This window comes from Marinomonas sp. UCMA 3892, from assembly GCF_012726345.1.
Lineage (GTDB): Bacteria > Pseudomonadota > Gammaproteobacteria > Pseudomonadales > Marinomonadaceae > Marinomonas.
Map to the genome: position 1 here is coordinate 228,608 of NZ_PTXN01000008.1, position 57,671 is coordinate 286,278.

Consider the following 57,671-nt stretch of genomic DNA (forward strand, 5'->3'; position numbering starts at 1 on the left):
CTACTATTAAAGTAGCCCCAATGATTAAAAGGCTTTTGGGTTTTGTTAGTGTTTTTAACGAAAGCATTACACCGAACCGTTTGAGCTAATAATAAATAAATAAACGCCATAAGAAGCAATAAGCGGTAAGCCTACCCATCTAGGGATGCTGTTGTTTTTCGTTTTCTTGAAAATGAAAATGGCAAGAGCGAGAGCAACTGTTAGGCCTAAGACCCAAGGGAAATCTCTGCTTATTACGCTTTGATCTACCAGCCCTGGAGCAAGAAGAGCCGGTAGTGGTAATACGGTGGCCAAGTTGAAGATGTTTGATCCTAATATATTGCCAATTGCTATATCGTGATGGCCTTTTCTTACGCTGCTCACGGAAGCGGCTAGTTCGGGTAAACTGGTGCCTACCGCAACAATAGTGAGGCCTATTACTAATTCGCTAACGCCTAGGGCCGTCGCAATACCGATTGCTCCCCATACCAGCAATTTAGAGCTTCCTATCAATACAGCTAATCCGATTAGTGCAATGATGAGGGATTTGCTGACAGAGGAACCATCGTCTTCTGGTAAGCCTTCTTTTAAATCTTTTTCTAAATCTTTACTGCCTCTTAGCAATATTGTCAGGATAATAATAAAAGCAGCGATAAGAATTACGCCATCCCATACACCAAGGGTCTGATCGTACAGTAAAAAGCCTGCTAGCAGAGTGATAGCTAATACAAGTGGAACTTCTTTGGTGGACAGTCCGGAGGCAATTGGAATTGCCGAGAATAGTAATGTGATGCCGAAGACAAGTGCGATGTTAGCGATGTTAGAGCCAAGTACGTTTCCTACTGCAATCTCAGGGGCGTTATCAAGTGCAGCAATGGCTGAAACGACCATTTCTGGTGCAGATGTGCCAAAGGCAACTAATGTAATCCCTATTATCATCGGATTTACATTTAGTTTCTCTGCTACAAGTGCAGAGTGTTCTATGAATTTGTCGGAACTCATTACGAGCAAAATTAACCCTACAATTAGGGCGATGGAAAACAACAGCATGGTATTGATATTACTCAAAGATACAGGGAGTACCATTTAATGAGGTTTGGCGTTGAAATTCAAGGCTTGATCTTATAAACAAAGTGGATTTGGCTGCGTCATGATTTTATTTGTTGGGGGGCGATGTTAGTATCTGGCGATATTTGATAGGGATTAAAAAGGTGTGTCAGTGGTAGATGCTTATATAAAAGTCCAAAATGTTAGTTTTTCAAGGGGAGATCGTTCTATTTATGAGAGCGTATCACTTACTATTCCAAGAGGTAAGATTACTGCGGTGATGGGACCTAGTGGAACGGGGAAGACGACATTGCTGCGTTTAATTGCGGCGCAACTCGCACCAAACTCAGGCACTATTTTAGTAGATGGTCAAAATGTACACGCTTTGTCCCGCTCTGAGCTTTATAAGGTGCGCAAAAAAATGGGTATGCTTTTTCAGAGTGGTGCTTTGTTTAGTGATATGACTGTCGCTGAGAATATTGCTTTTCCAATGGAGGAACATACTAAGCTGGATGCGAAAACAATAGCGGGTATTGTTGCGGATAAGCTTTACAGCGTTGGTTTGCGTGGTGCGGCTAGTCTAATGCCGTCGGAATTGTCTGGAGGGATGGCTAGACGTGTGGCGTTAGCACGTGCCATCGCTTTGGATCCAGAGTTGGTAATGTACGATGAGCCATTCACTGGGCAAGATCCAATTTCTAAAGGGGTTTTGGTGAAGTTGATACGTCAGCTTAATGATTCAGCAAATATGACGTCTGTTCTCGTGTCTCATGATGTAGAGGAGTCTCTTTCTATTGCCGATCATGTGTGTATCTTAGCTGGTGGGCGAGTGATTGCTGAGGGTTCAGCCGACGAAATTCGCGCGTCTAATGACCCTGAGGTAAAACAGTTTTTGAATGGTGAGCCTGATGGTCCTGTTCCTTTCCATTATCCAGAAGAAAGTATCTCTAGTAGGGCGACATTATGAAAAGCATTGAATTGTTGGGAGCGTCGCTACTGGATTGGCTTGAAGCGGTCGGTCGAGCTGGGATATTTTTGGTACAAAGTATTTTTAGGTTGCCTGTCCGGTTTAAAGAGTCTGTCAATTTATTAGTGAAACAGCTTTATTCTGTTGGGGTATTGTCTCTCGTTATTATTATTGTCTCGGGTGCTTTTATTGGCATGGTGCTGTCGCTTCAGGGTTACAGTATTTTGGCCAAGTTTGGCTCAGAAGAGGCGGTTGGGCAGCTGCTGGCGCTTTCTTTGTTGAGAGAGTTATCGCCAGTGGTGACGGCGCTTTTGTTTGCTGGTCGTGCTGGCTCATCTTTGACTGCCGAAATTGGTTTGATGAAAGCAACGGAGCAATTATCTAGCTTTGAGATGATGGGGGTTGATCCTCTAAGGCGAGTGATTGCGCCACGCTTTATTGCTGGTGTTATCTGTTTGCCTATCTTGAGTTTGATTTTTTCTGCATCGGGTATTCTTGGCGGGCATCTTGTCTCTGTTCAATGGTTAGGTGTGTATGATGGCGCTTTTTGGTCATCAATGCAGCAGTCTGTGTATTTTGATACTGATATTATGAATGGCCTTATTAAGGCGTTATGTTTTTCAGTTGTTGTTACATGGATCGCTGTTTATCAAGGTTATGAGTGTGTCCCCACTTCTGAAGGGATTGGTAAAGCAACCACTCGTACAGTGGTTTTAGGTTCATTGGCTATTTTGGCTTTAGATTTTATATTAACCGCCGCTATGTTTGGGGATTTTTAGCATGAGAAGTAAGCGTTCAGAATTGTTGGTAGGGTGTTTTATTATATTGGGCGTTGTTGCTCTTGTTTATTTGGCTGTTCAAGTGAGTGGGCTTGCCTTCTCTAGCAAGAAAGACACGTATCAGGTTGTTGCTAGGTTTGATGATATTGCAGGGCTCACAAATCGGGCCAAAGTCTCTATTGCTGGTGTGGCTGTTGGTAATGTTGAGTCAATTACGTTTGATAAAAAGTTGTATATGGCTTTGGTGACAATGAATATTGATTCTGATGTTAATAATATTCCTACAGACAGTTCTATTGCAGTGTTAACGAGCGGTTTGTTGGGTGAGAAGTACTTAGGTATTTCTATTGGGGCTGATGATGAAATGCTTAAAGATGGCAGTGAAATTTTTGATACCCAATCCGCCCTGGTTTTAGAAACTTTGATCAGTCAGTTCTTGTTCAAAGGCGGCGATTCGGAGAAGTAATATATGTCTAAGATTTTATCTGGTGTTATTTTTATTTTTTCCTTGCTTGGGTCAAGTTTAACGTGGTCTGACGTTGAAGGTGCAAGGGATAAGGTTATTAAGGTGGTTGACGCTTTTCGCACAGATATCGTTGCTGATAAAGCGGTATTGTCTAAAGATCCGGTTTTATTAGAGAAACGGGTTGATAATATTTTGGCTAATGTGGTCGATTTTGATGATTTTTCCAAAAAAGTGATGGGGAAGTATTATCGAAGAGCATCACCTGAACAACGTATTCGTTTTGCTAGTGTTACTAAAGACACCTTATTGAAAACATATGGCACCTCCTTGCTTGAGCTGGATGCTGATCGAATTAATGTTTTACCTCTAGGGCCTCAAGGCAGGGGGAAAGAAACTAAAGTTGACGTTGATTTTCAGATGGAATCTGGTGGCATGTTAAATATTAGCTTCTTCATGGAGGAGTCTAAAAAAGGTGTGTGGATGTTGAGTAATGTTGTGATTAACAACATTAACTTTGGCTTAACATTTCGGAAGCAGTTTGGTGTCATGATGGAGCAGAATAAAAATGACATTGAGTTGGCTATTTCTGCTTGGAAAGAGTCTTTAGCGAAAAAGTCTTAATTCGATAAATCTAGCTTTTATTGTGAATAATAAAATCCGAACTCATTAAATGGGTTCGGATTTTTTTGTTTTTGGCTGGAGGCATTGTCAGTCTTGAATAAAATCTTAGAAAACAAGTGGTTTTTTATTCAGAGTTAGGCTTAGAGGTGTTAAGTAGTTGGCTGTACTCATGTAGAATAGAGGAATCGAGCATATTTTATATATTGGAGCGACTGTGAACGCAGGTGAAGTTAAAGCACTTTTGGAATCCTCTATCCGCAACTGTGAAGTGGTTGCAGAGGGAGAAGGTTGTAATTTTCAAGTAGTTGTAGTGACAAGTGAGTTTGAGGGGCTGTCAACAGTTAAGAGGCAGCAGCTTGTGTATTCGCATCTTCAGGAAGCTATCTCCAGTGGCGCTATTCATGCCGTTACAATGAAAACCTATACGCCAGAACAAATAAGCAAGCTATAAAAGCTATTATAAGAGATTAAAAATATGGATAAGCTTCTGATTACCGGTGGTACTCGGCTTAATGGTGTTGTTCGTGCTTCTGGTGCGAAAAATGCTGCGTTGCCAATTTTAGCGGCAACCTTGTTAACAAAAGAATTGATTACAATTAAAAACCTTCCTCATTTACACGATATTACCACCATGCTTGAGCTGCTTGGCTCTATGGGATGTGGTGTTGTTGTTGACGAAAAAATGAGTGTTCAGCTGGATGTTTCGACTCTTAACAATTGTGAAGCGCCGTACGACCTTGTTAAAACAATGCGCGCTTCTATTTTGGTTCTTGGACCATTAGTCAGTCATTTTGGTAAGGCGGTAGTATCGCTTCCAGGTGGTTGTGCTATTGGTAGTCGACCAGTGGATTTGCATTTGCGTGGTTTAGAGGCTATGGGTGCAACAATCGCTGTAGAAGGCGGCGATATCGTAGCAAGCGTTGATGGTCGTCTTAAAGGTGCTCGTATCTTTTTTGATAAAGTGACAGTAACGGGAACTGAAAACCTGTTGATGGCGGCTACGTTAGCAGATGGGCAAACTATTTTAGAAAACGCTGCTCGTGAACCTGAAGTGGTTGATTTGGCTGAATGTCTAATTGCAATGGGCGCTAGAATTAAGGGGCATGGTACAGATACCATTACCATTGATGGTGTAGAGGCTTTGCATGGCACTAGTTATCCGGTGATGCCAGATCGTATTGAAACAGGTACCTTCTTGGTTGCTGCTGCTATTACGGGTGGCAAAGTGCGTGTTATTGATACCAATGTTAAGTCGCTTGAGGCTGTTCTTTCTAAATTGGAAGAGGCTGGCGCAAAAGTGACTTGTGGTGATGATTGGATTGAAGTGGATATGGAAGGACGTCGTCCAAATGCTGTAAACATCAGTACTGCGCCGTACCCTGCGTTTCCAACAGATATGCAAGCACAGTTTGTTGCCTTGAATTCAATTGCAAACGGCGTAGGTCGAGTTATTGAAAATATCTTTGAAAATCGCTTCATGCATGTGGACGAAATGCTTCGCATGGGAGCTGATATTGAAGTAAACGGTAACACTGCAATCGTTCGTGGTTGTGATCGTTTGAAAGGTGCGCCAGTTATGGCGACGGATTTGCGAGCTTCTGCAAGTTTGGTGCTTTCTGCTTTAGTGGCAGAGGGTGATACAAAGATTGATCGTATCTATCATATTGACCGTGGCTATGAGTGTATTGAAGAGAAATTCGGTTCATTGGGTGCGAAAATTTCACGGGTTTTAAATTAATATGAGCAAAACGTTGACGATTGCGCTGTCGAAAGGGCGCATTCTTGGTGAAACTTTACCGCTTTTAGAAAAAGCGAATATTGTTCCAGTTGAAGATATTAGTAAAAGCCGAAAGTTAATATTCGATACCAATCATGAGCATATCAAGCTAGTTATTTTGCGTGCGACTGACGTACCAACTTATGTTGATCATGGTGTAGCTGACTTCGGTGTGGCTGGTAAAGATGTGTTGATGGAAGCATCAACAAAAAATCTTTATGAATTGCTGGATCTTAAAATAGCGAAATGTCGTTTGATGACGGCAGGTGTTGTTGGTCAGCCGTTGCCAAATAGGCGTTTGAAGGTTGCTTCGAAGTTCATCAAAACGGCGAAGGCGTATTTTGCTGAGCAAGGTATTCAGGCTGATGTCATTAAGCTATATGGTGCGATGGAATTGGCGCCTATTATGGGCTTAGCTGATCTTATTGTGGATATCGTTGATACAGGCAATACACTAAAAGCAAATGGTCTTGAGGCTCGTGAATTGATCGCGCCAATCAGTACGCGTTTGGTGGTCAATAAAGCGGCTTATAAAACGAAGTATTCTGAAATCGAGCCTATCTTAGAAATGATAAGGCGTGCGGTTGAAGATAACGAGGGCAAATAATTGAACCTGAATATTCGAGAATTCTCTTCTAGCTCTGCTGGTTTTCACTCTGAACTAGAGTCTTTGCTTGCGTGGGACTCAGTGTCTGATGCGGGCGTACAAAAGGCAGTGGCCGATATTGTTGAACAAGTTCGCCTTAATGGCGATGATGCGGTCATTGAATACACCAATCGTTTTGATCGTCGCGAAGTTGTTTCTTCTACCGAGCTTGAAATCTCACGTGAAGAGTTGGCTCTCGCAAAAGATCGAGTCAGTGCCGAGTTGGTGGCTAGCTTGGAAGCGGCTGCAAAGCGCGTCCATGATTATCATGAGCGTCAAAAACAGCCATCTTGGCAGTACCAAGAAGATAGCGGTACCGTGCTTGGTCAAAAAGTAACGCCTTTAGATCGTGTTGGTGTTTATGTGCCAGGTGGTAAAGCGGCTTATCCTTCTTCTGTGTTGATGAATGTTATGCCTGCTAAAGTAGCGGGTGTTGGCGAAATTATCATGGTTGTTCCAACGCCAGATGGGTTGGTGAACGATATCGTTTTGGCGGCGGCGTATATTGCTGGTGTGGATCGTGTATTCACTATTGGTGGTGCGCAGGCTGTTGCGGCTTTGGCGTATGGTACTGAAACTATTCCCAAGGTTGATAAGATTGTTGGCCCAGGTAATATTTATGTGGCTACAGCTAAGAAGATGGTGTTTGGTGTTGTCGGTATCGACATGATTGCCGGACCTTCTGAAATTCTTGTTGTGTGCGATGGTAAGACAGACCCTGATTGGATTGCTATGGATCTATTTTCTCAAGCAGAACATGATGAAGATGCTCAATCTATTTTAATTTCTCCTGACTTAGCTTTCATCAAAGATGTAAAGGCTTCTATGGAACGTTTGATTGAAACGCAAAGTCGCAAAGATATTATTAAGGCTTCTCTGGAAGGTCGTGGTGCCTTCATTCATGTTGAAAATATGGATGAAGCTATGGATATTGCGAACATAGTAGCTGCTGAGCACCTTGAGTTATCTATTGATGAACCTGAGAAATGGGTGGAAAAAATCCGTCATGCTGGTGCTATCTTTATGGGTCGTCATACGCCAGAAGCATTGGGTGATTATTGTGCGGGACCGAATCACGTATTACCAACGTCTGGTACGGCAAGATTCTCATCCCCTTTGGGAGTTTATGATTTCCAAAAACGTAGCTCGCTAATTTACTGTTCGCCTGAAGGGGCAAGTGAGTTGGCTAAAATAGCTTCTCCTTTGGCTCGTGGAGAGTCTCTAGAGGCGCATGCTATGTCGGCGGAATATCGTATTCTGAAGGGTTCTTAATGGCAAGTAACTCATCGCATCCGGCTGCTCTTTATAAACTAAGAAAGGTAACGCGCATTTCTGCGATTGTTATCTTGTTTTTAGTGGTTGTTGGCTTTTTTATGCCTGCTGATTATCGGGTGGAGCGTAGTGTGATTATTAATGCTCCTCGTGATGTGGTTTACCAAGATATGCTTCAAGGAAGTGGTTTGCCAGATTGGATGTTTGTTCAGGATGGTAAAGTGGCTTCATTTGAAGGTGTTTTGGGGGAAGGTGATTCTGTTGCTTTGTTTTACAATAAAGCAGCCGAGCAGGGTGTTTTATCTGTGGTTGAGTCATCTGAAGATGTTGTGCGTTTTGACGTGCGTCCTAAACCAAAGGTGAATTTAGTTCATAATCAAATCGACTTGCAAGAAACCAAAGGCGGTACTTTGGTTAAATGGACGATCGAAGGTAGCCTTAATGCAGGTCTGTTGAGTCCATATCTTGCTATGTTTGCTAACAATATTGCGGGTAGTAATTTTGAGCGCAGCTTGCAAAAGTTGAAAGAACAGGTTGAGCTTCAGCATTAGCGCTTATGTTATGTTAATAGGTGATACGTTGCATCGTGGGTTGTTTTTCTAGCATGATATTAGTCTGATAGGATTGCTGCCCGCGAAGGCCAACCAGCGAGATGCGTGTTCCAGGTTTTAGTGATGCTATTAAGTGTCTTATCTGGAATGGGTCTTCGCTCGGCGTGTTGTTAATTTCAAGTATTATATCTCCAACTTCTATTCCAGCTTTTTCAGCAGGGCTTTCTTTAGTTATGTCGCTTACTAATAGTCCGTGATTTGTTGGTAAGAGTAAGTTATCTGCCAGAGACTGAGTTATTTTTTGAGCGTCCATTCCTAAGTATCCTCTTATTACTTCCCCTTGTTTTATGATATCTGTCATAACATTGAGAGCGTCGTCAATGGGGGTGGCAAAGCCAATTCCTTGTGAGCCGCCAGTACTTGAATAAATGGCGGAGCTAATGCCAATGAGTTCACCTCGTAGATTGACTAACGCGCCGCCTGAATTACCTGGGTTTATGGCTGCATCGGTCTGTAGAAAATTTTCATAGGTATTAAGGCCTATGCTGTTTCGGCCTTTGGCGCTAATAATGCCGGCTGTTACTGTCTGCCCGATTCCAAACGGGTTGCCTATTGCGAGGATCTTGTCTCCAACAGACACTTTGTCACTGTTGCCCATTTTAATGTTGGGAAGATTGGGTAGGTCTATTTTTAAGATTGCTAGGTCGGTGGATGGATCTGAACCAATGAGCTTTGCTTCAACACGTCTATCGTCATGAAGGGCGATAACAATGCTTTGAGCATTTTGAATAACGTGATGATTGGTTAGGATAAAACCATCTTTTGTTGCTATGACGCCAGAGCCTAGGTTTATGCTGTGCTTTGCTGTGCTTGAATCATTTAGGCCTTTTTGTTGTATGACTTGAGTGTAGATGTTAACAACGGATGGCGTGGCTATTTTTACTGATGTTGAATAGCTGGAGTCGGCAATCTTTTGTTTCTCCTGTATGAGTAATACAGCTAGGCCTATACAAGTGCCAGCCAGAATGGAGATAATGATGGGGGGCCAGTAGTTTTTTTGATTCATAAATATAAGGAGTTGTTTTGCTACGCAGTGAATTTGAGTTATTGCTTAATAAGACATTAAGTCCAAGTCGCTTCAAAGATTATGCGCCCAATGGGTTGCAGGTGGAAGGAAAAAAAGAGATTAACCGCGTGGTTACGGGCGTAACGGCTAGTCAGGCATTAATCGACGCTGCTATTGAGTATAAAGCGGATGCTATTTTCGTTCATCATGGTTATTTTTGGAAGAGCGAAGATCCCAGAATTATTGGTATGAAATATCGTAGAATTGCGTCTTTGATTAAAAATGATATCAATTTATATGGCTATCATTTGCCATTGGATGCGCATCCTACGCTAGGCAATAATGCTGGCTTGGCTGATGCTATTGGGCTTTTAAATCGGTCTGGCTTGCAGTCAGGTGTGCCCATCGAAGAGTTTATCGGCGTTGTTGGTGAATTAAATGAGCCTGTCTCGTCCGATGTATTCCGACGAATCGTCGAATCTGCGGTTGGTCGAAGCGTATTGTTTGAGTGCGTTAATGATCGCCCAATTCGTCGGGTAGCGTTGTGTACCGGTGGTGCGCAAGGTTATATAGAACAGGCTGTCGCTGTTGGCGCGGATGTGTTTATCACTGGTGAGGTTTCTGAGCAGACAATTCATATTGCGCGTGAAATGGATATTCATTTTATTGCGGCAGGACATCATGCAACAGAACGTTTTGGAGCGCAGTCTATGGCTGCCTATCTATCTAGTGAGTGTGGTTTGGAAGCAGTCTTTATTGATGTAGATAATCCAGCTTAGTGGGATGTTGAACAGATGAAAAAAACGGGCTTTTTGAAGCCCGTTTTTTGTTGGTATATTTTTTGTTAAATAGTGCGCTTTGGTTCAAGGTCTATATTTCTATCATCAAGACCGAATGATTCACTCAATGTGCCTGGTTCTTTATCATTTTTTAGTGCGTAGTCTCTTGGTGGTTCGAAAGAAGCAGGCTCAATAGTATCGGTATTGTTTGAAGTGGCTGTGCTTCTTTCAATTTTTATGTTGCTTAATTGAGTTGCGTTATCTGCAAGAGTGTTTCTTAGGTCTGCTAAGCGTTTTTCTGCGGACATTAAGTGTTCATTACTGTCAGTGAAGAAGTTGTCGATAATAACTTGCTTGCTGTCTAATTCTTGCTGTAGTGACTTCATCGTAATGATGTTTGAGCTTGAATCAGCTTTTTTGCTGTTATTTTTTGCACTGTAGCTTTTAAGAGCAAGTGTAGCGACACAGCCAATAATGATGCCGGTAATAAAGATAATGATGTTGAATTCTTCTAAGTTCATGACTTTCTCCAAAAAACAGATAATCCATTATAGCGAAACACCCCCTACGATAACAGCTTGATAGGTGTTGTTTAAGATGCAATTTGTTAGAATAGGCATAATTTACTAATCGAACGAAAGAGCGGCGATGACACCCATTACACGTTACAAGCAAGATTTGACTAGAACAGACTTTAATTATGATCCAGCTCAAGAAGAAGCAGTGGAAGCGCTTCAGGATTTATTTGACCGTTTGATTGCGAACCAAGCAGATAAATCCACCAATGGTTTCTTGGGGCGCTTCTTGAAAAAGAAAGCTCCGACTGTTGAGCAGGGATTGTATTTTTGGGGTGGAGTAGGTCGAGGTAAGACCTATTTAATGGATACTTTTTTTGATTGTTTACCAACAGAAAAGAAAATGCGCCTCCATTTTCATCGCTTTATGCAAATGGTTCACCAAGAACTTCGTAAGCTGCATGACGTTAAAAATCCACTGGAAATTGTTGGTAAGGAGATTTCGTCTAAAGCAAAGGTGCTGTGTTTTGATGAGTTTTTTGTGACGGACATCACTGATGCTATGATTTTGGCCGGCTTACTTGAGGTGTTGTTTGAAAACGGCACGACTTTAGTGGCGACCTCCAACATTGAGCCAGACGGCTTGTATAAAAACGGTTTGCAGCGTGCGCGTTTCTTGCCAGCGATTGATTTGGTGAAAAAATACACCAAAGTAATGAATGTTGATGGTGGCGTGGATTATCGCTTAAGAACGCTTAAACAGGCCAAGCTTTACCATTACCCACTTAGCAAAGAAGCGGATGACGAGTTAAATAATCGTTTTATGAGTTTGATCTCTGATGCTTCGCATGTTGTAGAGGGCGGGGCGGTAGAAATAGAAGGTCGAAACATTCCGCTATTAAGAAGTTGCGAGGGGATGGCTTGGTTTGATATTAAAGCTTTGTGTGATGGTCCAAGAAGTCAAATTGATTATATTGAAATTGCCCGTCTTTACAGCACAGTCATCATTTCAAATTTGCCACAAATGGATGCTTCGCGAGACGATTTAGCGCGCCGCTTTATTAACCTTGTGGATGAATTTTACGATCGCCACGTCAAGGTGATTTTTTCGGCAGAAGTGGCTATTCCGGAAATTTATAAAGGTACACGTTTAGCCTTTGAATACGATCGTACAGTAAGTCGATTGTTAGAAATGCAATCAGAAGAGTATTTGTCTTTAGAGCACCGCCCTTAATTCGAATACGGCTTTCAAAATTGATTTTCTTGATATATAATTCGCTCGCCTTTTTAAAGGTAAGTGTACGTTGATCAAGTGGTTTACTACTTGGCCAACCAATAATAATAGGTATAGCGTGTCATTGAGCACGCGTATTGAAAGGGTTTTTTGATGAAAACTTTTACAGCTAAACCTGCTGAAGTTCGCCGCGACTGGTTCGTGGTTGATGCTGAAGGCAAAACTCTAGGCCGCTTGGCTACTGAAATTGCTCGCCGTCTACGTGGCAAGCATAAAGCGGAATACACTCCACACGTTGATACAGGCGATTACATCGTTGTTATTAACGCTGAGAAAATTCACGTTACTGGTAACAAAGCAGCTGCTAAACAATACTACCGCCATACTGGTTACCCAGGCGGCTTGCGTTCTATGAATTTCGAGAAGTTGATTGATCACGCTCCTGAGCGCGTTCTTGAAATCGCCGTAAAAGGTATGTTGCCAAAAGGTCCATTGGGCCGTGCAATGCACAAGAAAATGAAAGTGTACGCTGGTACTGAGCATCCACATGCTGCTCAACAGCCTCAAGCCCTTAACATTTAATACGGAAGATCATTATGTCAGCTACTCAATACTACGGTACAGGTCGTCGCAAAACGTCTACCGCTCGTGTTTTCCTAAAAGCCGGTTCTGGTAACCTAGTTATCAATAACCGTTCAATTGATCAGTACTTCGGTCGTGAAACTGCTCGCATGGTTGTTCGTCAGCCTCTTGAGTTGGTTGATGCAACTGAGAAGTTTGATGTTTACATCACTGTTAAAGGTGGTGGTATTTCTGGTCAAGCTGGTGCGATCCGTCATGGTATCACTCGTGCATTGATGCAATACGATGAGACTCTACGTCGTACTCTACGTTCTGCTGGATTCGTTACACGCGACTCTCGTGAAGTTGAACGTAAGAAAGTTGGTCTACGCAAAGCTCGTCGTCGTCCTCAGTTCTCTAAGCGTTAATATTCGCTTTGGAATTATTATTAAAACGCTTGGTGTTTTCGCCAAGCGTTTTTTTTGCTTGAAATAAAGTTAACTTTAGAATTCTTGCAACAAAATGATTTTTCTAAGAAAAATTGTTTGAAAATAATGCTAGAATAGCCGAGCTTTGAAATTCATGGTTTCATAAGTGTGTTTTAATTTGCCGCGTGTTGCTTGATAGCTAGGTTGAGGATGGTTCTCTACATAGAGCTCAGTGCTCAATTAAAGCCTTGTTTTATAAAAAAGGTGCGTGAGTAAAAATTCCATGAAAGATTTTCTGTGATGGCGAGATAGTGTAATATTTTTGTTACTTCGTCACCATATTATAGTTTGTTCCCTCCTTTGAAGGGGACGTAGATGTTTTCAATATAGGGGTTAGACATGGGTGTTATTGCAAAGCGCTCCTCAATGACGTTCTTTTCTGATGGAGAGGATCATTATAGCCATCGAGTTCGTATTGTATTGGCTGAGAAAGCCGTCACAGTGGACATCATAGATGTAGACCCGTTTAACAAGCCAGACGAGTTGGCGGATGTTAATCCATACAATGAGCTACCAGCTTTAGTCGATCGTGATTTGGTTCTTTATGAGCCAAATGTCATGATGGAATACTTGGATGAACGTTTTCCACATCCTCCGTTGCTGCCTGTATATCCTGTTGCTCGTGCTGAAAGTCGCTTGTTTATGTATCGTATTCAGCGCGATTGGGCAAAGCTAGTTGATTTGATTCTTACTAGTAAGGACAAAGAAGCTGTTGCTAAAGCACAAAAAGAATTGCGTGAAGGTTTGTTGAACGTTACTCCAATTTTTGAAGAAAAACCTTATTTCATGAGTGATGAGTTCACTATCGTGGATTGCTGTTTGGCTCCAATCTTGTGGCGTTTGCCTGTATTAGGGGTGGAAATTCCTAAAGACCAAGCAAGAGCGCTATACAAGTATATGGATTTGGTTTTTTCTCGTGAGTCTTTCCAAGAAAGTCTTTCTGAAGCTGAACAAGAAATGCGTTTAGACTGATCTGAGTTATGTCTCGGTTTGGTTGAGTTGTAAAAAGAGGAGCTTATGGCTCCTTTTTTTTAACAAATATTTATTGGGTGGGAGACAATATGTTACCGAAAAGATCTTATTTATTAAATGCCGCTTATTCATGGGTTGCGGATAATGATATGACACCTTACCTATTGGTAGATGCGAATCAAAAAGATGTCGTAGTGCCTACTGAATTCGTTAAAGATGGTCAGATCGTGCTAAATGTCAGTATGACTGCGGTACGACATTTGATTATGGATAAAGACGCAGTTTCGTTTGAGGCGCGTTTTAGCGGTAAGCCGATGCAGGTTTATGTACCTATGTGCGCTGCTCTTGCCTTATATGCGAAGGAAAATGGTGATGGTTTTGTTTTTCCAGACGAGGAGTTTTTTGATGAACCAACTCCAACCCCGCCAGAGCCTAAGAAAGGTTTCCAACTTAAAGTTGTGAAATAAAGAATGGATGATTACTTTTAGGTCATTAAAAAATAGCCGCTTTTAGAGCGGCTATTTTTTTGATCTATACCTGATAAGAGCGTGTTTAATCTTCGTAGCCGAATAATTGGCGTTCGAGTAGGTCTACTAATATATGAATGACGCTAAGTTGGCATTCGTGCACTCTGGCTGTACCTAGAAGGTTGATTTTTATCTCCGTATCATCCTGAGAGGTCAGTGACGAGACGTTTTTGGCTTCTGGGCTGGTTAACGCGACTATACTCATTTTGCGTTCATGGGCCGCTTGAATGGCTTGAATGATAGGGGAGGTGTTGCCTCTGTTTGCAATAACAAACAAAATGTCACCCTGATTACCAAGTGCTGTAATTTGCTTGGAGAAGACGTCATGGTAGCTATCGTTGTGAGTGATGGCCAAAAGGGCTGAGCCTTCACCGCTTAGGTTGATCGCTGGTAGGCCAGGGCGCTCTCTGTCCATTCGATCTAGCATTAGGGTGCTGAAGTATTGAGCTAGATGGGAACCTGTACTGTTGCCAATGCAAATAACTTTCCCGCCAGAAGCAATGCTTGAAAAAATCACTTTTGCAGCATGTTCAATATAAGGAGGTAAACTTTCCAGAGCTTGTTGTTGTGCTTCAAAACTCTGGGCAAATTGTGTGTAGATTGCTTCTTGAAAATCCATAGTGATTAAAATACTGCTTTAAGCCAAGTTAAATGTTGAGAGTCTATTTTTTCGTCAAATAGTATCGCATCGAAGCGACTTGAGTTGTTTACTTTATTATTCTTTTGCAGCCATAAAGCCGCGCTGTTACGTACTTTTTTAAGCTTTGATTGTCCAAGGCTTTCAGCGGCATTGCCATGAGTGTTGTTAGCTCGAAAGCGAACCTCTACAAAAACATAGGTGTTTTGATCTAAAAAAATTAAATCAATTTCTCCGATACGGCAGAAGAAGTTTCGCTCTACAAATCGAAGCCCTTGCTTCCGCAAAAAGGCTTCGGCAGCTTGCTCTGCTTTGTCGCCGTTATTTTTCGGTGCCTTCTTTCTGTTTAAAAAACTGGTAACTGGTCGCATATACCAAATTTCCTTTTCGGTAAGTCATGATCTCAGGTCTTTTATGAAATATGCCATTCTCATCCATGGTGATAATGCCGGTATTTGCAGAAATTTTAGTGCTCGGAAGTAGGGTGAATAGTTGGTATTTGCTTGCTAGTAAATACGAGTCAGCACCTAAGGCTTGTAGTCTGCGCAAAATGTTTGAGTTTTGATTTTTAGGCAAAGCATCTAACGATGTATTGTTTGGTGTAAGAGCAGGAGCTTCTGTGAACAGTATGCGCTCAATATCTTCAGGTTTGGTTGACCTTTCAGGGGCGCTGTCATTTAGAGTACTGCTAGCAAGCATTGGTATCTTGTCAGCGAAGTAAAAATCTAAAAGAGGCCTGATTTGTTTAGCGTCATTGAGTTTGCCAATGTAATAGACGTAATCTAGGTCTTCGCGAGATCTTGCGATGCTATCTACACTTGTGCCGATCCATTTTTCAACTGATCTTTTGCGGGCATAACTCTCATTAATCAAAAGCAATTTCTGAATCGCATCTTGTCTGCCTTTTGGTGTGTTGGCATAAGACTGATTCGAAGTGATAGTGATATTATCTTTCGCTGCTGCGGCACGGAACTCATCACTTTGTTTGAGTGCCCATGTGTCCTGAGTGCTCAGGATCGCCGCTCTCGTTGCGCCCTCTTGCTTAGCGAACGTGATCAGCTCATGTATTTCATCTTCTGCGTTTAAGGAGAAGTGATAAAGATTTTTTGGGTGTTGATTGATGTCCAGCTGATTTAGCGCGATCACTGGGTAAGGTAGGTCTAAGCGACTGACCTGAGCAACATTGTTTTTTTGTAATGGGCCAATAATGACATCGGGTTGTTGTGCATTTGCGGCGGCAAGTGCTTCACTAATGTTTGAGTAGTCATCAATATTAACAATACTAACTTGTGGTCTAGCTTCTTTTTGGTTGTAAAAAGAGGCAAAAAAGCCATCTACAATAGCTTGAGATGCACGTTCTAATTTGCCGCTCATTGGTAACATCAAGACGATTTTCTTCGGTGCCATCTGTTCAACCGATGACATAATCTCGAAATCTTGCGGTGGCGAGAGTGCTGCGGGGTGACTTGGGTTTTCAATCTGCCAATTTTTGAACATCTTAAGTTGCTGTTCGATAGACAGCGATTGATCTCTTAAAATGCTGCTGATAGTCAGCCAGCCATTCAGTAAGGGATTTTGCAGTTGGTATAATTCATCAATTTCATTTTGCGTTAAATTTTGAATAGCCAACCACAATTTTGCTTGGTTTTCTTCTCCTTCATAAAGAGGAAGGTTGTAGGCCAAATCCATTCGTAGATTTACGACTTCAAGCCAATTGCCAAAGTATTCAAGAATCGACGCTTTTGTTTCTTTCAATCGATTCTGATTGTCAGGATGGCTTGCTGCAGGCAGTTTGTCGGCTTTTTCGAGGTAAGCTAAAGCGTCGGTGGAATTATCCAAATTTGAAGAGGCTAAAGCGGCAAGTAAATAGGCTTCAAATTGAATTGACGATGTTGTAGCTAACACCTTACTTTCTAATGCATCAATGGTTTGTTGATACTCGCCTTGTGCATAGAAGTTTTTTGCTGCGTTGTAGGCATCCGCTAACTCCTTTGAAACATCCGATGTTTTAATTGGATGGTAGATGCTAGGTGGCAAGGTTCTTTCTTGCGAGCTGCTACTGGCGTTTTGTACCCGGTTTTGAGACTGATCCATATTTAAATTCATGGAATTACAGGCGCTTAGCAGAAAAGAGCAAAGAGTTAATGATATGATGCGGTAATTAATTAGGCTCATAAGCTTACAAAATGACAAATAAAAGAGGTCACATGGTACCACATAGTTCTGATGATGCGAGAGGGTCGCTATACATAGTTGCCACCCCAATTGGTAATCTAGATGATTTCAGTAAAAGAGCCGAACAAACTTTACGTGATGTAGACTATATTGCAGCGGAAGACACGCGACACACTCGACGTTTACTTAATCATTTTGCCATTGAAGCCAAACTTTTTTCCATTCACGACCATAATGAAAAAGACAAAGCAGACTATGTCGCGAGCTTATTGGACGAAGGGAAGAATGTTGCTTTAGTGTCTGATGCTGGAACGCCGCTAATTTCTGACCCTGGCTATCATGTTGTGCATGCATTGCGAGAAAAAGGCCATAAAGTTTTGCCGATTCCAGGGGCTTGTGCATTGATTGCTGCTTTGTGTGCCTCTGGTTTACCAACGGATCAATTCTTTTTTGCTGGGTTTGTACCTGCAAAATCCAAAGGGCGTTGCGATTTGTTTGAGTCATGGAAAAAGCAAACGGGCACAGTGGTATTTTACGAATCCACACACCGTGTTTATGATTCGATTACAGACGTGCAAAAAGTCTATGGTGAAGATGCGCAATTGGTATTGGCTCGTGAAGTAACGAAAACATTCGAGACTTTCTTATCTGGTACGGCATCTGAAATTCTTGCCAAGTTCGATGCGGATGCCAATCAATTGCGTGGTGAATTCGTCGTTATGCTGAGTTTTACCCAAGAAAGTGGTAACGAAGCAGAATTAGAAGCCAAGCGTATTTTGACTATATTGCTAGAAGACTTACCAGTTAAGCAAGCGGCAGCTATGGCAGCTAAATTAACCGGTGAGAAGAAAAACTACCTTTATAAAATGGCGCTTGAAATGCAAGGGGAATAGGTTTTGCCTCTTGTCTCTGATAAACACCCATATAAAAGGTGGGTGTTTACATTCCGATAAGACTGAGTATACTCAGCCCTACTTGTCGGAGTGCCATTTGGCTGAGATCGCATAATTAAATGCGGGATCCGCAGAACCTGATCGGGCTAATACCCGCGTAGGAAACAAGAAAGTATCTATTTTTCTTTTCTGCATCGAATGAACTCCTGATTTTTATAGAATCGATGCAGCCATATCCTCTAAAGCATCTTTGCTACTAAAATTCAGGGTTCACGTTTTGCAATTAACGCCAGTAGTGCGTTTGCTTGTAAAACAGCACCCCAGACAAGCAATTCTCCATTTTAAAAATAAGGGAAGTGCTCATGTCGACTATTAATGAATTGAACAGCCAATCTAATCAACAAGAAATAAACCACCCCCAAAAAAAGCCTAATAAAAAGTCCCGTGAAGAATCACGACAAGCCGCGAAATCTTTTATCGAGTCGTTGCAAGCCAAACCTTTCCCTGCGTCCGAGCGAATCTATTTAACCGGTTCAGACGATTCGATTCGTGTACCTATGCGCAAAATTAATCTGACTGATACGCCGATTGGTTCAGATCCAGACAATCTTACTTTCGAACCCAACGAAGCTATTTACGTATACGATTGCTCAGGCCCTTATGCCGACCCGCAAGAAAACATTGATGTTTACCGTGGTTTGGCTCCAATGCGCGCGACATGGATTGAAAAACGTGATGACACCGAAATATTACCAAGTGTGTCTTCATCGTTTGCTAAGTCACGTCTAGAAAATGCGGCACTGGATGAGTTGCGTTTTAAAGAACTGCCTAAAGTACGTAAAGCTCGCCAAGGTAAACGTGTTACGCAAATGCATTACGCTCGCCAAGGGATTATCACGCCAGAGATGGAATACATTGCTTTGCGTGAAAATCAGAATATTGACGCCATTAAGAGCGAGCTGTTATTGAAGCAGCATCCGGGGCAAAGCTTTGGTGCGAACTTGCAGGCGCGTATCACTCCAGAGTTTGTTCGAGATGAAGTGGCAAGAGGGCGCGCTATTATTCCTAACAACATCAATCATCCAGAATCCGAGCCAATGATTATTGGTCGAAACTTCTTGGTGAAAGTAAACGCTAATATTGGTAACTCTGCGGTGACCTCTTCTATTGAAGAAGAAGTAGAAAAACTGGTTTGGTCTACACGTTGGGGTGCCGACACCGTAATGGATTTGTCGACGGGTAAAAACATTCATGAAACTCGTGAATGGATTTTACGAAACTCTCCTGTGCCAATCGGTACTGTACCAATTTATCAAGCCTTGGAAAAAGTCGATGGTGTCGCTGAGGATCTAAACTGGGAAGTATTTCGCGATACCTTGATTGAACAGGCGGAGCAGGGTGTAGATTACTTCACCATTCACGCGGGTGTTTTGTTGCGCTATGTTCCTATGACGGCTAAGCGTCTTACAGGCATCGTGTCTCGTGGTGGTTCCATCATGGCGAAATGGTGTTTAGCACATCACAAGGAAAGCTTCTTGTATGAGCGGTTCCGTGAAATTTGTGAGCTTTGTGCGGAATACGATGTGGCTTTGTCGCTTGGAGATGGCTTGCGTCCTGGTTCTATCATGGATGCTAATGACGAAGCACAAATGTCTGAACTTCGCACCTTGGGCGAGCTGACGAAAATTGCTTGGGAATACGATGTGCAAGTAATGATCGAAGGTCCTGGGCACGTGCCGATGCAACTGATCGAAGAGAACATGACTGAACAGCTTAAGCATTGCCACGAAGCGCCGTTTTATACATTGGGACCATTAACTCAAGACATCGCACCAGGTTACGATCACATTACCTCTGGCATTGGGGCTGCACAAATTGGTTGGTATGGTTGTGCCATGTTGTGTTACGTGACGCCAAAAGAGCATCTCGGTTTGCCTAACAAGGAAGACGTTAAACAAGGTTTGATCACTTATAAAATCGCTGCCCACGCGGCGGATTTGGCAAAAGGTCATCCGGGAGCGCAAATTCGCGATAATGCGTTATCAAAAGCCCGTTTTGAATTCCGTTGGGAAGATCAATTCAACTTGTCATTAGACCCTGAAACGGCTCGTTCTTACCATGATGAAACCTTGCCCCAAGCCTCAGGAAAAGTGGCACATTTCTGTTCTATGTGCGGGCCTAAGTTTTGTTCAATGAAGATCACTCAAGAAGTGCGCGACTATGCGAAAGGACTGGAAGACGCGCAAGCCATTGACGTGAGTGCTTTAGAGGCAAGTGATGCACAAGCAGGTATGCAGCAAATGTCTGAGCAATTTCGTGAACTAGGTAGTGATGTTTATTTAACCACGGATAAGTTGACTACAGACAAACTTACAACCGATAAATCAAAAGAAAAATCGCTGTAGGTGAAAGGAGGATTTATGTCTATAAAACCTCCTGTTGTCTGGTGCGTGGGTGGGTCGGATTCGTCCGCCCATGCAGGACTTCAAGCGGATTTGCGTACAGGGCAGGATTTACGCTGTCATGTGCAAACCATTGTCACTTGCATCACAGCGCAAAACTCCAAAGAAGTGCGCTCTGTTGAACCAGTTTCTCTGGCTATGTTTGATGAGCAATGGCAAACCTTGCTCGACGACGTACCACCAGATGCTATTAAAGTGAGCTTGCTACCATCTATTGAGATAGCAAAAGCCTGCTCGATTTGGTTGAGACGGATTAAGGCGGACTTTCCTAATGTATTGGTCGTCTTTGATCCTGTTATGGCGGCTAGCAGCGAGTCTGGAAATCGGCTGCAGCAAGACTCAGTCGGAGCATCTTTATTAGGATCGTTGCTGCCTTATATCGATGTGATCACACCCAATTCGATAGAGTTTAAGCGGTTGACAGGTTTATCTGATCAGCAACCAGCGGTTGATATACAAAGTCAATTGGCCGTGTATTTATCGTCGTCAAAGTGTGCTTGGTTACTAAAAGCCGGGCACTCTGATTCAGAGCAAGCAACAGACTGGCTGTTGGATCAGGATTCTATTGTTGGTTTCGCATACAAAAGACTTTCCGTTCACAATACTCGAGGCACAGGTTGTACCTTGTCGACGGCACTGGCGAGCTTTATTGCTCATGGTTATGATCTTTTAGATGCCATGACGATGGCAAAGGCTTACATAACTGGCGCATTAAAAACTGGTGTGAAAATTGGTGAAGGGGCGGGGCCGCTAGGTCGCCCTGGTTGGCCGTTGCAAATTGAAAATCTACCGGCGATTGTCTCGCCGTATAAGCTGTCGACTGTCACGCAGGCGCCGATGCATCAATCTTTTGCCAAGATGGATCTCGATAAAATGGGCTTGTATCCAGTAGTGGATTCCATTGCTTGGTTGAAATTAGTACTCAAGCAAGGTGTGAAGCTTGCCCAGTTGCGTATCAAAGACCCTGATGATGCCGATCTAGCAAGTAAAATTCAGCAGGCTATTGCCTTGGGCAAGGAGTATGAAGCTCAAGTATTTATCAATGATTATTGGCAAGAGGCGATTCGCTTCGGCGCCTATGGTGTGCATCTTGGTCAGGAAGATTTAGATGTGGCAGATTTAGCGCAAATGCAAGCGGCTGGCTTGCGGCTTGGCATCAGTACTCACGGTTACTATGAAATTGCCCGCGCTCAATCTATTCAGCCAAGTTACATCGCGTTAGGGCATATCTTCCCCACGCAAACCAAAGATATGCCATCCCAACCGCAAGGTCTTAAACGACTTAGTCACTATGCCACCTTATTAAAAGGTGTGTATCCAACGGTGGCAATTGGTGGCATTAATGCCGAACGTCTTCCAGCTGTTGCTCAAACGGGTGTTGATAGTGTCGCCTTGGTGACAGCCATTACCAAAGCGGCTGAGCCAGAAGCCGCGACTCGATCACTTATTTGCTTGTTTGAAAAGCACTCGAATACTCAAAGAAATACAGGGGGCAAGTAATGAAAATTATGTTGAACGATGTGCCTCATGAATTTTCAGGGAAAACTCTCCAGGACTTGCTCATTCAATTAGACAAGAGCGAACAAGGCATTGCTATTGCGATAAATCAGCAAGTGGTACCAAAGAGTTTGTGGACTAGTACCAAGTTGAATGAGCAAAGTCAGGTGTTTATTTTTGAATCTATTGCTGGGGGTTAATATGTCGTCTTTATTTATTGCAGGACATGAATTTCATTCGAGACTTTTTACTGGTACAGGGAAATACGCTAGTGCCGACGCTATGATGGACTCGCTAACCGCTAGTGAAAGTGAGCTGGTGACCTTGTCATTACGTCGTATGGATTTAAAAAATCAAACGGATAACATTCTTAAGCCATTACAACAGCAGAGAATTAAGCTCTTGCCAAATACGTCTGGTGCTCGTACCGCAAAAGAAGCAGTTTTCGCCGCTGAACTAGCCAGAGAGGCATTGGAAACTAACTGGGTGAAGCTAGAAATTCATCCTGATCCGCGTTACTTGATGCCCGATGGTATGGAAACCTTGTTGGCTGCCGAAGAGTTGATCAAAAAAGGTTTTGTGGTCATGCCTTATGTCCATGCTGATCCTGTGCTTTGTAAACGATTAGAAGAAGTAGGGTGTCAGTGTGTGATGCCGCTTGGGTCGCCGATTGGATCGAATATGGGGTTGGCAAGTCGTCCATTTTTGGAAATTATTATCGAGCAAAGTACTGTGCCTGTGATTATTGATGCGGGTATTGGTGCGCCATCTGATGCAGCATTGGCGCTAGAAATAGGTGCTGACGCGGTATTGGTGAATACCGCTATGGCGGTTGCTAGACAGCCTGCAAAGATGGGTAAAGCCTTTCGTCTTGCAGTAGAAGCGGGGCGAATGGCGTATGAGTCCGGTTTGGGGGAAAGGCGAGTGCAGGCTCAAGCAACGAGTCCATTGACTGATTTTCTCGGGGCATTGTCATGATAGACGGAACCAGTAATAAAATTCGTTTGTTAGAACAAAGCCCAGCGTTAGAAGGGCAATTTAGTCATTTTGTGGAGAGTACAGATTGGCAAGCAGTGACGCAATCCCATCAAGAAAAAAACGAGCAAGATGTGTTGCGAGCCTTGAGTAAGGACAAGCTCGATGTCGATGATTTCGCTGCCTTGATCTCGCCAGCAGCAGAGCCTTATTTGTTGGAGATGGTAGCAAAAAGCGAACAGCTTACTTTACAGCGCTTTGGCAATACTTTGAGCTTATTTGCACCCTTGTATTTATCTAATACCTGTGCGAACGAATGCACCTACTGTGGTTTTTCTATGAGTAATGCAATCAGGCGTCTTACTCTGAATGAAACTCAGGTGGGAAAAGAAGTCGCGGCGATTAAAGGTAAGGGCTTTGATCATATCCTCTTGGTGACTGGGGAAACCAATAAGGTTTCCATGCCTTACTTTGAACGCATGATTCCCTTGATCAAGCCCCATTTCAGTCAGCTCTCTATGGAAGTACAGCCATTAGATGCAGATGAATACAAACAGCTGCAAGGTATCGGTTTGGACGGCGTGTTGGTTTATCAAGAAACCTATCGTCGCAAAACCTATCTTGAGCATCATTTGCGGGGTAACAAATCAAACTTTAACTATCGCCTTGATGCGCCGGACCGTATTGGGCAGGCTGGTATTCATAAGATTGGTTTGGGTGTGTTACTTGGCTTGGAAGATTGGCGCACGGATTCGGTGATGATGGCGCATCATCTACGGCACCTGCAAAAGCGCTATTGGCGAAGCCGCTTTAGTGTGGCGTTTCCACGGATTCGCCCTTGTGAAGGAGGGATCGTTCCGAAATCTGTTATCTCTGATCGGCAATTGGTTCAGCTTATTGCTGCTTGGCGCTTGTTTGATCGGGATTTAGAAATGAGCCTGTCTACTCGCGAATCACCTGAATTTCGCCATCATGCGGTGCGAATGGGGTTTACCACTATGAGTGCAGAATCCAAAACCCAGCCGGGTGGATACGCGGATGACTCTCAAGAGGCCCTTGAGCAATTCGAGATCAGCGACGAGCGACCTGTCGCTGAAATTATGGCGATGATTCGTGAACAGGGGCGCGAAGTGGTGTGGAAAGACTGGGATCCTGCACTTTCACATGTTTAAAAAGAGGATGAGCGTAAAGCCATTCAGCACCATTCCTAAGAATATGTTCAGACTTGCTAGGTTAATAGGGAAAATCTGCGAATGCGCATTTTCCCTTACGCTCTCATGACAAGTTGTGCATCTCGATTCACTCTCTTTGACACTGTTTGACAAATAAATGGACATAATAGATTTCATCCAAACAGGAAACAGAGCTTAAGGAGCCAACTATGTTTAATCGTAAAAAAGCAGGAATGATGGGTGTTATCGGTTTGAGTGCCGCGATTATAACCGGTGTAGCAGTAAGCGCTTATGCAGAAACCAAATCACCTCAAGGTGATGTCGTCAAAGGCCAAGCCACTCAGGAAGCTCCAATGAATGCAGTACCAAGTCATGAGCAACTTGCAAGTCGTATGGCTCAACAACTTGGTTTAGATGAAAAAACGCAGTCGAAAGTATCTGATCTTTTTGAAAAAGATGGCAAGGCAATTCGCAAAATTCAAGAGCAGCTACATAGCACACAAGTTGAGTTGAGCAGCTTGTCGCCAAGCGCCAAAAATTATATGGATAAGGTCGATGATCTTGCTGAAAAAAGTGGTGAATTAACCGAAGACCTTACTATTGCCTATGCAAAAAACCGAGCAGGCTTGTATGCCTTATTAACTCCGCAACAAATTGAAAAACTGGAAACGCCAGCACAACCACAGTCTTAATCTTTCAGTAAATCATTTCCCTTTTTACTGAAATCTATTGCTGATAATCCCCTTTATTAGTAATCCTGTACTGAGAGCCTTGCCCCAGCGGTAACACGCTGGGGCTTTTTTGTTTGTAGTTTGTAATGTAAAAAGGCCAAATTTATTAAAAATTTGGCCTTTTTCTGATTGCCTAAAGTGGCTATTAGTTGGCTATGGTATTGAACAATTCAAAATACGTCGGGAAGGTTTTTGATGTGCACCCCGGATCGTTGATGGTAACTGGTGTGTCTGAGAAGGCAACGAGCGAGAAGCACATAGCAATACGGTGGTCGTTATAGGTATCGATAGCCGCATGCTTTAGGTTCGCAACAGGGGTGACGGTAATGAAATCTTTGCCTTCAATGACGTCAGCGCCGAGTTTTTTTAGTTCGGTTGCCATAGCGTATAAACGATCTGTTTCTTTAACGCGCCAGTTGTAGATGTTGCGAATCGTTGTTGGGCCTTTGGCAAATAGAGCCGTTGTTGCTATGGTCATGGCCGCATCAGGAATGTGGTTCATGTCCATATCTATGCCATTAAGCTCGTTACGCTCCGCTTCTATCCAAGTCGGGCCGTAAGTGATTTTTACGCCCATTTGCGCTAATACATCAGCAAATTTCACGTCACCTTGTACGCTGTCTGTGCCTACGCCGTGGACTTTAATTTTTCCGCCAGCGATAGCAGCCGCTGCCAAGAAGTAAGACGCAGAAGAGGCATCGCCTTCTACCATTATTTCACCAGGGCTTTGGTAAGTTTGCTGACCTTTCACCACAAACGCTTGGTAATTCTGGTTTTCCACTTCCACACCAAATTGCTTCATGGCATGTAGCGTGATGTCGATATAAGGTTTAGAAACTAATTCACCGTCGACCTTAATGGTTAAATCGCTTTTTGCTAATGGCGCGCTCATCAAAATAGCGGTAAGGAACTGACTTGAAATGTTGCCTTTAATAGAAACTTCACCACCAGACAGGCCATTCGCTTTAATTCGAAGTGGTGGGTAATTTTTCTCACCTTCGTAAGTGATATGGACACCGAGCGCTTGTAGTGCATCGACTAGATCGCCAATAGGGCGTTCGTGCATACGAGGCTCGCCATGTAAGAGAAATTCACCTTTGCCCAAGCATAATGCCGCTGTTAATGGGCGCATTGCTGTGCCTGCATTACCAAGGAATAGATCACCAAAGTCGGCTTGAATCGGGCCGCCAAGTCCTTCTAATACACAGGTTGTGCCATTGTCTTCAAGTGAATAGCTTACGCCCAGTTTGGTTAGGCTTTCTAGCATGCGACGAATGTCATCGCTGTCTAGCAGGTTGGTGATTTTTGTTGTGCCTTTTGCTAGCGTTGCTAACAATAAAATACGGTTTGAAAGGCTTTTGGAGCCCGGAATCTGGATTTCTCCATTGGCTTTAGAAAGAGGGCCTAGCGTAATTGAATTCATTATTATGTCCATCACAGTGGTGTTTATTGTTTCGACTTTGCGGTTCGTTATGTGTCGCTGCGTGTGAATTATAAGTGTTCGATATTGGCCGTAATTTATTCGTTATAGTGTGTCCATTGTTAAGTGGTCGCGTCGCTCTTTCGTTAGAGGTCGGTCTTGAATGTGCAATAGTATACCTTCGATGATGTTTCCTGTCAGTTATGCCGATTCACTCAGTTTGCTGTTTTTTATAGAGAAGTCTCTTTAGAATGCTGGTAGATAAGATAATGAAGCAAAGGATAATTAACATGAGACATCAGTATCATCCACTCGGTTTTGAAGGTTCCCGTATAGCACAGGGGTTTTGGCGTTTGAACGAATGGAATTTGACATCTACAGAGGCATTGAGTTTTATCGAGGCCTGCTTAGATTTGGGGGTGACAACATTTGATCACGCGGATATTTATGGTGGTTATCAGTGTGAAGCTTTGTTTGGTGATGCGTTAAAACAAAAACCTGCTCTGCGGGATAAAATGGAAATTATTACCAAGTGTGGCATTTTGCTTCCTTCTGAAAATCGTCCTGATATTCAGGTACATCGTTATGAGTATAGTGCTGAGCATATTTTAGCAAGTGTTGATAAATCCTTAGCAAATTTGCAATGTGAGTATATAGACACTTTGTTATTACACAGACCAAGTCCGTTAATGGATGCGGATGAAGTGGCGCAAGCTTTCGATTTGCTCTTTACGCTGGGCAAAGTAAAGCATTTTGGTGTGTCTAATTTTACGACTCACCAATTTGATTTATTGCAATCTCGTCTAGATGCTCCCTTGATTATTAATCAAGTCGAATTATCTCCACTGGCGTTGCAGCACTTTGAAGATGGTACATTGGATCATGTGCAGCAGCATGCTGTAACACCAATGGCTTGGTCACCTTTTGCTGGTGGCGACTTGTTTTCTAGCTGTAATGAAAAATCTATTCGTGTTCAGGCTGTTTTGAAAGACCTCAGCGGTAAATATAATTGTTCGATGGATCAGCTTGTTGTTGCATGGTTGTTACGCCACCCAGCGGGTATTTGTCCTGTTATGGGGTCAGGAAAGATTAATCGATTAGTGTCGGCTGTGGAGGCTATTTCAATATCATTAAGTGATGATGATTGGTTTCAAATTTGGGTTTCATCCCAGGGTAAACCAGTGCCTTAGTGTTTGTTCTTCTTAATGTATTCTTAAGAAAGCCGCCTATGCGGCTTTTTTTGTTTCCATCGTATTGGCTTTGTTGTTATCGGTGTAGAAAGCGTGTCATTTCGTAAGCGGCTAAAGTATGTCGTGAAATTTTTAACTATACTCAAGCTAAATTAATTCATCTTGAGGTGTTTTGAATGAAGTCGTCTTTTTTAGCTGGAATCGTTTTTTCTGGAATGTTGGCTATCACTAACACGCAGGCAGAAACATTATCTTCCCCAACTGGGCCTGTCATTCTTACGGTTACGGGAAATATTACGAATACTAATAAAAATGGAAACGCGGCAGAGTTTGATCGCGCCATGTTAATGAATCTTGAGATACTAGATATAAAGACAATGACGCCTTGGAGTGAAGGTGTTGATCTTTATCGTGGTCCTTTATTGCGCTCTGTTATGGCGGCTGTTGGGGCTAAATCAGGCGAATTGTCTGTAACAGCTTTAAATGACTATAGTGCCAAAGTGCCAAAAAAAGATGGAGAGGATTATGACGTGATCCTTGCATTGGATTTGAATGGCAAGCCAATGAGTGTGAGAGATAAAGGGCCGTTGTTTTTACTTTACCCTTTTAGTGACCTACCAAGTTTAAATAATGAAGTTATTCATAATCGTTCTGTATGGCAAATTAAATCGATAAAGGTTGAGTGATAAATATCATGGGATTTCGTTTCTCTTCTATCGGAAAAGTGCTCGGAACAAAAAGGACATCGCCTTTTGCTGTATTGGCGGTTACTGCGCTCATATTTATGGGGGCAGCGATGTTGATCTTTACTGAATTAGTAGACCGTCAAAAGATAATGTTGTCTGCGGTCGAAGAGGATGCGTTATGGGCTGCTTATCAGCTAGATAGAGAAACGTTGAAGTTGAGAAATTCATTAAACTTACTGGAAGATGATTTTAGTGAATCAAGGCTCAATGATGCTCAGGTACGATTTGATATTCTTTATAGTCGTGTGAATGTTTTAGCAAAAGGACAATTAAGAGTTCTATTTGATAGATTGGACAATGCTGAAGAGTTAATGACAACTTTGCAAAGTGAAGTGACTGAAATTGATCAACTTTTATTTGTTGATAAGTCATTAATCGATGTGAAAAAACTTTTAGAAAAAAGCAACTTTCTGCTGAAAGAAACAGAAGGCGTGGTATTAAGTACATTAGCATCTAGGTCTAAGAATAAAGTACAACAAAGAAAAGACAGTTTGGGGCTGTTTCTCTATTTAGGCTCTTTGATTGCCTTATTAACAATCACTATGATGATCATAATTGCCATGCTGTTTAAGCAGCTTAAAGTAGCTAAAGAGTCCTTTGAAAGATCTCGCAAGTTGGCAGATGAACTGGAAAAGGCTGTTTTTTCCGCGGAGCAAGCTTTAAAAGTTAAATCAGAATTTTTAGCAACAATGAGCCATGAAATTCGTACGCCAATGAATGCTATTGTCGGCTTTAGTTATTTATTATTAGATGGTGATTTAGATAAAGATCATCGAGAAAAAGTACTTAAGATTCAGCAGTCTGCTGATGCTCTTCTTTTGATTGTTAATAGTGTTTTAGATTATTCAAAAATTGAATCAGGTAGAATAGATTTAGAAAATAGATCGTTTAGCTTAGATGAGGTGCTTGAATATGTTTATCAAACAGGTGAGAACCAAGCTCGATCAAAAAAACTAGATTTTATGATGGTTCGTGACTTTGATATTAATGATAATTTGATTGGTGATAAAACTAAATTTCAGCAGATTCTAGTTAATGTAGTTGGTAATGCAATTAAGTTTACCCATGCAGGTTTTGTTATGGTTAAAGTTTATCAATCAAGATCCGAAGAAATTATGATTGAGGTGCAGGATAGTGGTATTGGTATAGCCAATAATGTTGATGTATTTGAGGTATTTAAACAAGCTGATAGCAGCACGACAAGATTATATGGTGGTACTGGCTTGGGGTTGAGTATTACACAAAAGTTAGTTGAGTTGCTTGGTGGTCACATTTCTTATAAAAGTGTATTAAATGAAGGCAGTGTTTTTACAATTAATCTTCCTTATTGCTCGGATTCGAAATCGACTTCACTGTATTTGGAAGATGTAACTATATTTGAAGAAGATCTTAGCATAGCTTCTTTGTTTAAAAAGCTGAATTTTGACCGTGTATCTAAGTTGAAACTATCGGATATGTCAGAAAATCACTCGATGATAATTGCCGGTCGTCATTGGTTGAATGATGAAGGTGTGGTTTCTGAACAACTCAGTGGTTTTGAAAAGCATATATTATTTTTAGATGGTCGCGCTTTGAATATCCCTGATTGTCATGTATCAGGACTTGTTACTCCTACTAATTTGCATAAAAAAATAGCTGACTTGAGTTTGGGTGAAGCCTACTCAAAAAAAGAGAAATCCATTGAGGCTGCTTTAGATAATAAAGGCTTCTTTAAAAGTAAAACTATATTGTTAGCTGAAGATAATAAAATCAATGCCAATATTGTTAAGGCTATTGTCGAAAAACTAGGGGTATCTGTTGATTGGGTTGAAAATGGTAAAGACGCTTGGGAATACTCCCTTCTTCGAGATTATGATTTGATTCTAATGGATATTAGGATGCCTATAATGGATGGTTATGAGGCTAGTGAAAAGATATTTGGCTCATTGAATAATAAAAAACCTCCCATTCTTTTTTTGACAGCTGACACTTTAGCTTTAAAGCAAGAGAATCTTGTGGATTTAGGTATTGATGATATTTTGTTTAAACCCTTAGATCCACATCTTCTGATTGAAAAGCTTGAGTTTTGGATGATGAAGTATGGATTTAATGGGTTGACTAAACAAGGAAATGACTCTTCTTCGCTGGCTAATAAAGATTTAATTTCTTTATGGTCTGATATCGAGCAATTAGAGTTGTTTTTAGAGAATGGTGATTCTGAGTCTGAAATTTTAGTTAAAAAAATAATCGATAAAGCTTCTGATTTTGAAGGTATAGATATTTTAAAGTCTGCCCTAGAAGATATTTCTTCTTATGATTATCAAGATGCTATAAGTAAAATTCAGGCGTTCAAGCGAGGCTTCGTATCATGAGTGTTCTAAAGGAGAGTGAATTGGCTACTACAAAGGAAATAACAAGCCGAATGGCTGCAAAAAACAAAAGAGTACTTATTGTTGATGATGTGCCTCGAAATATAGATTTATTAAAAAGTATATTGTCCGAAAAATATCATGTTCAAGTCGCAAAATGTGGACAACTGGCTTTGGATATAGTGAGTCGTTCTTTGCCTGATATCATTTTGCTAGACATCATGATGCCTGATATGAACGGATTTGAAGTGTGTGATCGGTTAAAAGCGAATCCTAAAACTCAAGATATTCCGGTTATCTTTTTAACGGCAGTGACAGATCCTGAGCACGAACAAAAGGGTTTCGCAGCTGGGTGTGTAGATTTTATTACCAAACCCATAACACCTCTTACGACATTGGCACGAGTTTCAGCGCATTTAAAGGCGGCTGAAGAAAACTTACGTAATAAAAAAATTATCGATGACAGAACAAGAGAACTCGATGAGGCGCTGGAGTCAGCTATTGGTATGCTTGGTGCGGTGAGTCAGCTTAATGACACCGATACTGGAGTGCATATGTGGAGAATGGCGGATTATTGTGCTGCTTTAGCCAGAGCGATAGGGTGGGAGGAATCACAGGTCGAATTGTTAAAACTTGCAGCTCCTATGCACGATACTGGTAAGGTCGGTATTCCACATAGTATTTTAAAATCGCCTAATAAGTTAACAGATGATGAATGGGTGATAATGCGTCAGCATACCGTTATTGGGCATGAAATTTTAATAAGGGGAGAGGCGCCATTATTTAAATTGGCAGCAGAGGTTGCATTAGGTCATCATGAAAGATGGGATGGTACGGGTTATCCTTCAGGGCTAATGGGTGAGGATATTCCACAATCTGCTCGTATTGTTGCTTTGGCCGATGTGTTTGATGCTCTAACTATGACTCGCCCCTATAAAAAGAGTTGGACAATAGAGGAGTCGTTTGAGCATATTCAGCAAGCGGCAAGCACACATTTTGATCCAGAGTTGGTGCGAACTTTCTTATCTATTGAAGATGAGCTGAGAAGCATTAAAGAAAAATGGGATGCTGTTGAGTAAGAATTGCTTAAGCAACAGCACAACATTTTTTGAATTTTTTTCCTGAACCGCATAGGCATGGGTCATTCCTGCCTATCTTCATGGCTTCAGAATTAATTAATGGTGTATTTTTCTTCACATCATGCTCGCCAGAAACATAGAACCATTGCCCTTTAATTTTTTTAAATAAAGAACGCTCACTTAAGCGGCCAATGTGTTTGCCTTCTTTGAAATGGGCAGAAAAAGACACCATGCCTGTTTTATCTTTTTCTAGACCATCTTGTGTTTCGTTAATTTCAAGTTTGATCCACTTGGTGTGTTCATTGCTGTCTTGGATATCTGCGCTGTCTTGTTCGGGTTCGTCTTTCAGTTGTTGCGTTGCAGCAATGTATTGAAAATTTCCAATAGCAAAAGCTGTATAGCGCGAACGCATTAGCGCTTCTGCTGTCGGAGCGCTACCTGGATTGTGATGGTACATGCCACAGCACATCTCATAAGGGCTTTCTGTTCCACATGGGCAAATCATTGGGACTGGCATAGATCTACTCCTCTCATCGCCAAATGCACTCCAAGGTGCGTATAATACCTTTTTATTTAACGGCTTACAGGAATTATTTGTGACTTCATCGGGCCCCACCTCATTTTTTTGGTTTGATTTTGAGACAACTGGAACGGACCCAGCGCGCGATCGTCCTATGCAGTTTGCTGGGATTAGAACGGACCTTGATTTTAATCCCATTGGCGAGCCTATCATGTTTTATTGCCGCCTAGCGGAAGACGTGCTACCACAACCAGAAGCGTGTTTACTGACAGGAATTAGCCCACAAGACGCTAACCGTGAAGGCTTGTGTGAAGCTGAATTTATGCAAGCAGTAGAGGCTGAGCTTTCGCAGCCTGGCACCTGTGCTTTAGGTTACAACACCATCCGCTTTGATGATGAGGTTGTTCGCTATGGTTTCTATCGAAACTTTATTGATCCTTATGCGAGAGAATGGCAGAACAATTGCTCTCGTTGGGACATGATTGATTTAGTGCGTATGACTTACGCTATGCGTCCAGAGGGTATTGTGTGGCCGAAGAACGAAGACGGCCAAATTTCTATGAAGCTGGAGGCACTCACGAAAGCCAATGGCATTGCTCATGAGCAAGCGCATGATGCCTTATCTGATGTTTATGGGACGATTGAGATAGCTAAGTTAATTCGTAGTAAGCAGCCTAAACTGTTTGCTTACTATTTCAAAATGCGCCAAAAACACGAATTGCAGCAATTTATTGATGTGGTGCGACTAAAGCCTTTTTTGCATATTTCTGGGATGTTTGGACAGGCAAAAAACTACGCGGCTTTTGTTGTGCCTATTGCACCACATCCAACGAACAAAAATGGTGTGATTGTTTTTGACCTTATGGCAGATGCTCAGCCTTTAATTGATTTGAGTGTGGAAGAGATTCGTCATCGAGTTTTTACTCGTCAAGAAGAGTTGGGGGATCTAGAGCGGCTGCCTTTAAAAGTGATTCACTACAATAAATCCCCTGCAGTTGCTCCGGCCACTTTTTTGAAAGATGCAGATGTTGTTAAGCGTTTGGCATTAGATGGTTCGGTTTGTCGTCATAATCTTGCCATCATTAAAGGGCATGCTGGTTTAGCGGCTAAGCTTAGTGATGTTTTTATGCAAGAAGATCGGCCAATACACAAGGATCCAGATGTCATGCTTTACTCTGGTGGTTTCTTCTCTCGGGAAGATAGGGTGCGGATGGAAAAAATTCGTTCAACACCAGCGAATCAATTGTCCGAGTTAGCCATGTCGTTTGATGATCGCCGACTACCTGAAATGTTAATGCGTTATATTGGTCGAAATTATCCTGATCAATTGAGTGAGCAGCAGCAATTTGAATGGGAAGAATATAGGCAAGTTCGTTTGCTTGAAAAAGACGGTGGGGGCTCTATCAATATGGAGCAGTATTTTGAACGATTGAATCTCATCGCTCAAACGCCAGACTTATCTCCTGCGAAACAAGTGATGCTCCAGGACTTGGCGGATTATGCGCAAAGTATTTATCCAATACCTTTATAAGGAATTAGTATGAGTGAACAGCATAAGGGCATCCATTGGTTAGTGGGTTTTGCTGCCTTTGTAATCATCATTGCAGCGTTAAAAGAAGCCTCTCAAATAGTGGTGCCTTTTATGCTGTCAGTTTTTATCGCCATTATTTGCGCGCCAGCAATGGCAAGCTTACGGCGCCGGAATGTTCCGACTTGGCTCTCAATTCTATTGGTCGTGTTAGTAATCCTGGTAGGGATTAGCTCAATAGCCGTGTTGGTTGGCGCTTCTTTAGATAATTTTTCTAATGAGTTGCCGACTTATAAAAAACGCTTTGGCGAAGAAATGTCCAGTCTGATACAGATGATTAATCGACTAGGGTTACATGTATCCTATGATCAAGTGAAGGGGTACATTGACCCTTCAGCTTTAATGCAGATGGTCGCGAATGCATTAAGAGGTCTTGGGAGCGCGCTAACCAATCTTGTTTTGGTTGTGATGATTGTTATTTTCATTTTATTTGAAGCCGTTGAACTACCTAAGAAACTGTCTTTAGCTTTTAGCGACGCCTCTAAGTCAATGGATAAATTTGATTCCTTTATCAAATCAGTAAATCGCTACTTGGTAATCAAAACCTTATTAAGCATGTTAACGGGGGTTTTGATTACTTTTTTCATGTGGGTATTGGGGGTAGATTTCCCAATACTATGGGGGGTATGCGCCTTTCTATTGAATTTTGTGCCTAACATTGGCTCTATTATTGCGGCGGTTCCCGCTGTTTTGCTAGCCTTTGTTCAGCTTGGTAGTTTGTCAGCGGGTTTGGTTGCGGGTGTGTTTCTAGTGGTGAACTTGATCGTTGGGAATGTTATCGAACCTCGCTACATGGGGCGTGGACTAGGGCTTTCTACCTTAGTTGTGTTTCTATCCTTGTTGTTATGGGGCTGGGTGTTTGGTCCTGTTGGTATGTTGTTATCAATTCCTTTAACTATCATTATGAAGTTGGCGTTTGAAGCAAATCCTAAAATGCATTGGTTGGCGGTGATGATTGACTCTAAGGTCGATGGCGATAACAAACATTAATAAATGATTGGCGCTACAAGGGCGCCAATCTTATTTTTAATATGGCCTAGCTTATTTTTGTTTTATTGTATATACTTCGCCATCAGTTTTTCCTCCGAGAATTTCTAGAGAATTTCATTAAGGCATGTAAATGATTACAGGCCTTATCCTCACCAAAAAAAGGTACTAATTTACATGTCTGACGCTGATACTCAGCCTACATTTGATTCGTTGGGTCTAATCGCCCCTGTTCTTAAAGCGGTTGCTGACCTAGGTTACGAGCAACCATCTGCTATCCAAGCGCAAAGTATTCCATATCTATTAGAAGGTCGAGACCTTTTGGGGCAAGCGCAGACGGGTACTGGTAAGACAGCAGCGTTCGCGCTACCGTTACTGTCTCGCATTGATGTTACAGATAAAACGACACAATTACTTGTACTGGCTCCAACCCGTGAACTTGCTATTCAGGTTTCTGAAGCATTTCAAAGTTATGCTCGTAATCTTCCAGATTTTCATGTTCTGCCAATTTACGGTGGCATGTCATACGACACTCAACTTCGCCAACTAAAACGCGGAGTTCAAGTAGTTGTTGGTACACCTGGTCGTGTTATGGATCACATTCGTCGTAAAACATTGAAACTAGATGGTATTAAAGCCCTAGTTCTTGATGAAGCGGATGAGATGTTACGTATGGGATTCATCGACGATGTCGAATGGATTCTTGAGCAAACACCACCAACTCGTCAAATCGCTTTGTTCTCTGCGACTATGCCTGCCGTGATTCGTCAGGTTGCTAATCGTCACTTGAACAATCCAAAAGAAGTTAAGATTGTTACTAAAACTTCTACGGCAATGACGATTACGCAAAAATACTGGCCTGTAAGTGGTCTACATAAGTTAGACGCTTTGACACGTATTCTTGAAATGAACGAACATGATGGCATGATCATCTTCGTTCGTACTAAGGCTGCAACTGTTGAGTTGGCTGAAAAGCTAACGGCTCGTGGTCACGCTTGTGAAGCCTTGAATGGTGATATCAGCCAGAATTTACGTGAACGCACAGTTGATCGTATTAAGAAAGGTCAAATTGACATTCTTGTTGCAACAGACGTTGTGGCACGTGGTTTGGACGTAGAACGTGTAAGTCACGTTGTTAACTATGATATCCCATACGATACTGAGTCTTATGTTCACCGTATCGGTCGTACTGGTCGTGCTGGTCGTTCAGGTACAGCAATTTTGTTCGTTGCTCATCGTGAGCGTCGTATGTTGCAAGCTATTGAGCGAGCAACTCGTCAGCCAATCGAAAGTATGACATTGCCAACTGCTTCAGATATTAATGCGCACCGTGTTAATCGCTTCAAGCAGAGCATTACGGACGCAATGGATAACGAAGACTTAGATTTCTTCCTAGAGCTTGTTCAAAGCTACCAGAAAGAAAATGAAGTTGATCCATTGAAAATGGCGGCTGCTTTGGCTCATATGGCTCAAGGCAAAACACCACTATTATTGTCTGAAATGGAAGTTCGTCAAGAACGTCGAGAGCGTCGTGAAGATCGCGATAGCCCTCGTGGTGAGCGCGGAGATCGCGGTGACCGTGGAGATCGTGCGCCTCGCGAACGTAAGGTTCGTCCGGTTACGGCAGAAGCTATGCCTTTAAAGGATGATCCTGATACGTCTATGACGCGTTATGTTGTTCAAGTTGGCTACAGCGACGGCGTTAAACCTGGCAACATCGTTGGTGCAATTGCTAATGAAGCTGATATTGAAAGCCGCTATATAGGCCATATCGAAATTTATGAAGATTTCGCTACAGTCGATTTGCCTTCTAACCTAAGTGCAGATGCATTAGGTAAATTGGGTAAAACACGTATTTGTGGTCAGCGTACTGACATTGCTAAGCTAGAGAATGCGGATGAGTTGAATAAGCGTGCTGCAGCACCTTCTACTCGTAAGCGTCCGGCTAGTGGTGATCGTCGCCCATCTAATGGTGGAGAGCGTCGTCGTCCAAGCGCTGGTGCCGGTGGTGGTCGTGACCGCGATGCAAATCGCAGTGGCGAACGTCGTCCAAGAGCACCACGTAAAAACGCTTAAGTAGAATTATGTAAATAAAAAAAACCGCCTAATCGCGGTTTTTTTTTGCTATAAATGAACGTTAATCTTTACTCTTATTGAAAAGGGGCAGCATGGATCAAGATAATAGAAGCAAAAGAATAAATATAACACCTCTTATCTTTTTGGGTGTTGGGTTATTTTTGATATTTATAGGGTTTGTTTTAACCCGATTGTACTTTTTGGGTGTCCACTCAGATTATTTTGTGGCTGAAACCTCAGATAATATATTGCTGGCTCTATTGCATGGTTTGCGATTTGATTTGGCAGCTATTGCATTATTAAACTCTGCACTCTTACTTTTCTTGTTTGTTTCAATCTGGTTTCGCGCCTTATTTAAGGCGAATATGGTGTTGGTCTTTGTCTATTTGCTTTTTGTAAGCGTATCGGCAATTGTTATTAATTTCATAGATACTGCTTATTTCCCATACACAGGTCGTCGTAGCGGTCTTGAAGTGCTTTCTATGGCCAATGATGTTGTATCTCAGTTACCTGAGTTGATTCTTGTCTATTGGTGGTATGTTGTCGGTAGTATTTTGATTTATTTTCTTTACGCCGCAATATTTTTTAAAGTAAGCAAGCGGCTTAAGCCGATTTTTATACCCAAATTTTGGGTTGTGATACTTTGTTTAGTGCTGACCATAATTTTTGTATTGGCTGGGCGAGGAGGATTCCAATCTAAGCCTATTAGAGCATTGAATGCATATAGTTATCCTTCTAGTGGGCTAGGGGCTCTTGTGTTAAACACGCCATTTTCGCTTTTAAAAGAGGATGCTGATCATTTAGAAAGGGTGGCTTATTTTTCTTCTGACAGTGATTTGTTAATGGCAATAGCTGATAAGAATAAATCGATCTCTACTGGTTCTGAGATTAAAGAACGTAATATTGTTATTTTGATTTTGGAGAGTTTTGGCTTGGAGTATTTAGGCCCTCCTTATGGTCTGAAATCATATGCACCGTTTTTAGAAGAACTGTCTAGGAAGGGGCGCTTTTTTCCAAATGGCATTGCTAATGGTCGCCGCTCTATTGAAGCTATTCCATCCGTTTTAGTAGGTGTCCCATCATTAATGTCTGAGGCCTTTATGCGATCGCCGTATCAGTCAAATGTGGTGCATGGCTTGGGAGAAATTGTAAAACCATACGGATATAGTACTGCTTTTTTTCATGGTGCGAAGAATGGCAGCATGTACTTTGACGATACAACATATCGATTTGGCTTTGATCGTTATTTCGGACTTAATGAATATCCTGATTCTTCTCAGTTTGATGGTCAGTGGGGGATTTTTGATGAGCCATTTCTTAAGTTTACGATAAATGAAATAGATAAAATGTCTAAGCCATTTATGGCGGGGATTTTCACTATTAGTTCTCATCCTCCGTATACTTTACCTGATCAGTATGTGGGTAAAATAAAAGAAGGTGAAATCCCAATGCATAGAGTTGTTCAATACTCAGATATGGCATTGAGACGTTTTTTTGAGGAGGCGGCCACTAAGGATTGGTATAAAGATACTTTGTTTGTGCTTACCGCCGATCATACATCAGATAATTTTGATCCCCGCTTTGCTTCATCTTTAGGTCGTCATCAGGTTCCTATTATTTTGTATCAGCCTAATCAAGAAATAGACAATGGTATTATCACCGATATGGCTCAGCAAATTGATATCCCTGCTACAGTTGTTGATTATTTGAACCTACCAGAGCAAGGGAAAATCTTGCCATTTGGTCGTTCGTTGTTGGAGCAGAATGCTCGTGCAGATGCAATCATCAAGGAAGACGATGCTTTTTGGTTATTATCACAAGGGAAATATGTGAAGTTGCCGATGACAGAGGGTGCAGTAGTTGAAACTGGTGAGCTACCAAAAACATTTACTAAGCCTGCGGATTTGGTGCAGCCAGTCAACCTAGAGAAATTAGAGCAGCGATTAAAAGCCTATATACAAATTTATACTAATGGGCTTATTGATAATTCGTTATACAGCTTTTCGTCTGAAAAAATACAGTAGGTAAATAATGAACGAAATTACTATTATCAAGCCAGATGATTGGCACTTACATTTTCGTGATCAGGATATGTTACTTGAGACGGTTGCAGCTACGGCACGTTGTTTTGAGCGTGCTGTGGTGATGCCAAATTTGGTGCCGCCAGTTACGACCGCTGAGTTAGCATTAAGTTACAAAGAGCGTATTTTAGCGGCTCGTCCTGCAGGTAGTACTTTTATGCCTGTGATGACTATTTATCTAACGGATAAGACCAGTGTTCAAGATATCCAAGATGCAAAAAAGGCGGGTGTGTTGGCGGCTAAAATGTACCCAGCGGGGGCGACAACTAACTCTGATTCGGGTGTAAATTCTCTAGAGTCACTCTATCCAGTTTTCGAAGCCCTGGCAGACAATGACATGTTGTTGTTGATTCATGGGGAAGTGACGCAGAAGCACATTGATATTTTTGATCGAGAAAAAGAATTTATTGACCAGCATATGGTGAACATTGTTGATCGAGTACCGAATCTGAAAGTGGTATTTGAGCATATTACTACAAAAGATGCTGTTGATTTTGTCTTGGCGGCCCGTGATGGTGTCGCGGCGACAATCACTCCCCAGCATTTGCTGTTGAATCGAAATGACATGTTGGATGGTGGTGTTCGCCCACATAATTATTGTTTGCCTGTACTAAAACGTAGTACTCATCAGCAAGCGTTGCGTGAAGTGGTGAAGTCTGGGTCGCCTAAGTTTTTCTTGGGGACGGATTCGGCTCCGCATGCAAAACACCGCAAAGAGTCAGATTGCGGTTGTGCGGGCTGTTACAGTGCCTGGTCAGCGCTTGAGTTATACACCCAAGTATTTGACGAGCTGGGTGCGCTTGACAAGCTAGAGGGCTTTGCAAGTCTTTACGGCGCTGACTTCTATGGTTTGCCTCGTAACACAGAAAAAGTGACCTTGGTTCGTGAGTCTTGGGAAGTGCCTAACAGCATAACTTTGCCGAACGGAGAGCCAATTGTGCCTTTCTTTGCTGGCAAACAAATATCTTGGAAATTGAAATAAAGTAACTTGGTTTGAAGCTAGGTGACTATATAAAACCGAATTCAGTAAATGGGTTCGGTTTTTTTATGTCAAAAATATGACGATAAAGATATGAGTGCTTTATAAATTAAGAAAAAGGGTGGTAATTTTGTAATTTGACTTAAGAGAGGGGTTAAGAAAGAAATAAGATGGTGCGGATGGAGAGACTCGAACTCTCACGCCGTGAAGCACTGGAACCTAAATCCAGCGTGTCTACCAATTCCACCACATCCGCATGTCGTGTTGACGGGCGAGATCTTACCGATATTTTCTACCGATGCAAGTGTTTTTTGATGAAGTTCTTATATTTATTTTTTTAGAATGATTTGCTGAATTTTCTAAGTGGAAACTGGGACATGTAAAGTGAAAAGTGGTCTAATATTATCACCCTAAATTGTTCTTTCAGCAGAGTTAAAATATGGAAAAGCATTCTGTTTCATTACTGTTAAACCCCCTTGATATAGCAACATTTTTTGTCTTTTTTGCTTGTTGGTGGGGGTATGCTTTTTATGCTCAATATAATTCTAAACGTCGCTCTTGTTTGGTAAGCGTATTACATCAATTTAGATTAGCTTGGATGTCACGACTACTTAGGCGCGATAACCGCATTGCGGATGCCTCTGTGATGGCGAACTTAGAAAGAAGTAGTTTGTTTTTTGCTTCGAGTAGCCTGTTGATTATTGCTGGCCTTTTTACCGCTTTTAATTACTCAGAAAAAGCGATTGGTATTTTATCGGATTTTTATCTTTTAGCTCCGATGAGCCAGCAAGAGTGGGAGTTGAAAATTATCGTTCTGGTGGTCATTTTTTCTTATGCGTTTTTCACTTTTACATGGTCTGTTAGGCAATATAACTTCTGCTCTGTATTAGTTGGCAGTGCGCCATTAGCCACAGAGCGAGGTATTGAAGACAGTGAGCGTGAATTGTATGCCATGCATATGGCGCAAATTTGTAGTTTAGCTGCAAATCAGTTTAACTACGGATTACGTGCTTTCTATTTTGCGATGGCATTTTGTGGTTGGTTCCTTGGTCCATATTTCTGCATGGCTGCAAGCCTAATGGTTGTAGCTGTGCTTTATCGTCGTGAATTCCGTTCTAAAACATTTAAAACTTTGAGTCGCGGACTCGTTATGAAATCTCATGCTTCCTAATTTCCCCAAACCTTTACCAGAAGGTGATAAACCTGTTAATCGTACGGTTAATGTTGATGACAGGCTTTATCAGTATTTGGTTGATGTCTCAGTTCGTGAAGACGATCTATTAAAAGCCTTGCGACGTGAAACTGCTCAGTATCATATGGCTCGTATGCAACTATCCCCAGAAGTAGGGCAGTTGTTGGCTTTGCTTGTTAAATTGCAAGCACCAAAGAAGCTTCTTGAAATTGGTGTATTCACTGGTTACAGCACGTTATCGATGGCCATGGCGATGCCAAAAGAAGCAAAATTAGTCGCGATCGAAAAAAAGCAAATGTGGCTGGATATTGCGACGCGCTATTTAGATCAAGCTGGTGTGATGGATCGTGTTACGACCTACTGTGATAAAGCCTTGCCTGTTATGGAGTCTTTGCTTGAGGAGCAGAGTGAGACATTTGATTTCGTCTTCATCGATGCCGATAAGCAAAACTTACTTTCGTATTATCAATTAGCTAAACAACTACTACGTCCAGGTGGTTGTTTGTTAATTGATAACACTCTGTGGTGGGGGAATGTCGCCGATGAGGCCTTCACGGATAAAGACACTAGAATTGTGCGTGAATTAAATAAAACCATCCATGCTGATAAGGGTGTTGAGTTGTCATTGATCCCGATTGGTGATGGCCTAACCGTAGTTCGAAAAATACCTAAAGCCTGATCGTAAAGTGATCAGATGGGGGGGAGCTCCCTCCAGAATAGCTCTAACTTGTTTATATCCTTAACTTTATTGTGACTTTTTGCTTCTTTTTGCGTGTTTGCCTCTTGAAATTGCTTCAAGAGGCTTTATCTATGAGACACAAGTGAAACGCAATACGCCTTTGGTTTTTGTCCGGAGGTTCATTCAAATAGGAGCAAGTTACAACATGGCAACTGATACTCAAAAAGAAACGTTAGGGTTTCAAACAGAAGTTAAACAACTACTTCATTTGATGATCCACTCTTTGTACTCCAACAAAGAGATCTTTCTACGAGAGCTTATTTCTAACGCATCCGATGCAGTAGATAAGCTTCGTTTTGAGTCTGTCGCTAACGCAGACCTTCTCGCTGAAGACCCAAATCTACGTGTTCGTATTGAATTTGATAAAGATACGAATACAGTTGTTATCGATGATAATGGCGTTGGTATGTCCCGTGAAGAGGCTATTACCAACCTTGGTACGATTGCAAAATCTGGAACTTCTGCTTTCTTGGAGCAATTAAGCGGCGATCAGAAAAAAGACAGCCAACTAATTGGACAGTTTGGTGTTGGTTTTTATTCTGCTTTTATTGTTGCTGACAAAGTAACGGTTGAAACTCGTCGTGCAGGTGTGGCAGCAGATCAAGCTGTTCGCTGGGTATCCGATGGTTCTGGCGAGTTTACTATTGAAAATATTGAGAAAGATTCCCGTGGTACTCGCATTATTTTACACTTAAAAGCGGGTGAAAAAGAATTCGCAGATAACTTCCGTCTTCGTCATTTGGTTACTAAATACTCTGACCATATTTCTATTCCTGTGGAAATGGAAAAACCGGTTTATCCTGAAATGGATGAAGAGGGCAATCCTAAACCAGTTGATGAAAACAAAGCGCCAGAATACGAAGCGGTCAACTCTGCAAAAGCACTTTGGACTCGTCCACGTAATGAAGTAACGGACGAAGAATACCAAGAATTTTACAAGCACATTTCTCATGATTACCAAGAGCCTTTGAAGTGGTCTCACAACAAAGTTGAAGGTAAGTTGGAATACTCAAGCTTACTGTATATTCCTTCTAAAGCACCTTACGATCTTTGGAATCGTGATATGCAGCGCGGCCTGAAACTATACGTTCAGCGTGTATTCATTATGGATGAAGCAGAAGCCTTCTTGCCGCCATACATGCGTTTCGTAAAAGGTGTGGTTGATTCTAACGATTTGTCTTTGAACGTATCTCGTGAAATTTTGCAAAACGATCACGCGGTTGACTCTATGCGCTCAGCATTGACGAAACGTGTATTGGATATGCTAGGCAAAATGGCGAAAAACGAGCCAGAAGATTACCAAAAATTCTGGGATGAGTTCGGTAATGTCATCAAAGAAGGCCCAGCTGATGACATGGGTAACAAAGATAAAATTGCAGGCTTGTTGCGCTTTAGCTCAACACATACAGATGCAGCGGCACAAACGGTGTCTTTGGCTGATTACATCGAGCGCATGCAAGAAGGTCAAGATAAGATCTACTACATTTACGCAGAGAGCCACAATACCGCGAAAAACAGCCCGCATTTAGAAATCTTACGCAAAAAAGGTTTTGAAGTATTGTTGTTGAGCGATCGTATCGACGAATGGATGATGTCTTCTCTACAAGAGTTTGAGGGCAAATCTTTCCAAGACGTCACTAAAGGCAAGTTAGATTTAGCTGATCAAGAAAACGAAGAAGAGAAGAAAGAGAAAGAAGAAAAGGCTGAGAAAATGAAGCCACTTCTTGATCGTATGAAAGCCGTGTTGAATGAGAAAGTTGCTGGTGTTAATTCAACTGATCGATTAACAAACTCTCCTGCGTGCTTAGTGGTTGGTGAATACGATATGGGTCTGCAGATGCGTCGTTTGCTTGAGCAAGCTGGTCAGAAGCTTCCTGAGTCTAAACCAACATTGGAAGTGAACCCAGATCACCCAATTGTTGCGAAAATGGATTCTGAAACAGATGAAGAGCGTTTTGCTGATATGGCTTGGTTGTTGTTTGAACAAGCAACTTTATCAGAAGGTGGTCAATTAGAAGACCCAGCGACCTTTGTCAGCCGCATGAATAAATTGATAGTTCAACTAAGTAAATAGAGTGATTTAAAAAAGTGATACCTAAGCCCATATTTGGTAACAAATATGGGCTTTTTTTATACATAACTGTTTAGTTACGCAGCGCAAACGATTTGATTCTTTAAATCAAATCGTTTAGCTTAATTAAGTGCTATGGAATAGCGCTTTTATAGTCAAAGGAGTGAATCATGTTTCAAATAAAATGTTTGGCCGTATGGCTATGCTTGCTTCCCTTATTTCTTTTTGCGCAACCTGATGTGCAATTGGCCAATGTGTTTTCCGAAGATGTTCATGTAAAAGAGTATCTTATTAGTGAAAAATACGATGGAATCCGTGCTATCTGGACGGGTGAGAAGTTAGTGACTCGTCAAGGAAATCCAATTTTTGCTCCAAAATGGTTCACTGACAAATTGCCACGAGTTTGGCTCGATGGAGAGCTTTGGTCTACGCATAATGATTTTTCTTTTATCATGTCGACTGTGAGGAAACAGACTCCAATAGATAGTGAATGGCGTAAGATTTACTACATGGTGTTTGATGCACCAGACAGAGAAAGAAACATGATCTTTGAAGAAAGGTATAAGCGTTATACTCGTTTGTTAACGATTCTAGATATCCCCCACGTTCGACCTGTAGAACAATTCTCTGTTCATAATAACGAGGCGCTTCACAGCATGTTAGCTGCGTATGTAAATAAAGGCGCAGAAGGCTTGATGCTGCATAGGAAGCTTGCCCGTTTTGAAAGGGGGCGTACCGATAACTTGCTCAAGTTGAAGCCTCACATGGAGGCCGATGCGCAAGTTATTGAGGTTCTGAATGGTTCAGGTAAATACGATGGCATGATGGGATCTGTTTTAGTGGAAATGCCATCTGGTATTCGCTTTAAAATAGGCAGTGGCTTTTCAGACGATGAGCGCAACACTCCTCCAAATATAGGTGATCATGTTATTTATAAATATCATGGGTTTACTGAGCGAGGTATTCCTAGGTTTGCAAGTTTTCTAAGATTGCGTGATACACGATATTAATTTTCATTTAAAGAGAGCGTGTTTTGGTTACGAGAATTTATTGTTTGCCTGGAACTATGTGTGATGAGCGTCTTTGGAGTTTGACACAGAACACGCTAGGTGAGTCGCTACTTTTGCAACATGTGCCAATACCTATGGAAGCGACAATCGATGCCATAGTAGATGCTCTGGCAGAGATATTGCCAGACAGTCCTATTAACTTACTTGGCTTTTCCATGGGAGGGTATTTGGTTTGTGCCTTTGCATTGAAATATCCAGAGCGTGTGAAGCGACTAATGGTTCTATCTAATACAGCAAGCGGCCTGCTAGCAACAGAACGCCAGCAACGTAAAGTTGCACTCAACTGGGTTCAGAAGCAAGGTTACAATGGTATACCAAAGAAAAAAGCCGCTTCTATGTTGGGACAGACTAACAAGGACAAAAGCGAGCTTGTTGATATTATTTTTGCAATGGATAAGACACTAGGGGAAGCGGTATTTATTCAGCAATTAAAGAGTAGTTTGGTTCGGCCAGATCTATTGTTAATGCTTGAAGAGGTCAAATTTCCACTGTGTTTTGCTGTAGGAAGTGAAGATCCTTTATTGTCGAGTGCAGTATTAGCAAAAATGAAAAGCTCAAAATGTTTTGATGTTAACACTATTGATAACTGCGGGCACATGTTGCCTTTAGAGCAGCCCGCCTTACTGGCGGATTTACTGAAAGAGTTTTATTTATAAAACTCTTTTCTATTCTAAAGTGCCGGACAAAATAAGCCGTGAAGAGTTTTTATTAGCTCTTTAACACGAGCGTCGCCAATGCTGTAAAAAATAGTTTGCGATTCCCGACGAGTATTAACCAGTCCATCTTTTCGCAACACAGCTAAGTGTTGAGATAAAGCAGATTGGCTTAAAGGAAGCTTCTCATTTAAAGCGGTGACGGACAATTCTTGATCAAGTATGTGGCATAAAATCATCAGACGGTTTTCGTTGCTCAGTGCTTTTAGAAATGTAGCCGCTTGAGATGATTGTTGCAGCATATCTTCCATTGTAAGTGTTTCGTTTTTCATGGTCTTTTCTCGTTTTTAATACGGCATATAACGTGCTGAGCTTTATGATAAAAACAAAACCATCCACATTGTCTGTGGATAAGACTGGGACTAGTGGTGTTGAGTAGCAGCTCTTATCAAGTAAGACGGTCATTATATGGGTTTGTATGATAATTGCACAATGACCGCCTAGATGACTTTTATTCGCTCAGATTGAAGCTAGTCCAAATTGGTGCGTGATCTGAAGGCTTTTCTAGAGCACGTAGATCATAATCCACATCGGAATTTTCCAAGTAGGGCATTAGTCCATTGGAAGCCATAATCACGTCAATTCTCAAACCACGTTTTGGTGTGTCTTCAAAGCCTTTTGAACGATAGTCAAACCAGCTAAAGCGATCATTTTTTGTAGGGTTAAGTTGGCGATAAGTATCCGTCAATCCCCAGTTTGCCAAAGTCGCAAACCATTCTCTTTCTTCTGGTAGGAAGCTGCATTTGCCTGTTTTTAACCAACGTTTTGCATTTGGCTCGCCAATACCGATGTCTAAATCGGTTGGAGAAATATTGATGTCGCCCATCACGATGATTTTTTCATCAGGAGAATGGGCGGCAAGGTATTCCATTAGGTCTGCATAAAACTTTCGTTTTGCAGGGAACTTGATTTCGTGGTCACGGCTTTCACCTTGAGGGAAGTAACCGTTCAATACTTTTACTGGACCTTGCGGTGTATCAAATGTGGCAATGATCATTCGGCGCTGAGCATCTTCTTCATCACCTGGAAAACCATATTCAATTTTTGTAGCTTCTTGCTTACTAAAAATGGCAACGCCGTAGTGTGATTTTTGTCCATAATAATAGGCGTGATAGCCAATAGATTCAGGGATCTCATGCGGAAAAGCGTCGTCGTGAACCTTAATTTCTTGTAAGCCGATTACATCCGGCGCGAGCTTTTCAACTAATGCTTCTATTTGATGTGGTCGAGCACGCAAACCATTGATATTAAAAGAGACAAATTTCATGTGAAGGATTCCATAGCGAATTTTCTTAATGATACCCAGTTGCGTTGGTGGCATAAAGGGATTTACGCATTCATTGCTATAGATAGATCTATCTCTTGATATATCAAGCCTGTTTGTATTTATAGTTCTATAAGTTAAAGGTGTTTGTATTCTTCAGAAAAAGGCGACCATGATCCCTTTTACTAAAAAGCTACCAGGAATTATACCTAACGTTGAGTAGGCAAAAAGGAAGCGTTGTTCCGAGTCTATTTTTCTAATTATTGCGAGTAAAAATAATATGGCAACTATGCTTAAGCTTAGTGCCATACCATAAAGGAATGAGCCACAGAAATGCGGTAAAGCTGCGAAGCCTAATGCAGCAATATTGATGTTCTGTAATTCTAGAGTCTCTTTATTGCTACGGAAAATAGCAGTTAGGGCAAGAATAATAGCGAGTCCATATAAAGCAATAACATAAGTAGGCCATTCATAGCTAAGTGGACCGTCTAGATGAAAAGTCGAGAAGCTGAAGTCGGTAAAAAAAGTCCATACTGTTTTTATAATGATACTGATAAAAAAAGCGACCAGAAAAAAAGCAAAAAGAGCAACAATCGCTCCACCGCCAGTTGGTCCCGCCTTAGATCCCTCTACGACTAAGATCGCCACACTCAATGCCGCACTTAGCTGTAACCAATGCCAATAATCGTCGGTAAAAAGAGGAATAGCGGTTAGTCCTGCCATGGCAATAATTAATTTATTACCGTCTTCTTTACGAAAGAAATAGAGCGCCATGATGACAACGTAAGTGAGGATGATGAAAACGAACATATCAATGACTTCCTTGTGGGACAATTCGCAGTAATTATTTTCGCAATAGTTATCGTATTATCTATTGCGCTTGATGATATCTTAGAGACTTAAAGCGTAACATTTTTTATTTAAAATACTTTCTTGTGAAAAGGACTTTTAGATGACGGATACAAAATCCATCGGAGCAATGAGCTATTTTCTGTCACCGGAAGCGAGACTTACCATTATTATACCAGTCATCCTCTACAATATTGCATTTTGGAGTCTTGGTGCCGGTGCTGCCCTATTGCTAACTGCTTGTTACTCTGGTTTTCTAGAATTGTTTTCTAAACAAGCTCAATCACTTTCCATTATTGCGCTTATCCTTATCTCTGGCTGTGCCCATTTTTTATATCTTAATGGTTTCACCTTCTTTGAAATTAAGCAGGAAAGTGTGTTTTTATCGGTTGGTGGATCTATCACTGTCATCATGGTTTTTAGTTTTTATTCGTTGATAGGGCGACCAGTCGTGCGAACGCAGGCTGAAAATGCGCTTCCATCTTTGAAGCTGTCTCCCTTTTATGGCACTGCAAAATATGATCGAGTTTGGCAAGAGGTCTCTTTGGCATGGATTCTTACCTATGGATTAAAAGGTGTTCTGGTTGTCATCTTGTCGAAAGATATGCCGCATTATAGCGATTTTGCTGTGTTTTTCGGTGCATGGCCGCTTACTTTGTTGTTAATTATTTTTAGTTACTACTGGCCTAGCTTTCGTTGGTCATCGCTGAAAACAGAGACAAAATAGCTAAAGTAGACAGTTTTGATTTTATTAAAGAGCGAGATTCTATTTTGGTTTCTGAATTAGGATGAATGTAAATTTAGCCTTGCTTAAATCTTGTCATTTTAATCTAGTATTTGTTTTATAGATCTTTGTTATTTGATCAGCCTTCTTCTAAGTGGATGAGACTGATAAACTGTTCTCATATTACATCGTGAATAATTTTGGAGACTCAGAATGTCTTATCAGTACGACTTATTTGTTATTGGCGCCGGTTCAGGTGGCGTTCGTGCTAGCCGTGTTGCGGCATCTAAAGGTTATAAAGTTGCTGTTGCCGAAGGCAGCGCATTAGGTGGAACTTGCGTTAACATTGGTTGCGTACCGAAGAAATTATTTGTTTATGGTTCTGAATATGGCCATGGATTTGACGAAGCGGCGGGCTTTGGTTGGTCTCATCAAGGTGTTGAATTCAATTGGTCGGTTTTGCGCGACAACAAAACCAAAGAAATTGAGCGTCTAAACGGCATTTACGGCAATTTGCTCGCTAATGCTGGCGTGGAACTCATTTCTGGTTATGCAAGCTTTGTTGATGAACATACCGTCATGGTGGATGGAAAAACCTACACCGCGGAACGTATCTTGATTGCTGTTGGTGCTAAGCCTTTTATCCCTGAATTCAAAGGCTGCGATTTAGTGGTTAGTTCTAACGAAATGTTCTTCCTAGACGAATTGCCTAAAAAAGCCCTTGTGGTGGGTGGTGGTTACATTGCTGTTGAGTTTGCTGGCATTCTAAATGGCTTGGGCGTTGAAACCAGCCTTGCTTATCGTGGTGATCAATTGCTGCGTGGCTTCGACCAAGATGTTCGTGATTTCGCTAGCGAAGAATATAAAAAGTCAGGTATCGATGTGCGTTTGAATACGGACGTAGAGAGTATTGAGCTTGCCGATACAACTAATCCAAATGGTGCTCGAACAGTGCATTTTAAAGATGGTCACTCGGAAGAATTTGGTCTTATTCTTTATGCAACCGGTCGCGTACCAAATGTTGCTTCGTTGGAGCTTGAAAAAGCGGGTGTTAAAACCAGCAAAAATGGTGCTGTAATTGTAGATAATAACTTTACAACTTCTGCGAAAAGCGTCTTTGCTCTTGGTGATGTAACCGATCGTATTCAGTTAACGCCAGTTGCTATTAAAGAAGCCATGGCGCTTATCGCTTATTGGTTCGATGGCAAAGAAGTGGACTTTGATTACGACAATATTCCAACCGCTGTCTTCAGCCAGCCAGCTATAGGTACAGTTGGTTTAACTGAACAAGAAGCAGAAAAACGTGGTCTAGACTTCCGCGTTTATCAAACGGATTTTCGTCCAATGAAGCACACATTAAGCGGCGGTACATCTCGTTCTTTGATGAAACTATTGGTAAACAATGCCGACGATAAAGTCATTGGTGCTCACATGGTGGGGGATTATTCTGGTGAGATTATTCAAGGCTTAGGTATTGCGATAAAAGCGGGCGCGACTAAAGCCGACTTCGACGATACTGTGGGTGTTCACCCAACCAGTGCGGAAGAGTTTGTTACTTTCTCAGCGGCGTCTTTAAAGAAAAAATAAGACGAAAATACAAGCCAGGCTTTACGTGCTAAACGGTATCAGCTCAGTTACTGAGTTTAATAAAGACGCCTCGGTAAATATTATCGGGGCGTCTTTTTTTGTTTTGGTTATCGCGTGTTTTTTTAACGTTGCTTGTCTTAATTCTGTTTATAGAGTGCAAGGGTAAATCGATTTTACATCCATGGTATTTTTGATACTGCCATCAGGCATCATCATATCTCCGTGAATATAACCGCCGCGACTGCGATAAATTGGCACCAATTCACGTTGACCTTGTTTCGCGGCAATAAGGCTGAGTAGGGCGAGCGGTTCGATATCGTCGAATCGGCAGTGAATATGTTTGTGGCTAGCCGTAAAAAGCTCTCGATTAGCACTGCGTTCAAATATGTTTTCTCCCAACTTTTCTGCAAGGGTTAAGTAGCTCGCGTTTTTAGTTGCTTGATACATTTCTAAGGTGGCAAATAGGAATAGAGGTTCGTCTGCCTTGGTTTGCAGATTGACGTTTGGTTCATCGCTATCCCAATTGCCAAGATCAAAATGTTTTGCCATAGCGCAGACGGTAGCCCAAATGATATTGCTCTGGTTCCCAACCGAACAGTTTTCTGTCCAGTTAGTGACGTAAGCAAGAAAAACATGAGAAGGAACAGGACGACGAATAATTTCTACGCCCTTTTTACCATAATAACCGTAACGAGGAATTTGTTGTCCTGTTAGGTCTTTGCCATCGGCGAACATGGGCTTGATTTCATTTGTATTGGCATCGTAGGCGTAATACGCCCAGGCCTCTAAGCCTTCCGTCGTCCAATCTAATAGCCGTTTACCATCCTTACCAAGCTCTCTTGCGAGTAGCGTTTGCGCTAGACCGCAGTCCCCATAAATTCCTTCTGGCCCATTAAGAGCCTCTTCATCCATTTTGAACAAGACCCAAGCTTCTTTCGCCACATCGCCGTATTCTGGGCCAAATTGTCGCTGCGCCCTGTCGCCCCAAAACGAGAAAGTGTATTGCGGATCATTTTCGTCTTCTGGCGCGTCGCCAGTTTTTAATGGGCGATTGTATTGGTAACAACCAAGCTTTGTGTCTGGATGGCGGCTGTTGACGTATTGACTCATTAAAAACTCTGCCCAAGAAAGGGCTTTTTCATCGTGATCTAGCTTATAGAGCATTCCTGCGCTGAACACGAGATCGTTGCCGATATTCACAAAAGACAAACCTTTCATTTCGCGTAGTGGCTCTAGGTGTTTATTCTGTGGTCTATCCCAAAAAGTCGCTTCATCGAATTCTAATCCATAGCTGCCGTGGCGAGACATTTCCATATTGTCCCAGTTTGTCACATGACAATTCCAAATAGCCTTGATCATTCGGCTGGTGGCGGTTGGATTGGTTTCATACATGAGTTCATAAAACGGGCAATGGTGTTTGAGTTCGTGCACCATATTCTTATTTTCTGGCCCTACGGTATTTAGCGTTTTCAAATCAAGAAAAGAGTGACCACCCCAACGAATAAGGCCACTAGAATCGGCATGATCAAAATGCCATTGGATCGCCTCTTGCGCGGCTTGTTTGTATTTTGGTTGATTGGTTAACGAGCTTAATCCACAAAAAAAGCGGAACAAATTTTGTTGGCTGGCAATATTGGACAGTTCCCATTCGGTGCCGTCGGTATTTTTCCATGTTACTGGCTTATTATTAAAAGTGTTGCAGCCATCAAAGAAAAGCGGTGTTCCGTGGTACGGGTCATGATAGTTTTGAAGAATGGTATTGGCGTAGTGGGTTAGGTAATCCAGCATATTTTGCATTGTATTTATCCGTGTTTTTATTCTTTCCCTCATCTTAAAGGAGATTTTTGTTTGTCACCAGAAATAATTAAAACATTGTTTCATTTAATTTTCTATGCCTGTTTAGCTTACTAGATTTGTTAGTTTTTATTAAGAATGATTTATTAATGCATACGTTTTCTCTATCGGCGTAGTCTTAATTTCGATTGCCACAATTGGTGCTCTTCTTTAGTGTTGCTAACATTCGCAACATGCCATTAAAAAAATACAAGAGACCAAAATGAACGAAGTACTCACGACGTTACAACCAACCGCAATTTGGCGTCATTTCCAAACATTATGTAATACACCGCGTCCGTCATATCACGAAGCAGCATTAAGAGAGCATCTAATTCAATGGGCGACGGATTTAGGCCATGAAACCTATGTTGACCCAGTGGGAAACCTGCTAATACGCAAAGCCGCCAGCAAAGGCATGGAAGACAGCGAAACCGTTGTCTTACAAGGCCATTTGGACATGGTGGCACAGAAGAATGCTGATATTGACCACGACTTCACCAGAGACCCGATTATCACGCAAGTGATCGATGGCTGGGTTCAAGCCACCGGAACAACGCTTGGTGCTGACAATGGCATTGGTGTGGCTGCTGCGATGGCGGTGTTGGAATCGACTGATTTAGCTCACGGGCCAATTGAAGCCTTGTTCACCATCGAAGAAGAAACCAGCTTACGTGGTGCATTGCAGCTTGAAGAGGGCATTCTAAAAGGTAAAATCCTACTAAATTTGGATTCGGAAGACCGTGGTGATGTGTACATCGGCTGTGCTGGTGGTATGGACATCAATGTGGCAAAACAATACCCCATCGTGGCAGCTGGCAGTGATAAAAAAGCCTTCAAAATAACTGTGTCGGGCTTACGTGGCGGACATTCAGGTTTGGATATTCACAAAGGCCGCGCCAGTGCGAACGTGCTTATTGTGCGCTTGTTAAACCTTCTTAAAGAGCGCTGTGACTTTGGTTTAAGCTCGTTTACTGGTGGAACACTGCGCAACGCTATTTCTCGAGACGCCGTAGCGACGATTAATATAAGTGACAAAGACCAAGCCAAGTTATTTGCTTTTATCGAAGAGTTCGAAAAAGCCACTAAGGCCGAATTTATCACCACGGAAGCGAATTTGATGGTGACGTTAGAAACGGCTGAATTGGATACTGAACTGGTAGCAAACGACAAAGATGCCTTATTAAACGCCATGTTCTGTGCACCACACGGCGTTCATCGCATGAGTGCAGACTTGGAAGGTGTGACAGAAACCTCCTGTAACTTTGGCGTGATCAATCTACGCAATACGACTGACGGCAAGAAAGTCTTTGATGCCTGTTTGCTGGTACGTTCCCTTGTCGACTCCGCCGTGGAACATCTTGCTTACGTGGCAAAATCTGCCTTCTCATTAATTCAAGCTTACGTGAAACTCGAAAATGGCTACCCAGGCTGGCGCCCAGATCCAAATGCTGGCTTGCTAAAGCATTTCTTAACGGTTCATACCGACGTCATGGGTCACGAAGCCAATGTGAAAGTGATTCATGCTGGCCTTGAATGCGGAATCATCGGCGCGAAATACCCAGGCATGGAAATGGTGTCATTCGGCCCAAATATCCGCGGTGCCCATTCACCTACTGAACGCATGGAGATAGACTCCGTTGGGGATTTTTGGCGACTACTTGTCGCGCTATTGGAATCCGTTCCAAAGGCTTAATTTCCGTAGTTTTCCTCTCATTAGCATTGAGCTGCAAGGTTATTCCGCCCCGCTGGGCGGGTAACTTTTTGCAAGCGCCCAAAAAGTAACCAAAAATTCGCTTTAAGATCTTTAATGCCTGATTTCTTTCATAGGCGCATAATTGTTACCTACGCTCCTTGTATTGAAAGGCATAGATTGCTCTTGTTGGTAGAGATCCTCTTTCTGTTAATGACTATGAAACTCCATAAAGTCGCGCAATCAGGATTGCGTCGAACTGACTTCATTAGGAGATGCCTTTTTTCGTAGGGCCTGATGAGTGCCACTATTCTTAATTTTAAAAAAAGCGCTGTTTAAAGCGAAGCTTTCACTTGTAAGTCGTGGCTTTAGCCCGACAGCCAACCTCTAACATTTTCCAAGTATGGCTACCTGTATTAACTTACTATCTATTTTTCTAAAATCTAAATCATTACGTGTTTAGTTTCTTCAAATAAAACCATTGTGCCGGTTTTGTAGTGGCGGCGTGCCAGAAAGTCTCCTAGTATCAAGCAACGAAAAATTTAAAGTGTTGGAAAAAAGGTTGTAAATTAATTGAACAACGCTTTGCCTACAGAATAATCATAATTCTATAAGAAGGGATGAAAATGAATGAGTTGATAGATGAGGAGTTGTTCTCTCAAATTGAAGAGCATTTGAAATGTAGTGAGCAAAGTTGGTTACTAGGTGCAGGGATTAGCTTCGACGCTAAACTACCGCTCATGTACCCTTTAACAAACAAAGTTAAGAAAGATGTAGAAAGTAGTCACAAACAACTATTTGACGAAATTATCACTCCCTTATTTGAAGAGTTGCCTGAGAGCTGTCATGTAGAGCATGTTCTAAGTCATCTTGGTGATTATGCTGCTTTGGCTGACAGAAATAAGGATAAGAGAACTAAAATTAATGGTAGTGAAGTTGAGTTAGCCTGCCTTGAAGAAGTTCATAATATAATCTTAGAATCCATATCAAATGTGATTCGGTGTGGCTATTTAGAAGACAAAGACGGCAACACAATTGAAGAAGGTACTTTGTCTAAGCCAATAGTTGATATCACTGCTCATTTAGACTTTGTAGATACACTTTTTAACCATGCATCTGCTGGTGTTTTCGAGCGAAGAAAAGCCGTTAATATTTTTACAACCAATTACGACACCCTTTTAGAGGATGCCTTAGCTTTAAATAAAGTCCCATATTGGGACGGTTTTTCGGGAGGAGCTGTAGCTCATCGTATCCAGAGATATGGAGAGCCCGCACCACTATTTGGGCAGCGTGCGAACTTAATTAAGATGCATGGTTCGATAGATTGGTTTCTCTGTGACAAGGGGTATGTGTGGAGAGTGAGAGACAATGATCTATACCCAAAAGTAGATCGTCGAGTTCTAATTTATCCCCAAGCCACAAAGTACATTGCAACTCAGCAAGATCCTTTTTCAACTCAATTTGACTTATTCAGGAAATCACTCAATTCTACAAATAGTAATGTTCTCGCGGTATGTGGTTATAGTTTTGGCGATGATCACATTAATAATGAAGTTGAGTTTGCTTTATCTAAAGAAGATAACAAAACCGTATTGCTGGCTTTTTTAGAGTGTAAGGATGAAATACCGACTTGTTTAGAAAGGTGGCGTAGTTCAAATTTTGGCTCAAGAGTTATTATTGCTTCGATACATGGTTTATATGTCGGAAAGCAAGGGCCATTCAAAAGAACTAAAGACGATGATTATTGGTGGACATTTAAAGGTGTGACATCAGTACTAAAGAATGGATGCGAGGTTTAGTTATGTTTGCACCAGCTGATGAGCTAAAAATTGGGCAAGTTGTTGAGGTTTCAGGGACTAGTATTAAAGTTGAGATTTCTGACAAAATTTCAGAGCTCTCTAGAACGTTTAATGGTCGAGTTTATCCTATAGGCCAAATAGGCAGTATGGTTAAAATTCATTATGGGCGAAAAATAATTTTTGGTTTAGTAACAATGCTCCGAATGCGTTCTGAGGAGTTGATAGAATCAGGAATCCCTGTGAGCGCTGATTCGGATCAGCGAGTGATGGAAGTCCAGTTGCTTGCAGAAGGTAGCTGGAATAATTCTAGTTCTAAACTAGCTTTTAAGCGCGGTATTAAAACCTATCCACTTCCTCAACAAGGTGTATTCCTATTAACCAATGAAGAAATTTCTTTTGTCTACCGTTCTGCTGAAGGATCAAGAGATGAAACTGTAGATCCATTAGTGCCTTTTGCTGTTTACAGTGCATCTGAATCAACCCCTTGCAGAGCTAACATAAACAAAATGTTTGGAATGCATTGTGCTGTGCTTGGATCAACCGGATCAGGAAAATCTGGAACCGTAGCTGCTATTATTCATAGTGTTCTTTCCCATAAAAATAAAGAAAAAGAATTATCACCTCAGATTGTGGTAATCGACCCACATGGTGAATATGGTTCAGCTTTTAAGGCTAGGGCTGTTCGATATCGTGCTTACGATATTGTCGCTGGGGAAGATAATCAGGAAGAAATACAGCTACCTTACTGGTTGATGTCGAGTGATGAATTTACTAACTTGATCATTGGTAAGACTGAAGAAAGTGCTACGAGTCAAAATAACGTAGTTCAAAAAGCACTTGCTCATGCAAGGATGGTTGCTGCCGGAATTGTAAAACCTTGTCCAAGGCTATTTGATACAGATGCTTTAAGTCATCTAGAAAACTCAGATGATGCAGATTTTTTTGAGGGTAAAGATAACTCCGATATTCTGGAATTCGATCGAGACAAGCCAAGGCCATTTTGCTTGGATGAATTTGAGTGCCATATTAGATTTATTCAAGGCGGCCGATTTAAAAAGGGGACAAAAAATCTTGAAACACTACCTGCTACTGAATTGGCTAAATCTCGCATCCCATCAGTCTTAGATAAATTGAGAGTTCTCAGGAGAGATACTCGTCTTTCTTTCATGATGAAATCTTGGCAAGGTATTGATGAAGACATCAAATTGCATCAAGTGCTGAATCAATTTGTTGGTGCGCCTAAGCTGGAAGGCAAAGATATTAGAATAGTCGATATTTCTGGGCTGCCAAATGAAGTAGCGGGCCCTCTTACTGCGTTGATCGCTAGATTACTGTTTCAGTATAAAGTGTTTCAGACACAGGAAGAAAAAGAGAAAGACCCTATTTTACTGGTTTGTGAAGAAGCGCATAGGTATGTTCCAGATCACGGAGAAGCCCAGTATGCAGCAGCTCAAGGAGCAATAAGACGTATAGCAAGAGAAGGAAGAAAGTACGGAATAGGTCTAATGCTCGTTAGTCAGAGGCCTGCCGATGTTGATAGTACTGTAATATCTCAGTGTGGTACGTGGGTCGTATTAAGACTTACAAACTCAGCTGATCAGCAGCATGTCGCACGCTTTCTACCTGATGGATTATCTGGAATGGTGGGTGCGTTACCAATATTATCTCAACAGGAAGCAATATTTGTTGGTGAGGGTGCAGCACTGCCTTCTAGAATTAGAATTAGAGATTTAACAGAAGATCAACTACCGAAATCAAGTACGATTCCGTTTGCTAAAGGATGGGCTTGTGAGCGTTTAGATCTAGATAAATTAGAGGAAATCTCTAATAGGATGTGTAATTAACGTGTTCGTTACTACCCAATAAACTCATTTTTGTATACTTAACCCAAGGCAATGTTTCCAGCAAACATTGCCTTTTCTTTTTTAAAAATGCGTTTAAAGAAAGGGCGAGGGTGAGGCGTTAGAATATGCCATAATAGCCAAATCGAAGATGAGGTTAGATGATGGATTCACAGGCGCTGACGATAGAATTGGATGATGAGCAGTTTGAGGCGGTTTTGGGTGACAATTTGTTGTCATCGTTACTTTCTAAGGGTGCGGATGTTCGTTATGGTTGTCGCGCTGGGGCTTGTGGTGCGTGTCGTCTTTATGATGCGAGTAATTGTGAGTCGATTCTTTCCTGCCAAACGACGGTTTCTTCGGCTATGTCGTTAACTCGGCAAATGCCGGCTGAGTCTTCCTCTTTTACCGTTTTAAGCAGTACTTCCCTTGATGAGGTTTCTATTGAGTTGACTCTTTTAGGGCCAAGTGACGAATCCTTCGGTGATCGCGT

Annotated in this window: 55 protein-coding genes, 1 tRNA gene and 1 riboswitch (2 of these 57 running past the window's edge); of the genes, 42 read left to right on the forward strand and 14 right to left on the reverse strand. The window is 41.9% G+C overall.

What is annotated here, in order from left to right; genetic code table 11:
* Both lptC and B6N13_RS13220 read right to left on the reverse strand, forming a co-directional pair.
* Window positions 1-67, reverse strand: partial view of an LPS export ABC transporter periplasmic protein LptC gene (gene lptC, locus B6N13_RS13215; protein WP_169459594.1) — the start only. It extends 512 nt beyond the left edge of the window; only the first 67 of its 579 coding nucleotides appear in the window; its start codon is at window positions 65-67; its stop codon lies off the left edge, out of view.
* Window positions 67-1,047, reverse strand: a complete 981-nt coding sequence (locus tag B6N13_RS13220; protein ID WP_348981546.1) for a calcium/sodium antiporter — start codon at window positions 1,045-1,047, stop codon at window positions 67-69. The genes lptC and B6N13_RS13220 overlap by 1 nt, the downstream gene beginning before the upstream one ends.
* A 151-nt stretch (window positions 1,048-1,198) precedes the next feature.
* Here B6N13_RS13220 and B6N13_RS13225 point away from each other — a divergent pair, with 151 nt between their 5' ends.
* The 9 genes from B6N13_RS13225 (at window position 1,199) to B6N13_RS13265 (ending at window position 8,105) form a co-directional block, all read left to right on the forward strand.
* Window positions 1,199-1,993, forward strand: coding sequence for an ATP-binding cassette domain-containing protein (locus B6N13_RS13225; protein ID WP_169459637.1), 795 nt, complete (start codon window positions 1,199-1,201; stop codon window positions 1,991-1,993).
* Window positions 1,990-2,772, forward strand: a complete 783-nt coding sequence (gene mlaE, locus B6N13_RS13230) for a lipid asymmetry maintenance ABC transporter permease subunit MlaE (protein WP_012070113.1) — start codon at window positions 1,990-1,992, stop codon at window positions 2,770-2,772. The genes B6N13_RS13225 and mlaE overlap by 4 nt, the downstream gene beginning before the upstream one ends.
* A gap of 1 nt (window position 2,773) precedes the next feature.
* Window positions 2,774-3,238 (forward strand): outer membrane lipid asymmetry maintenance protein MlaD, encoded by a 465-nt coding sequence (mlaD, locus tag B6N13_RS13235; protein ID WP_169459595.1) that lies wholly within the window; start codon window positions 2,774-2,776, stop codon window positions 3,236-3,238.
* 3 nt (window positions 3,239-3,241) lie between these two features.
* A complete protein-coding gene (locus B6N13_RS13240; RefSeq protein WP_012070111.1) occupies window positions 3,242-3,859 on the forward strand; it encodes an ABC transporter substrate-binding protein in 618 nt (205 codons plus the stop codon).
* A 214-nt stretch (window positions 3,860-4,073) separates the two neighbouring features.
* Window positions 4,074-4,310 carry a BolA/IbaG family iron-sulfur metabolism protein gene (locus B6N13_RS13245; protein WP_012070110.1) on the forward strand — a complete coding sequence of 79 codons (237 nt, stop codon included), beginning with the start codon at window positions 4,074-4,076 and terminating at the stop codon, window positions 4,308-4,310.
* 24 nt (window positions 4,311-4,334) lie between these two features.
* Entirely contained in the window at window positions 4,335-5,597 is a 1,263-nt protein-coding gene (gene murA, locus B6N13_RS13250; protein WP_169459596.1) for a UDP-N-acetylglucosamine 1-carboxyvinyltransferase, read from the forward strand.
* 1 nt (window position 5,598) lies between these two features.
* Window positions 5,599-6,243 carry an ATP phosphoribosyltransferase gene (hisG, locus tag B6N13_RS13255; protein ID WP_012070108.1) on the forward strand — a complete coding sequence of 215 codons (645 nt, stop codon included), beginning with the start codon at window positions 5,599-5,601 and terminating at the stop codon, window positions 6,241-6,243.
* A complete protein-coding gene (gene hisD, locus B6N13_RS13260) occupies window positions 6,244-7,554 on the forward strand; it encodes a histidinol dehydrogenase (RefSeq protein WP_012070107.1) in 1,311 nt (436 codons plus the stop codon). It begins immediately after the preceding gene.
* The gene (locus tag B6N13_RS13265) at window positions 7,554-8,105 is read left to right on the forward strand and encodes an SRPBCC family protein (protein ID WP_169459597.1); all 552 of its coding nucleotides are present in this window, start codon (window positions 7,554-7,556) and stop codon (window positions 8,103-8,105) included. Before hisD ends, B6N13_RS13265 begins: the two co-directional genes overlap by 1 nt.
* 13 nt (window positions 8,106-8,118) lie before the next feature.
* Here B6N13_RS13265 and B6N13_RS13270 read toward each other — a convergent pair whose 3' ends face one another.
* Window positions 8,119-9,171, reverse strand: a complete 1,053-nt coding sequence (locus B6N13_RS13270) for a trypsin-like peptidase domain-containing protein (protein WP_169459598.1) — start codon at window positions 9,169-9,171, stop codon at window positions 8,119-8,121.
* Between the two features lie 17 nt (window positions 9,172-9,188).
* Between B6N13_RS13270 and B6N13_RS13275 the strand changes: the two genes are divergently transcribed.
* Window positions 9,189-9,950, forward strand: coding sequence for a Nif3-like dinuclear metal center hexameric protein (locus tag B6N13_RS13275; protein WP_169459599.1), 762 nt, complete (start codon window positions 9,189-9,191; stop codon window positions 9,948-9,950).
* A 65-nt stretch (window positions 9,951-10,015) separates the two neighbouring features.
* On the opposite strand, the gene B6N13_RS13280 is transcribed toward B6N13_RS13275, so the two are convergent.
* A complete protein-coding gene (locus tag B6N13_RS13280; protein WP_012070103.1) occupies window positions 10,016-10,471 on the reverse strand; it encodes a DUF1043 family protein in 456 nt (151 codons plus the stop codon).
* Window positions 10,472-10,598: 127 nt separating this feature from the next.
* On the opposite strand from B6N13_RS13280, the gene zapE reads away from it, so the two are divergent.
* The 5 genes from zapE to B6N13_RS13305 all read left to right on the forward strand — a co-directional run bounded on the left by zapE (window position 10,599) and on the right by B6N13_RS13305 (window position 14,187).
* A complete protein-coding gene (zapE, locus tag B6N13_RS13285) occupies window positions 10,599-11,699 on the forward strand; it encodes a cell division protein ZapE (RefSeq protein WP_012070102.1) in 1,101 nt (366 codons plus the stop codon).
* A gap of 153 nt (window positions 11,700-11,852) precedes the next feature.
* Entirely contained in the window at window positions 11,853-12,281 is a 429-nt protein-coding gene (rplM, locus tag B6N13_RS13290; RefSeq protein WP_012070101.1) for a 50S ribosomal protein L13, read from the forward strand.
* Between the two features lie 14 nt (window positions 12,282-12,295).
* The gene (gene rpsI / locus B6N13_RS13295; protein WP_012070100.1) at window positions 12,296-12,688 is read left to right on the forward strand and encodes a 30S ribosomal protein S9; all 393 of its coding nucleotides are present in this window, start codon (window positions 12,296-12,298) and stop codon (window positions 12,686-12,688) included.
* Window positions 12,689-13,087: 399 nt separating this feature from the next.
* Window positions 13,088-13,720 carry a glutathione S-transferase N-terminal domain-containing protein gene (locus B6N13_RS13300; RefSeq protein ID WP_012070099.1) on the forward strand — a complete coding sequence of 211 codons (633 nt, stop codon included), beginning with the start codon at window positions 13,088-13,090 and terminating at the stop codon, window positions 13,718-13,720.
* A gap of 89 nt (window positions 13,721-13,809) precedes the next feature.
* Complete coding sequence (locus tag B6N13_RS13305; protein ID WP_169459600.1) at window positions 13,810-14,187, forward strand: ClpXP protease specificity-enhancing factor; 378 nt, start codon at window positions 13,810-13,812, stop codon at window positions 14,185-14,187.
* An 85-nt stretch (window positions 14,188-14,272) separates the two neighbouring features.
* Here B6N13_RS13305 and B6N13_RS13310 read toward each other — a convergent pair whose 3' ends face one another.
* The 3 genes from B6N13_RS13310 to B6N13_RS13320 are packed head-to-tail and all read right to left on the reverse strand — an operon-like array spanning window position 14,273 to window position 16,978.
* Complete coding sequence (locus B6N13_RS13310) at window positions 14,273-14,866, reverse strand: SIS domain-containing protein (RefSeq protein ID WP_012070097.1); 594 nt, start codon at window positions 14,864-14,866, stop codon at window positions 14,273-14,275.
* A gap of 5 nt (window positions 14,867-14,871) precedes the next feature.
* On the reverse strand, window positions 14,872-15,255 hold the full coding sequence (locus B6N13_RS13315) for a YraN family protein (protein WP_012070096.1): 384 nt from the start codon (window positions 15,253-15,255) through the stop codon (window positions 14,872-14,874).
* Window positions 15,206-16,978: a penicillin-binding protein activator gene (locus B6N13_RS13320; RefSeq protein ID WP_248280328.1), complete on the reverse strand. Its 1,773-nt coding sequence runs from the start codon at window positions 16,976-16,978 to the stop codon at window positions 15,206-15,208. The genes B6N13_RS13315 and B6N13_RS13320 overlap by 50 nt, the downstream gene beginning before the upstream one ends.
* A 113-nt stretch (window positions 16,979-17,091) precedes the next feature.
* Here B6N13_RS13320 and rsmI point away from each other — a divergent pair, with 113 nt between their 5' ends.
* The 7 genes from rsmI to B6N13_RS13355 all read left to right on the forward strand — a co-directional run bounded on the left by rsmI (window position 17,092) and on the right by B6N13_RS13355 (window position 24,750).
* The gene (gene rsmI / locus B6N13_RS13325; RefSeq protein WP_248280329.1) at window positions 17,092-17,952 is read left to right on the forward strand and encodes a 16S rRNA (cytidine(1402)-2'-O)-methyltransferase; all 861 of its coding nucleotides are present in this window, start codon (window positions 17,092-17,094) and stop codon (window positions 17,950-17,952) included.
* Window positions 17,953-18,028: 76 nt separating this feature from the next.
* Window positions 18,029-18,133: riboswitch (TPP riboswitch) on the forward strand.
* A gap of 181 nt (window positions 18,134-18,314) precedes the next feature.
* Window positions 18,315-20,357, forward strand: coding sequence for a phosphomethylpyrimidine synthase ThiC (thiC, locus tag B6N13_RS13330; RefSeq protein ID WP_211172860.1), 2,043 nt, complete (start codon window positions 18,315-18,317; stop codon window positions 20,355-20,357).
* A gap of 15 nt (window positions 20,358-20,372) precedes the next feature.
* Entirely contained in the window at window positions 20,373-21,914 is a 1,542-nt protein-coding gene (thiE, locus tag B6N13_RS13335; protein WP_169459603.1) for a thiamine phosphate synthase, read from the forward strand.
* Complete coding sequence (thiS, locus tag B6N13_RS13340) at window positions 21,914-22,111, forward strand: sulfur carrier protein ThiS (protein WP_012070091.1); 198 nt, start codon at window positions 21,914-21,916, stop codon at window positions 22,109-22,111. Before thiE ends, thiS begins: the two co-directional genes overlap by 1 nt.
* Window position 22,112: 1 nt before the next feature.
* Entirely contained in the window at window positions 22,113-22,889 is a 777-nt protein-coding gene (locus tag B6N13_RS13345; RefSeq protein WP_012070090.1) for a thiazole synthase, read from the forward strand.
* Complete coding sequence (thiH, locus tag B6N13_RS13350) at window positions 22,886-24,058, forward strand: 2-iminoacetate synthase ThiH (RefSeq protein WP_169459604.1); 1,173 nt, start codon at window positions 22,886-22,888, stop codon at window positions 24,056-24,058. Before B6N13_RS13345 ends, thiH begins: the two co-directional genes overlap by 4 nt.
* A 209-nt stretch (window positions 24,059-24,267) precedes the next feature.
* The gene (locus tag B6N13_RS13355; protein ID WP_012070088.1) at window positions 24,268-24,750 is read left to right on the forward strand and encodes a hypothetical protein; all 483 of its coding nucleotides are present in this window, start codon (window positions 24,268-24,270) and stop codon (window positions 24,748-24,750) included.
* Between the two features lie 184 nt (window positions 24,751-24,934).
* Here B6N13_RS13355 and aroA read toward each other — a convergent pair whose 3' ends face one another.
* The gene (gene aroA / locus B6N13_RS13360) at window positions 24,935-26,212 is read right to left on the reverse strand and encodes a 3-phosphoshikimate 1-carboxyvinyltransferase (RefSeq protein ID WP_169459605.1); all 1,278 of its coding nucleotides are present in this window, start codon (window positions 26,210-26,212) and stop codon (window positions 24,935-24,937) included.
* A gap of 287 nt (window positions 26,213-26,499) precedes the next feature.
* Between aroA and B6N13_RS13365 the strand changes: the two genes are divergently transcribed.
* From B6N13_RS13365 to B6N13_RS13380, 4 genes are all read left to right on the forward strand, one after another.
* Window positions 26,500-27,399: an aldo/keto reductase gene (locus tag B6N13_RS13365; RefSeq protein ID WP_169459606.1), complete on the forward strand. Its 900-nt coding sequence runs from the start codon at window positions 26,500-26,502 to the stop codon at window positions 27,397-27,399.
* A 176-nt stretch (window positions 27,400-27,575) separates the two neighbouring features.
* A complete protein-coding gene (locus B6N13_RS13370) occupies window positions 27,576-28,085 on the forward strand; it encodes a hypothetical protein (RefSeq protein ID WP_169459607.1) in 510 nt (169 codons plus the stop codon).
* Window positions 28,086-28,093: 8 nt separating this feature from the next.
* A complete protein-coding gene (locus B6N13_RS13375) occupies window positions 28,094-30,496 on the forward strand; it encodes an ATP-binding protein (RefSeq protein WP_169459608.1) in 2,403 nt (800 codons plus the stop codon).
* A 20-nt stretch (window positions 30,497-30,516) separates the two neighbouring features.
* On the forward strand, window positions 30,517-31,572 hold the full coding sequence (locus B6N13_RS13380) for an HD domain-containing phosphohydrolase (RefSeq protein WP_248280330.1): 1,056 nt from the start codon (window positions 30,517-30,519) through the stop codon (window positions 31,570-31,572).
* A 7-nt stretch (window positions 31,573-31,579) separates the two neighbouring features.
* Here the strand turns inward: B6N13_RS13380 and B6N13_RS13385 are convergent, their stop codons facing one another.
* Entirely contained in the window at window positions 31,580-32,089 is a 510-nt protein-coding gene (locus B6N13_RS13385) for a YchJ family protein (protein ID WP_012070082.1), read from the reverse strand.
* Window positions 32,090-32,168: 79 nt separating this feature from the next.
* Here B6N13_RS13385 and sbcB point away from each other — a divergent pair, with 79 nt between their 5' ends.
* The 5 genes from sbcB to pyrC all read left to right on the forward strand — a co-directional run bounded on the left by sbcB (window position 32,169) and on the right by pyrC (window position 39,806).
* Entirely contained in the window at window positions 32,169-33,623 is a 1,455-nt protein-coding gene (sbcB, locus tag B6N13_RS13390; protein WP_169459609.1) for an exodeoxyribonuclease I, read from the forward strand.
* 9 nt (window positions 33,624-33,632) lie between these two features.
* A complete protein-coding gene (locus B6N13_RS13395; RefSeq protein ID WP_169459610.1) occupies window positions 33,633-34,670 on the forward strand; it encodes an AI-2E family transporter in 1,038 nt (345 codons plus the stop codon).
* Between the two features lie 174 nt (window positions 34,671-34,844).
* Window positions 34,845-36,743, forward strand: coding sequence for a DEAD/DEAH box helicase (locus B6N13_RS13400; protein WP_012070079.1), 1,899 nt, complete (start codon window positions 34,845-34,847; stop codon window positions 36,741-36,743).
* 92 nt (window positions 36,744-36,835) lie between these two features.
* Window positions 36,836-38,767, forward strand: coding sequence for an LTA synthase family protein (locus B6N13_RS13405; protein ID WP_169459611.1), 1,932 nt, complete (start codon window positions 36,836-36,838; stop codon window positions 38,765-38,767).
* 7 nt (window positions 38,768-38,774) lie between these two features.
* A complete protein-coding gene (pyrC, locus tag B6N13_RS13410) occupies window positions 38,775-39,806 on the forward strand; it encodes a dihydroorotase (RefSeq protein WP_169459612.1) in 1,032 nt (343 codons plus the stop codon).
* Between the two features lie 168 nt (window positions 39,807-39,974).
* On the opposite strand, the gene B6N13_RS13415 is transcribed toward pyrC, so the two are convergent.
* A tRNA-Leu gene (locus B6N13_RS13415) sits at window positions 39,975-40,059 on the reverse strand.
* A gap of 183 nt (window positions 40,060-40,242) precedes the next feature.
* Between B6N13_RS13415 and B6N13_RS13420 the strand changes: the two genes are divergently transcribed.
* The 5 genes from B6N13_RS13420 (at window position 40,243) to B6N13_RS13440 (ending at window position 45,531) form a co-directional block, all read left to right on the forward strand.
* A complete protein-coding gene (locus tag B6N13_RS13420) occupies window positions 40,243-40,974 on the forward strand; it encodes a DUF599 domain-containing protein (RefSeq protein WP_012070076.1) in 732 nt (243 codons plus the stop codon).
* A complete protein-coding gene (locus tag B6N13_RS13425; RefSeq protein ID WP_169459613.1) occupies window positions 40,964-41,674 on the forward strand; it encodes a class I SAM-dependent methyltransferase in 711 nt (236 codons plus the stop codon). Before B6N13_RS13420 ends, B6N13_RS13425 begins: the two co-directional genes overlap by 11 nt.
* Window positions 41,675-41,879: 205 nt before the next feature.
* Entirely contained in the window at window positions 41,880-43,808 is a 1,929-nt protein-coding gene (gene htpG, locus B6N13_RS13430; RefSeq protein WP_012070071.1) for a molecular chaperone HtpG, read from the forward strand.
* 167 nt (window positions 43,809-43,975) lie between these two features.
* On the forward strand, window positions 43,976-44,815 hold the full coding sequence (locus B6N13_RS13435) for a DNA ligase (protein ID WP_012070070.1): 840 nt from the start codon (window positions 43,976-43,978) through the stop codon (window positions 44,813-44,815).
* 23 nt (window positions 44,816-44,838) lie between these two features.
* Window positions 44,839-45,531, forward strand: coding sequence for an alpha/beta hydrolase (locus tag B6N13_RS13440; protein ID WP_248280331.1), 693 nt, complete (start codon window positions 44,839-44,841; stop codon window positions 45,529-45,531).
* Between the two features lie 14 nt (window positions 45,532-45,545).
* On the opposite strand, the gene B6N13_RS13445 is transcribed toward B6N13_RS13440, so the two are convergent.
* The 3 genes from B6N13_RS13445 to B6N13_RS13455 form a co-directional block, all read right to left on the reverse strand.
* Window positions 45,546-45,860, reverse strand: coding sequence for a metalloregulator ArsR/SmtB family transcription factor (locus B6N13_RS13445; RefSeq protein ID WP_048814012.1), 315 nt, complete (start codon window positions 45,858-45,860; stop codon window positions 45,546-45,548).
* A 179-nt stretch (window positions 45,861-46,039) separates the two neighbouring features.
* Window positions 46,040-46,855 (reverse strand): exodeoxyribonuclease III, encoded by an 816-nt coding sequence (gene xthA, locus B6N13_RS13450; protein WP_048814011.1) that lies wholly within the window; start codon window positions 46,853-46,855, stop codon window positions 46,040-46,042.
* A 153-nt stretch (window positions 46,856-47,008) separates the two neighbouring features.
* Entirely contained in the window at window positions 47,009-47,662 is a 654-nt protein-coding gene (locus tag B6N13_RS13455; RefSeq protein WP_169459614.1) for a hypothetical protein, read from the reverse strand.
* A 142-nt stretch (window positions 47,663-47,804) separates the two neighbouring features.
* Here B6N13_RS13455 and B6N13_RS13460 point away from each other — a divergent pair, with 142 nt between their 5' ends.
* Both B6N13_RS13460 and gorA read left to right on the forward strand, forming a co-directional pair.
* Complete coding sequence (locus B6N13_RS13460; RefSeq protein ID WP_169459615.1) at window positions 47,805-48,428, forward strand: hypothetical protein; 624 nt, start codon at window positions 47,805-47,807, stop codon at window positions 48,426-48,428.
* A gap of 210 nt (window positions 48,429-48,638) precedes the next feature.
* The gene (gene gorA, locus B6N13_RS13465; RefSeq protein ID WP_169459616.1) at window positions 48,639-50,012 is read left to right on the forward strand and encodes a glutathione-disulfide reductase; all 1,374 of its coding nucleotides are present in this window, start codon (window positions 48,639-48,641) and stop codon (window positions 50,010-50,012) included.
* A 147-nt stretch (window positions 50,013-50,159) separates the two neighbouring features.
* Here gorA and B6N13_RS13470 read toward each other — a convergent pair whose 3' ends face one another.
* Complete coding sequence (locus B6N13_RS13470; RefSeq protein WP_248280332.1) at window positions 50,160-51,809, reverse strand: pectate lyase; 1,650 nt, start codon at window positions 51,807-51,809, stop codon at window positions 50,160-50,162.
* 259 nt (window positions 51,810-52,068) lie between these two features.
* On the opposite strand from B6N13_RS13470, the gene B6N13_RS13475 reads away from it, so the two are divergent.
* The 4 genes from B6N13_RS13475 to B6N13_RS13490 form a co-directional block, all read left to right on the forward strand.
* Complete coding sequence (locus B6N13_RS13475; protein WP_169459618.1) at window positions 52,069-53,541, forward strand: aminoacyl-histidine dipeptidase; 1,473 nt, start codon at window positions 52,069-52,071, stop codon at window positions 53,539-53,541.
* A gap of 623 nt (window positions 53,542-54,164) precedes the next feature.
* Window positions 54,165-55,337 (forward strand): SIR2 family protein, encoded by a 1,173-nt coding sequence (locus tag B6N13_RS13480; protein ID WP_169459619.1) that lies wholly within the window; start codon window positions 54,165-54,167, stop codon window positions 55,335-55,337.
* Window positions 55,338-55,339: 2 nt separating this feature from the next.
* Complete coding sequence (locus tag B6N13_RS13485) at window positions 55,340-57,181, forward strand: ATP-binding protein (protein ID WP_169459620.1); 1,842 nt, start codon at window positions 55,340-55,342, stop codon at window positions 57,179-57,181.
* A 158-nt stretch (window positions 57,182-57,339) separates the two neighbouring features.
* Window positions 57,340-57,671, forward strand: partial view of a 2Fe-2S iron-sulfur cluster binding domain-containing protein gene (locus B6N13_RS13490; protein ID WP_169459621.1) — the 5' portion only. The gene runs 526 nt beyond the window's last position; the window shows 332 of its 858 coding nt (coding positions 1-332); the start codon lies at window positions 57,340-57,342; its stop codon lies off the right edge, out of view.

Coding starts and splice junctions, on each gene's coding strand:
- mlaE (WP_012070113.1), top strand. CDS start 1,990: ATGAAAAGCATTGAATTGTTGGGAGCGTCGCTACTGGATTGGCTTGAA.
- mlaD (WP_169459595.1), top strand. CDS start 2,774: ATGAGAAGTAAGCGTTCAGAATTGTTGGTAGGGTGTTTTATTATATTG.
- B6N13_RS13240 (WP_012070111.1), top strand. CDS start 3,242: ATGTCTAAGATTTTATCTGGTGTTATTTTTATTTTTTCCTTGCTTGGG.
- murA (WP_169459596.1), top strand. CDS start 4,335: ATGGATAAGCTTCTGATTACCGGTGGTACTCGGCTTAATGGTGTTGTT.
- hisG (WP_012070108.1), top strand. CDS start 5,599: ATGAGCAAAACGTTGACGATTGCGCTGTCGAAAGGGCGCATTCTTGGT.
- B6N13_RS13265 (WP_169459597.1), top strand. CDS start 7,554: ATGGCAAGTAACTCATCGCATCCGGCTGCTCTTTATAAACTAAGAAAG.
- B6N13_RS13270 (WP_169459598.1), bottom strand. CDS start 9,171: ATGAATCAAAAAAACTACTGGCCCCCCATCATTATCTCCATTCTGGCT.
- B6N13_RS13280 (WP_012070103.1), bottom strand. CDS start 10,471: ATGAACTTAGAAGAATTCAACATCATTATCTTTATTACCGGCATCATT.
- zapE (WP_012070102.1), top strand. CDS start 10,599: ATGACACCCATTACACGTTACAAGCAAGATTTGACTAGAACAGACTTT.
- rplM (WP_012070101.1), top strand. CDS start 11,853: ATGAAAACTTTTACAGCTAAACCTGCTGAAGTTCGCCGCGACTGGTTC.
- rpsI (WP_012070100.1), top strand. CDS start 12,296: ATGTCAGCTACTCAATACTACGGTACAGGTCGTCGCAAAACGTCTACC.
- B6N13_RS13300 (WP_012070099.1), top strand. CDS start 13,088: ATGGGTGTTATTGCAAAGCGCTCCTCAATGACGTTCTTTTCTGATGGA.
- B6N13_RS13305 (WP_169459600.1), top strand. CDS start 13,810: ATGTTACCGAAAAGATCTTATTTATTAAATGCCGCTTATTCATGGGTT.
- B6N13_RS13310 (WP_012070097.1), bottom strand. CDS start 14,866: ATGGATTTTCAAGAAGCAATCTACACACAATTTGCCCAGAGTTTTGAA.
- B6N13_RS13315 (WP_012070096.1), bottom strand. CDS start 15,255: ATGCGACCAGTTACCAGTTTTTTAAACAGAAAGAAGGCACCGAAAAAT.
- B6N13_RS13320 (WP_248280328.1), bottom strand. CDS start 16,978: ATGGATCAGTCTCAAAACCGGGTACAAAACGCCAGTAGCAGCTCGCAA.
- rsmI (WP_248280329.1), top strand. CDS start 17,092: ATGGTACCACATAGTTCTGATGATGCGAGAGGGTCGCTATACATAGTT.
- thiC (WP_211172860.1), top strand. CDS start 18,315: ATGTCGACTATTAATGAATTGAACAGCCAATCTAATCAACAAGAAATA.
- thiE (WP_169459603.1), top strand. CDS start 20,373: ATGTCTATAAAACCTCCTGTTGTCTGGTGCGTGGGTGGGTCGGATTCG.
- thiS (WP_012070091.1), top strand. CDS start 21,914: ATGAAAATTATGTTGAACGATGTGCCTCATGAATTTTCAGGGAAAACT.
- B6N13_RS13345 (WP_012070090.1), top strand. CDS start 22,113: ATGTCGTCTTTATTTATTGCAGGACATGAATTTCATTCGAGACTTTTT.
- thiH (WP_169459604.1), top strand. CDS start 22,886: ATGATAGACGGAACCAGTAATAAAATTCGTTTGTTAGAACAAAGCCCA.
- B6N13_RS13355 (WP_012070088.1), top strand. CDS start 24,268: ATGTTTAATCGTAAAAAAGCAGGAATGATGGGTGTTATCGGTTTGAGT.
- aroA (WP_169459605.1), bottom strand. CDS start 26,212: ATGAATTCAATTACGCTAGGCCCTCTTTCTAAAGCCAATGGAGAAATC.
- B6N13_RS13365 (WP_169459606.1), top strand. CDS start 26,500: ATGAGACATCAGTATCATCCACTCGGTTTTGAAGGTTCCCGTATAGCA.
- B6N13_RS13370 (WP_169459607.1), top strand. CDS start 27,576: ATGAAGTCGTCTTTTTTAGCTGGAATCGTTTTTTCTGGAATGTTGGCT.
- B6N13_RS13375 (WP_169459608.1), top strand. CDS start 28,094: ATGGGATTTCGTTTCTCTTCTATCGGAAAAGTGCTCGGAACAAAAAGG.
- B6N13_RS13385 (WP_012070082.1), bottom strand. CDS start 32,089: ATGCCAGTCCCAATGATTTGCCCATGTGGAACAGAAAGCCCTTATGAG.
- B6N13_RS13395 (WP_169459610.1), top strand. CDS start 33,633: ATGAGTGAACAGCATAAGGGCATCCATTGGTTAGTGGGTTTTGCTGCC.
- B6N13_RS13400 (WP_012070079.1), top strand. CDS start 34,845: ATGTCTGACGCTGATACTCAGCCTACATTTGATTCGTTGGGTCTAATC.
- B6N13_RS13405 (WP_169459611.1), top strand. CDS start 36,836: ATGGATCAAGATAATAGAAGCAAAAGAATAAATATAACACCTCTTATC.
- pyrC (WP_169459612.1), top strand. CDS start 38,775: ATGAACGAAATTACTATTATCAAGCCAGATGATTGGCACTTACATTTT.
- B6N13_RS13420 (WP_012070076.1), top strand. CDS start 40,243: ATGGAAAAGCATTCTGTTTCATTACTGTTAAACCCCCTTGATATAGCA.
- B6N13_RS13425 (WP_169459613.1), top strand. CDS start 40,964: ATGCTTCCTAATTTCCCCAAACCTTTACCAGAAGGTGATAAACCTGTT.
- htpG (WP_012070071.1), top strand. CDS start 41,880: ATGGCAACTGATACTCAAAAAGAAACGTTAGGGTTTCAAACAGAAGTT.
- B6N13_RS13435 (WP_012070070.1), top strand. CDS start 43,976: ATGTTTCAAATAAAATGTTTGGCCGTATGGCTATGCTTGCTTCCCTTA.
- B6N13_RS13445 (WP_048814012.1), bottom strand. CDS start 45,860: ATGAAAAACGAAACACTTACAATGGAAGATATGCTGCAACAATCATCT.
- xthA (WP_048814011.1), bottom strand. CDS start 46,855: ATGAAATTTGTCTCTTTTAATATCAATGGTTTGCGTGCTCGACCACAT.
- B6N13_RS13455 (WP_169459614.1), bottom strand. CDS start 47,662: ATGTTCGTTTTCATCATCCTCACTTACGTTGTCATCATGGCGCTCTAT.
- B6N13_RS13460 (WP_169459615.1), top strand. CDS start 47,805: ATGACGGATACAAAATCCATCGGAGCAATGAGCTATTTTCTGTCACCG.
- gorA (WP_169459616.1), top strand. CDS start 48,639: ATGTCTTATCAGTACGACTTATTTGTTATTGGCGCCGGTTCAGGTGGC.
- B6N13_RS13470 (WP_248280332.1), bottom strand. CDS start 51,809: ATGCAAAATATGCTGGATTACCTAACCCACTACGCCAATACCATTCTT.
- B6N13_RS13475 (WP_169459618.1), top strand. CDS start 52,069: ATGAACGAAGTACTCACGACGTTACAACCAACCGCAATTTGGCGTCAT.
- B6N13_RS13480 (WP_169459619.1), top strand. CDS start 54,165: ATGAATGAGTTGATAGATGAGGAGTTGTTCTCTCAAATTGAAGAGCAT.
- B6N13_RS13485 (WP_169459620.1), top strand. CDS start 55,340: ATGTTTGCACCAGCTGATGAGCTAAAAATTGGGCAAGTTGTTGAGGTT.